This window comes from Sporosarcina ureae DSM 2281, from assembly GCF_000425545.1.
In the GTDB taxonomy this organism is placed as follows: domain Bacteria; phylum Bacillota; class Bacilli; order Bacillales_A; family Planococcaceae; genus Sporosarcina; species Sporosarcina ureae.
Genome location: NZ_AUDQ01000002.1, coordinates 173,014 through 230,684, shown reverse-complemented (window position 1 = coordinate 230,684; position 57,671 = coordinate 173,014). Strand labels below are relative to the sequence as shown.

Below are 57,671 nucleotides of genomic sequence, written 5' to 3'. Positions count from 1 at the left end.
CGTCATCTGTTGGTACTTGGAATTCCTTTGCTAAGAATGGATTCAATATTCGTAGTGGAATTTCAACTGTAGCCGGTCCAGCTTGCTTCTTGGTGAACTCACCAGTACCGAAATAAAGAATTAACGAATCATCTGTTAAGGCAAAGTTACGATAATTGACCCACATCGGTTCAGTAGGATGCCACACACTTTCCGTAATCACATCATCTTGTAACGAAGGACTACTATGTATTTCGTCACGCACTACACTCGCCATACGCTTTAGCTTCTCCAGATTATGATCCACAATATCTTCAATCGTTAGTTCATTCCCTGTTTCAGGATTGATATGAAATGTTTGGATTTCCGTTTGACTTTCGTGATCAGCAAAGTACGTTACAGCTCGCATGACAAAAGAATAATTTCCCGAAAGATGCTGGAGTGTTTCAAAAGATACATCTAACTTTGACACTCTTTTTTTCTTTTGTTGCTTATTGGCATACGCCGTTTTCAATTCATCTACATAGTCTACCACTTGCCGATTAAAGCTATCGTACTCTGTTTGCGGATAACGAATGACAAAAGGATACTTTGAGTCTTCAGGTTTCTCCGTCAACATTTTAATACCTGGGTAAGGAGAAGTGGTCGATTCTATCGACACTTTCTGTTTCGGCGCAGGTATGACTTCATGTGTTACCTGCTTAACAGGACTAGCTTCTTTGTTTTTCATAACATTTACTATTAATAGTAGTGTAATAGATACCAATGTTATGATCGTGATAATTAACGCACTATCAATCCATGGTGATCGACGTTTTGTATTTGTATCTTTCATGAAAGGACTCCTTTACTCCACACTGCCCAGCATTAGGTGCAAATCACATTTCCCTAGTGATAGGACTACGATACCCTTTACGTTTGAAAAGTATTCTGTGTTCCTCTTTAATATTTTACAATCAACTATCTTAACTTATAATTGACAGGTTTGAAAGTATTTCCATCTCCTAGTATACAACAAATCAGTCATGATACAAAGCCGTGTGTAGTCACGCTTTACTTTCAAAAAGGTATTTAGGTAAAATAACTTTTTGAATCCTTTTCTCAAAAATGAAATTATGCTATACTATTCTGGGCCCGATTCTTGCAAATTCGGGTTCAGGGGACACACAATCCCTTTGTACACACCGATCTCGGCTGTTGTCTATTGCAAAGATCAAACAGAAGGCGGTAATTTACATGGAAAAGAAAGACTATCGAGTATTATTGTTTTATAAGTATGTAACGATTGAGGAGCCTGAAGAGTTTGCGGCTTCACACTTGGAGTTCTGTAAAGAAACTGGATTAAAAGGGCGTATTCTTGTAGGGGCTGAAGGCATCAATGGTACTTGTTCGGGAACGATCGAACAAACCGATGCGTATATGGAGCATATGAAAGCTGATCCACGTTTTGCTGATGTATGGTTTAAAATTGATGAAACAGATGGCCATGCATTCAAAAAAATGCACGTTCGCTTCCGTCCAGAGATTGTCAATCTTAGCTTACCTGAAGATGTCAATCCGTTAGAACTTACAGGTGAATACTTAGAACCTGAAGAGTTCTTACAGCAAATGCAAGATGAGAACACTATTGTATTAGATGCTCGTAATGATTATGAGTATGACCTAGGTCATTTCCGTGGTGCAATTCGCCCGGATATTGAGAATTTCCGTGATCTTCCTGAATGGGTAATGGAAAACAAAGAACAACTTGAAGGCAAGAAGATTCTTGCGTACTGTACGGGTGGCATTCGTTGTGAGAAGTTCACTGGCTGGTTGAAACGTGAAGGATTCGAAGATGTAGCGCATTTACACGGCGGTATCGTTTCTTACGGTAAAGACCCTAAAGCAAAAGGACAGTTGTGGGATGGTCAATGTTACGTATTCGATGAGCGTATTGCAGTTCCAATTAACCAAGTAGAGCACGTCATCGTAGGACGCGATCATTTTGATGGCACACCTTGTGAGCGCTATGTAAACTGTGCAAATCCCGAGTGTAATGCGAAAATTCTATGCTCAGAAGAGAATGAACACTTCTATATGCGCAGTTGTTCAGACGATTGCCGTACACATCCTCGTAACCGTTATTTTGTTGAACACGATATGACAGTGGATGAATACGACGCACGAATGGCAAAAATTGAAGCATCGCGTGCGAGCAAAATTAATTCTTAATACACGAACAGCCAGCATCCTTATATAGGAAGCTGGCTGTTTACTTTATTATGTAACAAGTTTTGATACTATTTTCCTACTCCGCTTTAATATTCAACCAAACTTTCCCGCTATATACTCTTTCGTCTCAGAAAATAACGGATTGCTAAATATGGTAGCTGTCTGTCCATACTCTTTTACTTCTCCATTTAGGAAGAATGCTGTGAAATCAGCTATTCTCGCAGCCTGTTGCATGTTATGCGTGACGATGATGATCGTATAGTGCTCTTTTAACGTTTGGATCAGTTCCTCGACTTTGGCAGTAGAGATGGGATCTAAAGCTGAAGTGGGTTCATCCATCAATAATATCTCCGGTTTAGTCGCTAATGTCCGTGCAATGGTTAAACGTTGCTGTTGCCCACCTGAAAGCCCTGTAGCAGATTGGTCCAATTGGTCTTTTACTTCGTCCCATAGAGCGGCAGCGCGTAGATTCTCTTCTACGATTTCATCCAGTACTTTTTTATTTCTTTCTCCATGAATACGTGGTCCATACGCAATGTTTTCATAAATCGAAAACGGAAATACGGATGCATGTTGAAAGACCATTCCTACTTTCTTTCGCAATTCCACTGGATCAATAGATGAATCCGTTATATTTTCTTTACCGATCCAAATTGCTCCTTCTGTCTTCACTCCGGGTATTAGATCATTCATTCGGTTCATTGTTCGTAAAAAAGTTGATTTCCCACATCCGGACGGTCCTATAAGTGCAGTGATTCTCTTCTCTTCAAATTTTAGATTGATATTTTTTAGTGCGTGATGGGTACCATAATAGAACTGCAGATTTTCTGTTTGAATGACTGATTGTTCTATAGTGTTTACTACATTCATTTCAATCTCCCCTATCCAATACGTCCATTTATATAATGTGCTGTTTGGTCATGACGTGGATTAGTAAAAATCTGTTCAGTCGTTCCATGTTCTATCACACGCCCCATATAAAAATACGCTACTTTATCCGAAATACGTGCGGCTTGTTGCATATTATGTGTGACGATCACAATCGTATAATCTTTTTTTAATTGTGATATCAGTTCTTCGATTTTTGCTGTCGAGACTGGATCAAGGGCAGATGCAGGTTCATCGAGTAATAAAACGCTCGGTTGCATCGCTAGTGCTCTCGCGATACAAAGACGTTGTTGCTGTCCACCTGAAAGACTTAATGCAGATGTATGTAATTGATCTTTTACTTCTTCCCACAGCGCCGCTTTTTTTAGGCTATCTTCTACAATTCTTTGTAATTCCTTCTTATCTTTCACTCCGTCTCGCATGGGGCCAGCTGCAACATTTTTAAAGATAGATTTTGCGAATGGTACAGGTCTTTGAAATACCATGCCAATCTGTTTGCGTATTTCATGTAAATTCACATAGGGTGAATGCAGGTCTACCCCTTGATAAAAGACTTCTCCTTCCGTACGACATTGGTCGATGTCATCATTCATTCGATTAATAGAACGCAGGAAAGTGGATTTTCCACATCCTGACGGACCAATTAGTGCCGTAACAGATTGTTTGGGAAACGTTAGACTGACTTGATCAACAGCACAATGCCCGCCATAATACACCGATAAATTAGTAGTTTGCAACACGGAATTGCGTTGAAAGTCAGGACTGTCAACGAGTTTAGTTCTATCCGTTTTCATTGTGACAGGTTGTAAAGCCACTGATTGCATAAAGATTCTCCTTTTAATTGGCGCTCATTTTTTTAAACATCAAATTGCCGATAATGCGTGATGCGAAATTAAAGAATAAAATCGAAATGATCAATAATGCTGCTGCTCCGTCAGAGATTGCCGCTGCGTCTGGCATGATACCTTCTCCGTTAATTTTCCAAATATGAACCGCCATAGTTTCTGCCGGTCTAAAGGGATTTAAAGGAGATGTCGGCGACAATGGATTCCAATTAGTGAAATCTATAATGGGTGTACTCATTCCTGCTGTGTAAATCAAGGCTGCCGCCTCTCCGAACACTCTGCCTGATGCCAATATGACACCCGTTACAATTCCAGGCAATGCCGCTGGAAGTATGACTGTTATAATGGTTTCCCATTTTGAAAATCCAAGCGCCCATCCTGCTTCACGCTGTGATTTTGGCACACTACTAATAGATTGCTCTACGACTCGCACAAGTAACGGCAAATTGAATACCGAAAGCGCGAAGGCACCTGACAAGATCGAAAAACCCCACCCCATATACAATACGAAAAACAAGAATCCGAATAATCCTACTACTATGGAAGGCAGCGAAGAAAGCACTTCAATGAGTACACGAATACAACGAATGACCCAGTGATCTTTTGCATACTCCGCTAAATAAATCCCCGCACCAATCGCAATTGGCACTGAAATAATTAGTGTCAAAACTAGTAAATAAAAGGAATTGAATAGTTGTGGTCCTACTCCTCCGCCTTCTTGAAAAATCTGTGGTGGAGAGGTGATGAATTGCCAGCTAATCTGAGGTAGCCCTTTGACAAAGACAAATCCAAGTAATCCTGCCAAGACCGTAATAATGACGCCTACAATGACATACAATCCAGCCGTAGCGAGTTGATCTTTACTTTTAGCAGACATTAGCTACTTTTCCCCTTTCCAATCATTCGTACTGTGATCGTGAAGAATAGCGACATCAGTAAAAGTACAAGTGCAAGTGACCAAAGCGCATTATTTTCAATTTGTCCCATTACGGTATACCCCATGCCCATTGTTAAAATACTAGTAAGTGTAGAGGCTGGTTCAAATAACGAATGCGGAATGACCGCGGCATTTCCAATGACCATCTGTACAGCTAGAGCTTCGCCAAAAGCTCGTGCCATTCCGAAAATAACAGCCATCATTAAGCCGGGTTTCGCAGTTTTTAATACAACTTCACAAATCATTTGCCATCTTGTTGAACCTAGCGCCAGCGATGCTTCACGTAATGAACGTGGCACCGCCTGAATAGCATCCAGTGCTAAACTCGTGACTGTCGGTAAAATCATGACAGATAACACAATGGTTCCCGCTGCAATACCAAATCCGCTACCAGGAAATAGATCGCGTAAAAATGGTACGACGACAGTTAACCCAATAAATCCATAGACAACGGAAGGAATGCCTACTAACAGCTCGATCACCGGCTGCATGATTCTCTTTCCTGTTTTCGGTGCAATCTCGCTCATGAAAATCGCAGCGCCAATTGCTAGCGGTGCGGATAGTAGCGCGGATATTCCTGTGACAGCTAATGAACCCACTAGAAAAGGTAATGCACCAATAATTGGCTTACCCAGGGAATTTACTTCCGCTGGGTTCCAAGTCGTACCTGTAAAGAAGTCTTTGACACTACCATCATTCATGATGAACGTGGATAAACCTTTTGAAAAGACTAGAAATAAAATGGCAGCGGTGATGGCTGCGGCCAGGGCTACTGAGAGAAAAGTAAGCCCTTTACCAAATCGCTCCATACGCATTTTATTGCTTTTTCTGTACAATGGATGTTCCGTCTCTTTGATCATCTTCGCCATCATGTACTCTCCTTTCGAGATTGGAGAAACTTGCAAGTTGTAATCACTTTTTTGTGACAGTTCCTTGTGCATCTCGTTCCACCTGCATACCTGTTACCGGTAAGTAGTCCATTTCCGGGAGTAGAGTTTCCTGTACATCTTCCGACAACATATAATCAATCAATTCTTTCGCTAGACCTTTCGCTTCGCCGTTTGTATACATATGTTGATACGCCCAGATTTCCCAATCATTGGACTCGACACTTTTACGGTCGGGTGTTACACCGTTGACTTTTAATGCGGTAGTCGTTTGATCAAAGTATGAGAATGCCAAGTAGCTAATTGCTCCTGGTGTTTCACCGACAATTTTTCGGACCGTACCTGATGAATCCTGCTCTTGGGCATCCATTGGTTCTTTTCCTTGCAATGCAAATGCTTCAAATGTTGCACGTGTTCCGGAGCCTTTTGCACGGTTGATGACAATAATTTCTTGATCCACTCCACCTAGCTCTTTCCAGTTTTTGATTTCTCCTGTAAAAATGCCAATCAATTCTTCAGTCGTAACATCTTCTACACCTGTCTCTGGATGACTTACTGGTCCCATTCCAACAACCGCCACTTTATGATCGACTAAATTACTCGCGTCCACACCTTCTTTTTCTTCTGCGAATACATCCGAGTTCCCAATATCTACTGCACCTTCGCTAATTTTACTTAACCCAGTACCGCTGCCTCCGCCTTGAATATTAATGACTGCCCCTGGATTTTGTATCGTATATTGCTGTGCAGCTGCCTCTACTAATGGTTGCAATGCACTCGATCCTACTGCCATGATAGGTTCAGCTGCTTGCTCTGTTTCTTGTTTCGCTTCTCCCTTATCACTATCATTCGCTTTCGTACTACTACAAGCTGCGACCACCCACGTACAAAGTAAAACAAATGCCAATACGGTAATTCGATTACGCTTCTTCATCACTGTGCCCCCTAGGATTTTTCGTTTTACTATGAATTTCCTACTGCTTCTTTACTATAGACAATGCATATTAAAGAGTGATGGATGAAACGTAAAGGTTGTGTAAAGGTTCTGTATAGATCGATCATTCCCTATATCGTTGTAAAGAAATGAGATGCTTACGCAAGGTATAGTAAAAAGCTGAAGACACAATCCTCTATGGATTCGTCTTCAGCTTTCGTATGTATCTACAGTATTCAGTTTGTCACTTCTTCAAATTTATAACCAAATCCTCTAACAGTCTTAATATACACTGGACTTTTTGTATCCGGTTCAATCTTTTCCCTCAGGTGACTGATATGAACATCTACGATACGAGAATCTCCAGTGTAGTCATAATTCCATATCGCATTTAACAACTGCTCGCGGTGTAGTACCTTACCAGAATGGCGCATTAAGTACAAAAGCAGTTCAAATTCTTTTGGAGTTAATTCTAAAGGGCTTCCATCCAAAAAGGCTTCAATTCGATCTGGATGAACTAGTAAACTACCATTACTAAGTTCCGTTTCCAGTTCTTTTACGTGTTCAGAATCCTGTAACTCTATTCTGCGCAAGATGGCTTTCACACGTGCAAGTACCTCTCGTGGACTGAAGGGCTTTGTTAAGTAGTCATCTGCTCCCAGTTCGAGTCCAAGGACTTTGTCGAATTCATCGCCTTTCGCTGTCAACATTAAAATAGGTGTATGGATCTTTTCCTGGCGAAGTTTTTTGCATACATCCATGCCATCCATTCCGGGCAGCATAATATCAAGCAATAATAAATCCGGTTCTTCAGAAAGTGTCATCGAAATTGCTGTATTACCATCTCGGGCTATGTAAACGGTGTATCCTGCCTGCTCTAAGTTGTATTGCAAAAGAGTAGCTATTGACTGTTCATCTTCCACAACCAAAACCTTTTTCATCTGGTTAGCTCCTTTACGGCTAGATCATTAATTTTTCTGAAAGTCTACGTCTCTACTCTACTTTGACATTAAGAAAATGTCCACTCAAATCATTAATTGTTGAACATATATTAATTGATTCATTCGAATGAATACGGTTGAACTCTTCCATTCAGTGCAATTAATTGACATCAGTACTGCATGCTAGTAACCTTGTAATTAAGCTTACCTTTAGTAAGTTAATAAATTGATATATAGATAAAAACAGGAGGAATTTATATGACACGAGAGATGCAAAGAGAAATTCATTTAGCAAACCGACCGAAAGGCTTGCCTACTATGGAAACGTTCAATTTTGTAGAAAAGCCTATGCCTGAGCTGAAAGACCATGAGGTTCTTGTTCGTACGCTCTATGTATCCGTTGATCCGTACATGCGAGGAAGAATGATAGATGCAAAATCTTATATTCCTCCATTTAAACTGGACGAAGTAATTACCGGTGGCGTCGTTGGCGAGGTCACAAAATCTACTTCCGAATCATTTAAAACCGGAGATTTTGTTGTAGGGAACTTGAATTGGGCAGAATATACGGCAGCTTCTGAGCAAGAAGTACGTAAAATCGATCCAACTATCGCCCCGATTACTACACACTTAGGTATCCTTGGCATGACAGGACTAACTGCATACTTCGGGTTACTCGATATCGGTAAACCTCAAGAAGGTGAAACTGTCGTCGTTTCTGGTGCTGCTGGGGCAGTTGGTTCAGTAGTGGGTCAAATCGCTAAAATGAAAGGTGCCAAAGTAATTGGAATTGCAGGTACTCAAGAGAAGATCGAGTACTTAAAAAATGAACTGGGCTTTGATGAGGCAGTCAATTATAAACTGGATAGCTTTAAAGAAGACTTAGCTAAAGCTGCAGCCGACGGTGTAGATGTCTATTTTGACAATGTCGGCGGTGAAGTGACGGATGCCGTCTTTACATTACTTAATAAGCATGCGCGAATTGCACTATGCGGCGCTATTTCCTCTTACAATAAAGATGGACAAGACTACGGTCCTCGCCTTCAATCTACGATGATCAAAACAAGCGCGTTGATGAAAGGCTTTACCGTAGGAGATTATGCGGCAGACTTCGCTACTGCATCAACTGATTTAGGTAAATGGCTTTCTGAAGGCAAATTGAAGTATGAAGAAACAATTGTCGAAGGCTTCGAAAATATTCCAGATGCCTTTCTTGGTTTATTCGATGGAACAAATTTAGGTAAACAACTGGTCAAAGTCGCTGATTATGAGACTACAAATCGATAATCGGTTCGCAATGAAAAAGGCTATCTCGAGATTTCTCTTGAGATAGCCTTTTATAGTACTTACATAAAGACACCTTGTACGGTGAACAACTCTCCATACAAGGTGCATACTATTCTATTAACCAAAAATGCTCGTACTGTGCAACGGCTGCACTTTCGCTTTCGGATCTAGGAACGCTTTCGCGTGGCTGATTGCAACCGGCGCTTCGCCCATACCTACCGCAATCAATTTCACTTTGCCGTCGTATGTTGTGACATCACCAGCTGCATAAATGCCTTCAATATTCGTTTCCATGCGAGAGTTAACTATAATAGAATTACGATCCATATCTAAGCCCCAGTCTTTCAATGGGCCGAGTGAGGAAATATTGCCGTAATTGACTACTACATGATCGAATGTGAGTTCTTTCACGCTGCCGTCTTTTTCCTTTAGTACAACTTTATCCAATGTATCGCCATCGCCATGTAACTCACTTATAGCATGTGAAGTTAACACATTGACACTAGATTCGCGCAGTTGATTAACACTTGTTTCATGCGCAGTGAAACGTTCTCTACGGTGAACCAGTGTGACCTGACTTGCGATATCTTCAAGCATCAATGCCCAGTCTAGTGCAGAGTCTCCCCCACCACAAACACAGATATTCTGATCTTTAAACATAGACAAGTCTTTAATACCATAGTGTAATGTTTTGCCTTCAAAAGTAGGTTCTTCTTTCAATCCAATTTTACGTGGTTGAAAAGCCCCGATTCCTGCAGTCAATAAAATGGTACGTGTCAAATGCTGACCTTTATCCGTTGTTAAAACAAAGTGATCGTCCTTCTTTTCGATGGACATTGCTGCTTCCCCTAAACAAACTTCAGGTTTTGCATAGTACGCTTGTGTCACTAAGTTTGCCACTAAATCTTTCGCCAAAATTTTAGGGAATCCGCCTACATCATAAATGTATTTATCAGGATATAATTCGATCAATTGGCCACCAAGCTGTGGCAAACTATCGATAATTTTAACTGACATCTCACGCATGCCTGCGTAGAACGAAGAAAATAATCCAGTTGGACCTCCGCCGATAATCGTAATATCCACAATTTCATGATTCATTTAAAACACTCCTATAATTAATTCTTTGATGAGATGCTTTGGGGTGTACTACTTATGTTTCTCTAGTCTATTATCCCCTATTATAAAGAGAATAACATCTATTTTGTATTTAGATTTCAGGAAAATGTTCCATGCAGTATTGCTCTGCTGACGTTTGTTCTTCTTCGTCCCATTCAACGTCAAATGGACTTTCCGTTGCCAATTCATAAAATTGGTACGTTAGCATCTTTCGCTGGCCATCCTTCGCAGAATATAGCATACGTAAGCCAGTACCCTCTTCATTGAACAGTTCATCTTCTTCATCGAACTTCACTGTCAATAGGAATTCAAAGCGCTGACCATCGATAATACCTGTCGGATCTACCAGTTCTTGTGCTTTATGATTTATTATTTGCATTCAATTTCTCCTTCTTCCCGCTCACTTAGAGTTTACTCTCTCTATCCTACATCATTTCATAAGATTGTGGCAATTTATGAACGTCATTACCGCTAAATTGTTTGCTTTTTTTTACTCGTTGCTAGAAAATGAAGGGATAGGCACATTACATACGAACTAGGAGGAGTACGATGCTTACTTTTGAAGATTATGAGTATACTCGCCCGGACATCGAAAAACTAAAAATAGAGTTTCAGAATGCACTTGACCAGTTTAAGCAGGCAAATTCATTCGAAGAGCAGGCTAAAATTATTGAGCATATAAACATGTTGACAAGTGATTACAGTACAGCGGAAAACATTATGTATATCCGTTCTTCCATTGATACGAATGATACCTTCTACCAAGATGAACGGGATTATTTTGATGAGATCGGACCTCAATTCCAGGCTTTGCAAAGCAATTATTACCAAGCTGTCATCACTACACCTTTCCGAGCACAATTGGAAGACAGATGGGGATCTCAGCTATTTAAGCTTGCGGAGAATGCCGTCCAATCGTATTCAGATGAAGTCTTGCCACTTTTACAGCAAGAAAATAAACTAATTTCCGAGTACGCACATCTCGTCGCTTCAGCACAAATCGAGTTCCAAGGCGAAATGCTGACTTTGGCACAACTTGGACCATTTAAAGAGTCACTCGAACGTTCCGTTAGAAAAGATGCTATGAATGCCACTGCCGATTTTTTCGCCTCACATGAAGATGATTTCGATAGGATTTTTGATCGTCTCGTGGCAGTACGTCATGAAATCGCTACAACACTCGGATTTAAAAGCTTTACAGAACTGGGATACATACGTATGGACCGGATCGGCTATGATGCACATATGATGGAAAACTTCCGTAATCAGATTCGAACACATGTAGTGCCTTTAGCTGAGAAGATTCGAGGTATGCAAAGTCGAAAAATAGGCATCTCGCAAATGAAGTTTTATGATGAACCATTGCATTACGCAGAGGGAAACCCTCAACCAAAAGGTTCCCCTGAATGGATTTTGGAAAATGGACAAAAAATGTATCAGGAGTTATCGCGTGAGACCGGACGCTTTTTTGATTATATGAAGCGTAAAAACTTATTGGATTTGGTAGCGAAAAAAGGCAAGGAAGCTGGCGGCTATTGTACATTTATAGATAATTACGATTCACCGTTTATTTTCTCAAATTTCAATGGAACCTCAAGTGATATTGATGTTTTGACGCATGAAGCAGGCCATGCGTTCCAAGTATATTCTAGTCGTTCAATTGGAATCCCCGAATATATTTGGCCAACGACTGAAGCAGCAGAAATCCATTCTATGAGTATGGAGTTCTTCACTTGGTTCTGGATGGATCGATTTTTTGGTAGCGATGCAGAACGTTATCGCTATGCACACTTACTTGAAAGTGTATTGTTTTTACCTTATGGAGTGGCGGTGGACGAGTTTCAGCAACGCATCTATGACCAGCCTGAAATGTCTCCAAGTGAACGTAAAGCCGTATGGAAAGAACTTGAGAACATCTATTTACCTAATCGGGATTATGATGGACATCCCTATTTGGAACAAGGCGGTTTTTGGCAGAGACAAGGTCATATCTATGAAGTGCCGTTTTATTATATTGATTATGCCTTGGCGCAAATCTGTGCTCTCCAATTTTGGCAACGCTCATTAAATGACTTTGACGATGCATGGACAGATTATTTGGCCCTGTGTCAATTGGGCGGAAGTAAATCATTCCTGGAGCTCGTTGCAACGGCCCACTTGAGCTCGCCATTCGAAGATGGGACTGTAGAGTCGATCATGGATTTCATCAGTGAATGGCTGGTTGATCATAAGATCTTTTGATTATATAAAATACAAAAAGGATGTTGCAGAATGTCATGTTGACGACTTTCTGCACATCCTTTTTATGATTCAACCGAGAGATATATAGAATATTGGTCTTTGCCCTATTTCTTTGAGACGTACAAGTCTAGATTGACTTTTTAATAAAGCGTATGAATCGTATCTTTATTTCCCGCTATTGCGATCCCAATACTTATAGATAAATGAATGTGGTCTTTTACGGATTCAAAGCTCGTTTTTCACTTTTCTTTATTTCCTTTTTGATTTTAAAAAAGCAAAAAGCCTTAATGGCCTTTTGCTTAATATCTCTCTACTATAAAGAGCAATCACATTAACCCTTTAGCATTGCCAGCCGAATCGACATCCATATTGAGTGCTGCCGGCTTTTTTGGTAAACCAGGCATAGTCATGATGTCACCTGTTAAACAAACTAAGAAGCCTGCCCCAAGTTTCGGTAAAATATTGCGGATTGTGATCGAAAAGTCTGTTGGACGTCCTAATTTTTTTGGATCATCGGAAAACGAGTACTGAGTCTTTGCCATACAGACCGGCAAGAGATCCCAGCCATTCTTTTTAATTTCAGCTAAATCTTTCTTAGCCTGATCGGTAAATAAAACGCCTGTGCCACCATATACTTTTTGAACAATCGCTGTGAGTTTTTCTTCTACTGATTGCTCTATTTCATAAATTGGAGCGAAATTATTTGGCTCTTCCAGCACTTGTAAGACTTCTTTCGCCAATGCTTCTCCACCTGCTCCACCGTCTTGCCATACATCAGTTAAAGCGACTTTTACATTATAATCCTGACACCACTTCTGGACTTTCTGCAATTCACTATCAGAGTCCCCCACAAAACGATTGAGCGCGACGACAGGTTGCACTCCGAACGATAGAATCGTTTCAATATGCTTTTCCAAATTGACTAAACCTTTTTCTACAGCTTGAGTATTCTCGACTTTTAACTCCTGCTTTTCTACTCCACCATGCATTTTGAGCGCGCGAATTGTTGTCACAAGAACGACTGCATCCGGCTGGAATTTACCGATGCGCGCTTTAATGTCCATAAACTTTTCTGCGCCTAAATCTGATCCAAATCCTGCTTCTGTGACGACATAGTCAGCCAGATTACGCGCTGTATTCGTTGCGATCAACGAGTTACAACCATGGGCAATATTTGCAAATGGTCCACCGTGAATGAAAGCTGGTGTGCCTTCAATCGTTTGGACAAGGTTTGGTTTGAATGCATCTTTAAGCAGAAGCGTCAACGCACCCTCTACGCCTAAATCACGCACGGTTACAGCGTCTTTTTCATACGTATAGCCAATCACAATATCGGACAAGCGTTCTTTCAGGTCTTGCAAACTAGTCGCCAGACAGAATACGGCCATGATTTCGGATGCTACTGTAATATCAAAACTCTCTTCGCGTGGCACGCCTTGTGATGGACCACCCAGACCAATCGTCACATGACGAAGCGCACGGTCATTCATATCCATGACGCGTTTCCATGTAATACGGCGTGGATCGATGTTCAACACATTACCTTGATGCAAATGGTTATCGATCATAGCGCTCAACGCATTATTCACCGTTGTAATGGCATGAAGGTCTCCAGTGAAGTGCAGATTGATGTCTTCCATAGGCAGTACTTGGGAGAAGCCTCCGCCCGTTGCTCCACCTTTGACACCCATTACCGGTCCTAATGAAGGTTCACGTAATGCAACCATTGTTTTCTTACCTAAACGAGACAGTGCATCACCGAGACCAACTGTCACTGTCGATTTCCCTTCTCCTGCCGGTGTTGGACTAGTAGCAGTTACGAGTACGACTTTCGCTTGTGAAGTTTGTTTTGGAATGAGATCTACATTGATTTTCGCTTTGTATTTACCATATAGCTCTAACGCATCCAATGGAATTCCTGCTTTGTCTGCGATGTTTTCAATTGGTTGCATAGTTGCTTTTGAAGCGATTTCCAAATCTGTCAGTGTCTTTATTTCTTTCGTCACTACTTCCACTGCCTTTCTATACCGGTTATATTGTTATTTCGAAATGGCTAAAACGATTTTACCGAATTGTACACTGTCATCTAGCTTAGTAAATGCCTCAGTTGCTTTTTCAAGAGGAATCACTGAATCAATAACAGGATGGATTTGATGTTCTTCAACTAACGCTAACATATCCCGTAGTTCTTCACGACTTCCCATCGTAGTACCTAGCAACGAATACTGACCATAAAAGAATTCACGTAAGTTCAGTTCGACGATATCTTCTGTCGTTGCACCAAACACTACGATCCGTCCACCTTTTTTAAGAATTTTAAGAGAACGATTGAATGTTGCTCTTCCCACACTCTCAATTACAAGATCTACACGTTCATCTTTTAGTTCTGTTGGCCAATCGCTATTCGTATCAATCGCTATATCCGCACCAATTTTCAATGCGTACTTTCTTTTTTCTTCACTTCTTGAGGACACAATGACACGCGCTCCCATTTTCTTCGCAAATTGAATCATATAGGTCGCGACTCCACTTCCAGCTCCAGGAATAAAGACGGTTTGGCCTTCTTCTATACGGCCCCTAGTCACTAGTGCTCGATAACCTGTAAGCCCGGATAGAGCGATAACTGCGGATTCATTCCATGTAAGATGTGATGGCTTTTTCTCTAGCTGATCTGAGGATATGCAAATCTTCTCTGCAAACGTGCCATGATCCGGCATACCGAGAATATCAAATTCAGCTGGTGGCGCATCGCTTTCTTCGAACCATCGAAGTGATGGATTGATAATTACTTCGTCTCCAACATGCCAACCGGTTACACCTTCTCCAATTGATTCGATCGTGCCGGCGCCGTCTGAGCCTAATACTAAAGGTTCTTTAGCGTCCCCACGTCGTTTGGGTATAGCGGTGTCACGCCGATTGAGTCCTGCTGTTTTCAATGCGACAATGACTTCACCGTTTCCAGCTGAGGGATCGGCGATATCTGTATAGTGCAACTCACCATTTTCATGAACGAATGCTTTCAATCAACTCATCCTCCTTGGGTTTATCTACGATTCCATCATAACGCATTTCATTCTATTTTCCTACATTTCATTCTATTTGATTATTTGTTGTTTTGGAATATAGGCAGTGGCCGACAGGGTGTTGGGTAGGGATTTCCGTTCCGAGCGGATGCTTTCCTGCGGGCATGGCTTGAGCCTCCTCGCTTCGCTGTGGGGTCTCAAGACTCATGCTATTCCCGCGGCCTGTCTGCACTCCAATCCCTGCACAGTAAGTGATCTACATCTACTTATGCAGGATTAAATCGGAAGCTGGGGCGGCTCAGGATGAATCAAGCCCGTCAGGTGAGACAATCAGAAGAAGATTTCGACTTGGTTAGCTCACCGCACGGCCCACACGCGTCCCGAGATGGAGCTTCAATCCCTTCGTACTCTCCACTAACCCATTCGGCTAATCCTATTTAACTTTCACATTCTACTAATAAAAAACGATGCCCCTCGAAGTGTCATAACTTTAAGGGGCATCGTTTTATAGGGTGCGTCTTTTATATTTAGCGAGTTCGAGTAGTTCTAGTACATCTTTTTTAGGTAGACGGATGGCTAATTCCATCAGCTCTTTTTCAGCCGATCGACGTCCTTTTCCGCTGCGGTACTTCTCTTTATTCACTGCGTCGATTTCTGCATATAGCTCATCAATTTCTGTTGGCCATTTACCAGAGGATTCGACATTCATCGTTTCACGAAGACGATCATAGAGTGATTCTACTGTATTACCTGTCGCTTTGAAATACGGAGTAAATGTTACCTCACCCATAATCAACTCATCGGTAGAAACAGAAAAACGCTCTGAAATTTTAGCGATCCAAGCAGCGGACGGTGCGTTCTTACCACGCTCCCAATCTTTAATTCGGCTAGCTGATGTGCCGATTGCCGCGCCAAATGCCATCATCGATAGTCCTCGACGTTCTCTCAGTGCCTTTAAACGCAATCCAAAATCATCCTTACTCCATTCGTTCAACGAAATACCCCCTGTATGACCTGTATTGTATTAATATTATTATCAAAACAGTCTTTTTGTCAATTTATTTATTTATGAAATTTCTATTATAGTTAAATTTACGATGAAGTCAATGATACCGCTTAGTATCCACTTTTTTGACGTGCATAGTTCTCTTCATTTTTATCAATATATGCTTGAATAATCTGTTCTTCCGTAAATCCGAGCGTATTCGCCAGTGCTCCGTAATTCATCCAAATATTTTTATAATCTTCAAATGTTAATGAGTCCAAGAATGCATAAATAGATTGACCTGTTTGAATAAACTGTTGTGTCAGATTTTGATCTTTTGCATCACTTGCTGGCCAGTCTTCCAATCCGTCAAAACCTTTTTCGATTCCTAAAGATAATAAGAAATGTATAGAATCCACATACTCTTCTAAAATGACATCATCTGCTGAAGGTCCTTTTGTGCTCCAGAATTTAAAACAACGTGTTTCGTTCGCCAACTCGGAAAGTTCGACTACTAATGCCAAACCTCTTTCGGCAAATGTCTCATTCGTTTGATGATTTTTTTGTATATATGTATCGAGTGCTCTTTGCATTTCAAATAGTTGATGTAATTTCATTTGTATTCCCTCCACCATTTTGCTATTAAATGAAACCTTTTACCAGACTCAGCCGTATAGTACTGTACTATATCGTTTGCAGGAGCTGATTTCATGGTTGTATTGATCCGCATCTTCATTATAGCACTTGTTATATATTTATTTTATGCCGGGATTCGCTATTTGACAGATGCTAAGCGAAAGCTGGATGAAGCGTATGAAAAGGAACAGTATTATTTTTATGATGACGTTAAGAATATCCGTAAAAACTTTTTTATTACGTATAAAGGTGCGATGTTTGAAGGTGAGAAATATCTAGGCACCACGACTGATTCCTTTGATGTTGTTTCCATTTTCATTTGGGTGAAAAATGAAGCAAAGCTGCAAGGTATGACGAAAGAAGATTTTCATTTCCTTGAATCCGAAGTACGAACGAATTATCCTCATGCCGAGATCAATTGGAAGAATCCAATTGAACAATTAATGAAATCTTGATTAGACGGAAATAGCTCAGAAAAGCTATTTCCGTTTTTTATATCAAAATGTAACGGTAGTTGGTAATTTCACACCATATATAGCAAGTAGCAACACGATATCGATCATCATCAGAAGTAGAAATCCAATACGGAAATTGGTTTTTCTTGTTTTGTGATGAAAGAATTGCATGCCAACGTATGCCCCCACTCCGCCACCAAGCAAAGCCAGTAACCATAGGTTTCGTTCTGGTACACGTTGTCTTTTCTTTTTAGCTTGTCTTTTATCATATCCCATTGCCCCAAATGCCCAGAGTGACAGGATGACCATATAAATCAATAGAGTTTGTGCCATTTCAGCCATTCCTCCATACGAAAAAATCCACCTTCATTTCCATATAAGAATGAAAACGAAAGTGGATTTTGGTTCATCTTATTTTGCTACAGATTTTTTTGCTGTTTCTGCAAGTTGTGCAAATGCTGGTGCATCTGTCACTGCAAGTTCTGCAAGCATCTTACGGTTAACATCGATGCCAGCTACTTTCAAGCCGTGCATTAATGTGCTGTATGAAATACCATTCACACGAGCAGCCGCGTTGATACGTGTAATCCATAGTCTACGGAAATCACGTTTTTTGTTACGACGGTCACGGTAAGCATAGTTATAAGATTTCATTACCTGTTGGTTTGCTACCTTATAAAGTCTATGTTTTGAACCAAAATAACCTTTTGCTAATTTCAATACTTTTTTATGACGCTTGCGCGTTACTGTTCCACCTTTTACGCGTGGCATAGTGCATTACCTCCTGCTTATCCTTTAAGTGTGTGTTCGGTCTTACTTCATGTTTGTTAGCATTTCACGAATACGCTTGTAATCGCCTGAAGAAACTAGTGAAGACTTACGTAAGTGACGCTTAGCCTTCGTAGATTTGTTAGCAAATAGGTGACTTGTGTAAGCACGGCCACGTTTTAATTTACCAGTTCCAGTTCTTTTGAAACGTTTCGCGGAACCGCGGTGAGTTTTCATTTTTGGCATGTTCTGTTCCTCCTAAATTGTTCGTGTTACTTTTTCTCGGCAAGTGGGGCAAGTATTAAGAACATGCTCCGACCTTCCATTTTTGGTTTAACTTCAACAGTTGCTACTTCTTTGCAAGATTCTGCAAAGCGATCAAGTACTCGTTGGCCAATTTCTTTGTGCGTAATCGCACGGCCGCGGAAACGAATCGAAGCTTTGACCTTATCCCCATTTTCAAGGAACTTGACTCCGTTACGAAGTTTCGTTTGGAAATCATGCTCATCAATTGTAGGGCTAAGTCGAACTTCTTTTACGTTGATGACCTTTTGATTCTTACGTACTTCACGCTCTTTCTTTTGCTGTTCGAACTTGAACTTTCCATGGTCCATAACACGAGCTACTGGGGGCTTCGCTTGTGGAGCAACAAGAACTAAGTCCAGGTTTGCTTGAGCAGCAATATCTAAAGCTTCATTACGTGTTTTGATACCGAGTTGTTCGCCGTTATGATCAATTAATCGCAGCTCACGTGCTCGGATACCATCATTTACGTACATGTCTTTGCTAATAGTAATCCACCTCCGAATATTGTCTCGTGAATACACATTTTGGTATATCGGAAATCCCGACTTCAAAGTCCCATAGGTCTATCCATTTTACAAAATAAAAAAAGTAGACAAATATGATTTGTCTACCCGCGTAAGTATACTATGCCAGTATGCATAGATATAAACTTATTGTGCTAACCTGGCAACAACTTCATTGCGTCGATCAGGTGAGAAGCGGGTAGCCTCTTCTTATACCACAAACTGTATTCAGTTAACCTTATTAATAATAACATCATTAGTATCAAATGTCAATAACTCTGCAGATCACATTGTCGGACATACAGGTTTTTTGAATTAATTCAACTTTTCAAGTATAGCGTACTATAGATAGAATTGCAACTGCTATTTTTAACATTTTAGAAAAGTAGAATGAAAAACGGCTTTACACCCACTTTGGCACTTGCGGATGGATATTGCAATGAACCAGACAGGAAGAACTCCTGGCTGACTCATCGCTACACTACCGCTTGTAAGACGCCTTCGTTTAGTAAGTCGGAAGTGTCCACCTGAAAAACAGATCAACGGTACCTACCTCTTTGGATCAGTCCTTCTTCACGTCTTCTTTGATTAATTCTAGGAACGCGTCAAATGACATACTCTCAGATTTTTGTTCACCGTATTTACGAACATTGACTTCGCCAGCTTCCACTTCACGATCTCCTAGTACAAGCATATACGGAACCTTTTGTACTTGTGCTTCACGAATCTTGTAACCGATCTTTTCGTCACGGCTGTCCACATCTACTCGGAACCCTGCCAATGTCAGTTTCTCTTTAACGTCTTGTGCATAGTCAAGGTGAACGTCAGGTGATACCGGGATGAGCTCTACTTGAATTGGCGCTAACCACGTAGGGAAAGCTCCTTTGTATTCTTCAATTAAGAAGGCAACAAAGCGTTCCATTGTAGAGACGACACCTCTGTGAATTACGACTGGACGATGTTGTTTGCCGTCTTCGCCGATATACGTAAGGTCGAAGCGCTCAGGTAATAAGAAGTCCAATTGTGCTGTGGAAAGTGTTTCTTCCATACCAATTGCAGTTTTTACTTGTACATCGAGCTTCGGACCGTAGAATGCTGCTTCGCCTTCTTCTTCAGTATACGGAAGCTCCATCTCATCCATTGCTTCTTTCAACATAGCTTGTGCACGTTCCCACATTTCATCGTCATCAAAATATTTTGTTGTATCTTCAGGATCGCGATACGACAGACGGAATGAATAATCTTTGATATTGAAGTCTTTATATACTTCAATGATTAACATGACTACGCGTTTAAACTCTTCTTTAATTTGATCTGGACGCACGAAGATATGCGCATCGTTCAATGTCATTCCGCGAACACGCTGAAGACCTGAAAGTGCTCCAGACATTTCATAACGGTGCATTGTGCCGAGTTCCGCCAAACGAAGTGGCAAGTTACGATACGAATGAATACCATTTTTATAAATCATCATATGGTGAGGACAGTTCATTGGACGTAAAACGAGATCTTCGTTATCCATGCTCATAATTGGGAACATGCTATCTTGGTAGTGATCCAAGTGACCTGAAGTTTTGTAGAGATCTAAACTTCCAAGTACGGGAGTATACACGTGCTGATAGCCTAGTCTTTCTTCTTTATCTACAATATAACGTTCCACTACGCGGCGAATTGTAGCACCTTTTGGCAACCATAATGGTAGACCTTGTCCAACTTTTTGTGAATTCGTAAAGAGATTCAATTCTTTACCGATTTTACGGTGATCACGCTCTTTCGCTTCTTCGAGCATACGCAAGTGGTCTTTCAGCTCGTCTTTTTTGAAGAAAGCTGTTCCGTAGATCCGCTGAAGCATTTTGTTATCAGAGTTCCCTCTCCAATAAGCTCCTGCAATACTTAATAATTTAAATTCTTTTAGTTTACCTGTGGACGGGACGTGAATGCCACGGCATAGATCAAAGAATTCGCCTTGTTCATAAATGGATACTTGTTGATCTTCAGGAATTGCTTCAAGAAGTTCCAACTTGTATTCATCATCAATTTCTTTAAAACGCTTTTCTGCTTCCGCACGAGATACATCGTGACGAATGATCGGCAAGTTTTCACCAATGATGCGTTTCATTTCTTTTTCTAATTCAGGTAAGTCTTCAGCTGTGATCGGTGTAGGTGAATCGATATCGTAATAGAAACCGTTTTCGATAGTAGGACCTATACCTAGTTTCGCATCCGGGAATTTACGTTTAACGGCTTGTGCCAAAAGGTGAGCCGTACTATGGCGCAGAATTTCCAATGCTTCATCTGATGTTGGAGTAATAATACTAATATCTCCATCTGTATGGATTGGGGATTTCAAATCAATTAGCTGATCTCCAATTTTTCCTGCCAATGCGCTTTTACGCAATCCAGGACTGATGGAGCCTGCAATTTCTTCTGTTGTGACGCCGTCCTCAAATTCTTTTACTGCACCATCTGGAAATGTTAAGTGAATATTTTCTGGCATGTGTATGACTCCCTTTCTTTTTTTGAACGCAAAAAAGCCCCATCCCTAAAGGGACGAGGCTTGAGCTCGTGGTTCCACCCTTCTTCCTTCCATTCGCAAATATGCGAAAAGACCGAAGCTTTCGATCGGCTAACGGGCCGCTACCGTCATCAGCTACTTACTTTCACTGATGCTGCTTGGAGGTGGTAAATTTATCTTCTGCCTACAAGGGTTTCAGCCATGCCCCTGTTCTCTGGAAAGGTGAAAAACAAATTATTGTCCTCTTCGATGCATTTTAACATTTTATGAATGTTGAACTGTGTAATAGTATAGAAAAGTCTGAGCGTAATTGCAAGTGTAATTTATTAATTCTTTCAACAAAGCCATTTTATAAAGAAAGATTAATCCCGCCAGTTCTCCCCACCAAGTTTAAATGGTTGGCTGACCATGCGGATTCTCTCCATAATTCGTGCCGCTTTAATAGGCTCTTTTTCCCCACGCTGACTCGTTGTAAGGTGATGTTCTAATTCATTATAATTAAAATTGGAGGTGAAGAATACAGGTAGCTTTTCCGCCATACGGTACTGCAAAATCGTGCCAAGCACTTCATCCCGAGTCCAAGTCGACATCGTTTCTGCTCCTATATCATCTAGCATCAAGACAGGAGCCCGCTTCACAAACTCCACCTTTTCGTCCAATGTTTGGTTTTGGATCGATTGCTTCATCTCACGTAGAAACTCTGGCACATACACTACTACAGTTTGGATACGTCTAGTTGCCAATTCATTCGCTAACGCACCTAAAATGAATGATTTTCCAATGCCGAAGTTACCAAATAAATAGAAGCCTCTTTCCGGAACCTTACCAGTAGACTCGATTTGATTTATGAAATCTTTAGCTGCTCGCATCACGATCACGCGACTATCTTCTGACAAGAAGTTCACGTCAGATAGACGCGCTTCCATTACTTCTTTAGGCATGTACATGCTGTTGACCATTTTCGAAATGTTTCTACGTTCATCTTCCAACTGCTTAGTAGGACAGACTATATAATCCACATCAATAAGGCGCTGTGCTATGACTAATTTCGGCTCAAAGCCTTTCATGACGTTAATACACCCATCGAGATTTGGACAGCGCTCACAAGCGTGGGAAGCCGTTGTGAATTCATATAATTTACCTAGACTGCGGTTGACCACATCTGTATTGACTTCATCGGAATGCTCGCTAATAAATTGTTGAACAGCCGGATCTTCCATAACTTCTGTTCGAAGCTCGTCGTATTTTTGGGCTAATGAAGGAGCATTCACTACCCGTTTCATCGCATCCCCTATTCGTTCCATATTATTTCACCTCTGGTTCTGAAATCCCCAATTCTTTCAATAACTTCTGGCGTTCTTCCTCTACATTGAAATGATTAGGTTTACTGGATTTCTCATTCTTTTTATCGCGCTTAGAAAACCATTCTGGAACTTTTTCTTCCCTTGTTGGCTTTCGATTTCTAGGCGTCGACTGCTTCCCTTCTTTGAGCCATTTCATATATTGATCATGTTCTTCTCTTGATAACTTCAAAGCCGTTTTAGCATCATTCACTTGTTTATTCGCCCAATGTGAAGCAATGCGTTCCACAAAGCTACTCGTGATTTTGCCATCATTACGTAGCATTACATATTGCAGCAAGACATTGACGACACCTACCGGGAATTTATGCAAATTGATTAATCGTTCAGCAAGCTGAATGTCTACAAGGAATGGTTCTTTCTTGCTCACTTTACGCAACATCTCTTTTGGCGGAGTATGTTCGAGATAAAACAGTAATTCTTCGTCACGACTCATATTCTCTTTAGGCACTTCGTCGACTATCGGTTGTGTAAACACCGACTGTAATTTAGGCGGTTGCTTGGACGTATTCATCTTATAAAATTCCGCAGCTGCCTTGCGAACTTTTTCTTCCGTCAGCTGATGATTTTCATCCATGGCAATCATCACGACTTTTTGCATATCGAGCGGACTGAGTGAATACAAGAAAGCCAGCATCGCAATCATTTCCTGAGAAATAGTCCGCAAAGAAGCTTTAGGGATCATTTGTTCGGAAAGACCGTTATAAAATAAATCAAAATTAAAATTTGCAACATAAAACGGTATGCCAGTAGGTTCACTCTTTCCTTGAAAATGCATTCCTGCAGTCAATTCCATCGCTTGATCGCCTCTCGCTGGTTTATAAACATCTAAAAATGTTCGGGATATATCTTGATACTCCTCTTTCGCAATAGGCTCCTCTAAAAATCGGCCGCGTAACTGACGATACGGCTGCTCTCCAATTTTACTGAATAAAAAGGTAGATAGGAGCGGATCATTGAAAAAAGATGGTGCATCGAGTGGCGGTAATAGTTCGTAAAGAAAAGACCGCTTATCTATTTCTTGCTTTTTCTTATACGTACGCAACAATCCAATAGCTTCCAATGAAATCCTCGCTTCAAAAATGGCTTGAAGTGGAAACGAAGACATGTTCATTAAATAGTAGTGGGTATGTTCTTGCGGTTCTCTGCTTTCCGCATCCGTCCAAAGGGTCATAAACAAACTGACCGCTTCAGGACCGATAAGTGGCTGATAAAATAACGTCAGCATTTGTCGGTCATACGCAGAGAAAGGATGTGCTAATTTCACTTTGAAGGAATCGACAGGCTGCAACTCTGTATAAAGCATTTTAACAATCGCCTCCCCTTCTAGATCAACATCTTACTCTTGTTCATCTTTCCTGTTTTGCAATTGTTGCAACTCGTCAATAAAGACCGTGATGTCTTTGTAGTGGCGGTAAACAGACGCAAATCGTACATACGCAACCTCGTCCACGTCCACTAATCGTTCCATCACCATTTCTCCTACTTGTTCTGAATCTATTTCGACATTTCCTGAGCTTCTTAGTTCTTTTTCGATAGAACTGACGATTTCTTTTAATTGCTCGATCGGAACCGCGCGTTTTTCACAAGCGCGAATTAATCCCCTCAGCAACTTTTCACTGCTGAACTCTTCCCGGGTCTTATCTTTCTTTACGACAACTAACGGAGAGTGCTCCACTTTTTCAAATGTCGTGAAACGATAACTACATTTTTCGCATTCACGTCTTCGTCGAATGGAACGGTTTTCTTCCGCAGGTCGTGAATCAATTACGCGTGTTCCGTGGTAGTGACAAGCTGGACATAACATAGTTAGTTCCTCCGCATATTCATTAGTACTTTTCATTATAACAGAAACTGTCCATACAACAACAAACGGACACAGAAAAGCACTCCATCCCGTAAGATGAAGTGCCGATTCATTCATTTATGAAGTGACTTTATCAGTTAGTGCAGTAGCGACTTTTTTCGCCAATTGCACAACACGTGCTGAATAACCCCACTCATTATCATACCATGCAAGCACTTTGATTTTACGATCGCCCATGACCATAGTAGAAAGTCCATCTAGTGTTGCGGATTCTGTAGTCGTATTGAAGTCAATCGATACAAGAGGTTCTGTAGTATAGCGAAGAATCCCTTTCATCGAGCCCTCTGCTGCTTTACGGAACGCGTTGTTCACTTCTTCAACCGTCACATCTTTTTCTACGTCCACTACCAAGTCCACAAGGGAAACATTTGGTGTCGGGATACGCAATGCCAAGCCGTGAATTTTCCCTTCAAGCTCAGGAAGTACAAGAGACAAAGCTTTTGCAGCACCTGTTGAAGTTGGGATAATGGATTCTCCGCAAGAACGCGCGCGGCGTAAATCTTTATGTGGGTTGTCCAAGTTCTTCTGATCATTCGTATATGCATGTACAGTTGTCATTAAGCCGTTTACAATACCGAATTCATCATTCAATACTTTTGCAACTGGTGCTAAACAGTTTGTTGTACAACTCGCATTGGAAATTACACTATGTTTGTTGACATCTAATTTCTCGTCATTCACTCCGATTACAACCGTTACGTCTTCATTTTTACCTGGAGCAGTTAAAATTACTTTCTTTGCGCCCGATTCCAAATGAAGTGCTGCTTTATCACGTGAGTTGAATACACCTGTTGATTCTATAACGATATCTACGCCAAGCTCTTGCCAAGGCAATTTCGATGGGTCACGTTCTGAAATTAGTTGTACACGTTTGCCGTCGACGATGATCGCATTTTCATCCGCAATGATTTCACCATCGAAAACTCCGTGTGTTGAGTCATATTTCAAGAGATGTGCAATCGTTTCAGCTGGATATGTCGCATTGACAGCAACTAGATTAACATCGTTTTCCTTGATAATCTGGCGGAATACCATCCGTCCAATACGGCCGAGTCCGTTAATTGCAATTTTTGTAGTCATTAAAGGGATCCTCCTGCATGTATGTTATACTTTATATCTTTAATCGTTCATTAGTATAACACAATTTATCATTATGCCAACACTATTACACATTAAATTTATAAATTATTTCCCCACACTGATTATCTCGGTACAGCTTGCCAGTTTTCAAGGATTGCATTCAACTGCTTTTCGGTTTCTTCCACTGTATCGTTATTATGAATAACCGCGTCTGCACCTTGTTCTTTGATGCTCATATCCAACTGGGATGTGATTCTGGCATCTGCTTCTGCTTCCGTCAATTCATTGCGAGCCATCAGTCTCTGTTTTTGAATTTGCTTCGTGACAGAAACAACGACAATCTTCTCCACATAGTCCTGAAGTTTACTTTCAAACAGTAAGGGGATGTCCATAATGACGGTTTGATAGCCTTGAGTTAAATAGTCTTCTTTCTGACTGACCATTCGCCCTCTGATAGCAGGATGCATCAATTCATTTAACTGTTGTCGTTTCACTTCATCACCAAAAATAAGTGCGCCAAGTTGTTCGCGATTCAGTGTACCATCTTCCCGTAACACCTCTTCACCGAATGTCTGTTGGATTTTTTTTAGCAATGGGCTGCCTGACTCAACTACTTCCCTCGCAATTACATCCGCATCAACAATAGGGTAACCTTTTTCACGCAACATATTCGCTACAGTACTTTTCCCGCTAGCAATACTTCCTGTCAATCCGATAATCACGCTCATCACTCCTTATTTTTGGCAAGCTGGACAATAGACAGACGTTCTGCCCGCAATCTGCTTACTTTTAGTCGGTGTGTCGCACGCTAAGCATGTTTTTTTCCCGTACATATGCAGTCGATCTTGCATCGTTCCCGCGTTGCCGTTAACAGAACGATAATCGGATATTGTACTGCCTCCTGCATCGATACTTTCTTGCAAAACGCGTACAATCTCTTCAAACAATAAAGTTTTGCGTTTTTTGCTGATTCGTTTCGCTGAACGACTCGGATGGATCTTCATATGAAACAGCGCTTCTGTAGCGTAAATATTGCCGCATCCCGAAATAACTTTCCCATCCATAATTACTTCTTTGATAGGTTTTCTTTTATACTTCGGAGTTTCTGCCATCGATAAAAAATGGTCCAGCGCTTCATCAGAAAAAGGTTCGGGTGCCATCTCTAACAAAGGAGGAAAATCTTCTTCCGTCTGTAGTAGACGCATTTCACCGAATCTTCGTATATCCGAGTAGACGAGTAATCCGCCATCTTCCATTTCCAAAAAGACATGTGCGTGTTTTCGGAACTTTTCTTCTGTAATTTCATCAGGAGAATTCACGACAAACCAAGCGCCCGTCATACCAAGGTGGCTGACGAGCAAATGTGGTTGGTTTTCTTTCACTAAATGAAAATAAATATATTTACTGCGACGCACAATTTTCTCGATTTGCATATTTTCCATGCCGTCAAGAAAGTCGTCCACAGATTTCCCTTTAATAATCGTTTCTTTTCCAGCTGTTTTAGAAATGACGACGGTATCCGATACAGAAAGTTGCTTCACCGTCCGCCCTTCCACGAGTGGTGCAAGATCTCGCACCACTCCTTCTACTTCCGGTAGTTCTGGCATGTATATTCACTCACTTCGTTTCGTACCAAGACTTGCCATAATTCCAATCGACTTTCAACGGAACGTCGAGTTGAATCGTTTGTTCCATGACTTCCGGTACGATTTCTTTTAATTTCTCCAACTCTTCAATAGGCGCCTCAAAGATCAGCTCATCATGCACTTGTAGTAGCATACGCGCTTGCATATTTTCTTTTTCAAGTCTGGCATCCATATCAATCATTGCTTGCTTAATGATGTCCGCCGCAGTACCTTGGATCGGTGTATTCATCGCTGTTCGCTCTGCGAAACCTCGCAAGTTGAAATTTGAACTCGTAATATCCGGCAAATATCGTCTACGTTTTAATAGTGTCGTCACATAGCCTTTTTGCTTGGCGTCAATAATACTAGTATCCATGTACTGTTTGACACCCGGGAAGCTCGCTAAATACGTATCGATGAATTCCCCTGCTTCTTTACGAGTAATATTTAAACTTTGGGATAATCCATAATCACTGATGCCATAGACAATACCAAAGTTGACAGCTTTTGCTGCGCGACGCATATTGCTATCGACTTCTTCTTCGTTTACACCAAAAACATCCATTGCAGTTTTTGTATGAATATCCGCACCTTGACGGAATGCTTCAATTAATTTTTCATCTTGCGAAATATGTGCAAGTACACGCAATTCAATTTGTGAATAGTCAGCCGCAAACATAATCCATTCGGTTTCTGAAGGAATAAATGCTGCACGTATTTTGCGTCCTTCTTCCAAACGAATCGGGATATTTTGCAAGTTCGGATTGATCGAGCTCAATCTTCCTGTCTGCGTTAGAGCCTGCTGGAAACGTGTATGGATCTTTCCATCTTCATGAATTTCTTTTGTTAGCCCTTCAATATAGGTGGAATTTAATTTACCGAGCTGTCTGTATAGTAAAATATGCTGAATGATTTCATGTTCGCTTGCGAGCTTCTCTAGCACATCCGCAGCTGTCGAGTAACCCGTCTTCGTTTTCTTAATAGGAGTCAATCCGATTTTCTCAAATAAAATGACGCCGAGCTGTTTAGGCGAATTAATATTGAATGTCTCGCCAGCCATTTCATAGATCGTCTTCTCAATGACTGCCAGACGTTCCGACAACTGCTCTCCAATCGTCTTCAGCACATCTACGTCTGTTTTCACACCGGTTACTTCCATTTTCCCGAGTATTTTTGCTAACGGTAATTCTAGGTCATGGAATAAGTCACGCTGTTCATTGTCCTCCAACTGTTTTGTAACCACAGGATACAGCTCCCACACTGCATGTGCTTTTCTTGCAGTATGGTTGGCAAGTTGTTCAGATGCCGGTACAGTTCGCTTAGCCCCTTTACCATAGACCGCTTCGTCACTTTCTACACCATGATAGCCAAATGAACGTGCGATTTCGGAGACTTCATTTGTCGAGAATGAAGGATTGACGATGTACGCCGCCAGCATGAGATCGAATTCTGCACCGTTTAGTTCCATGCCAAGTCGCGCAATCGCTGCATAGGCTGATTTAGAATCCGAAACATATTTACGCGTGGCATGATCCGCAATCCAGCTCTTAAAGAGATCAGATGATGTAGCCAATTCAGTAGTGATGAAGTACGTATCTGTGTCATTTGACAGACCAATACCTAAAATATCTTCAGACAAATAATTATCGCCATCAATCTCGACATGCACAGACATCGTATCCGTCAGCATTTCTGAAGTAATTTCTTCCACAGTATGAACAGCGATTTCTTCTAGTGGTTGAACCTCGACAGAAACATCCATCTTTTCAAGCAATGATTTAAATTGCAATTCTTTATAGAGTTGGATCACTTCTTCTTCGTTGCGTCCGACAAAGTCTAAATCATTCAATGAAACCGTAATCGGAGCGTGAACTTCAATGGTTGCGAGTTCTTTACTCATGAAAGCTTGCTCTTTATTGTTCACAAGGTTTTCTTTCATTTTCTTTGCAGTGATTTGATCGATCGACTCATAAACTGCTTCTACAGACCCATATTCCTTCAATAATTTCAACGCCGTTTTCTCACCAATTCCAGGTACGCCTGGAATATTATCGGATGCATCGCCCATTAAACCTTTCATGTCGATGATCTGCAATGGTGCAATGCCATATTTTTCTTCGATATGTGCAGGTGTGTATTTTTCAAGATCGGTAATGCCTTTTCTTGTGATGCATACGGTTGTCTGATCATTCGCGAGTTGCGTTAAATCTTTATCTCCTGAGATGATGACGACTTCTGCTTCCGCATCATTACACTCTTTACTTAATGTCCCGATAATATCGTCTGCCTCATATAAATCGAGTTCATACTGCGTGATGCCGAACGCTTCAATTAATTTACGAATATACGGGAACTGTTCGGATAGCTCTGGTGGTGTCTTTTGACGTCCGCCTTTGTATTCTGTATACGTACTGTGGCGGAAGGTAGTTTTTCCTGCATCCCATGCTACAATCACATGCGTCGGTTTTTCATTTGCTAAGATGGTCTCTAACATCATGGTAAAGCCATATACCGCGTTTGTATGAACACCTTTTTCATTTGTCAATAAAGGTAAAGCAAAAAATGCACGGTATGCCAAGCTGTTTCCGTCCAATAAGACGATTTTCTTTTTCGTCAAAATTCATCCCACTCCTTTATGTTCGTCACTATAAAAAACGTCATTTTCATCTAGTTTACCACGTTTGGCAACTCTAATGAAAATGACGCACTTATGATTACTCGATATTGCCGGTTAATAGCTTGGCATATGGTGAATCTGCTGGAAGGATGATCATCGTTTCATCATCCACGACTTTCGTATACGACTGAAGTGTTCTATACAGTTTGTAGAATTCAGGGTCTTTTGCATACGCGTTATTATAGATTTTGGCAGCTTCCGCCTCACCTTGCGCAGTGACAATCGCTGCTTCTTTTTTCGCTTTTGCTAACATTTCCTGCACTTCACGATCTGTTTCTGCTTCAATCTTCTGCTTTTCTGCGTCACCTTCTGAAAGGTATGATTGCGCAGTCGAATCACGTTCTGAAATCATCCGTGTGTAAATCGATTGTTCGTTTTCTTCAGGTAAATCAATACGTTTCATACGGACATCCACTACTTTGATTCCATAATTACCATCATCTAAAAACTTATTTACTTTGGCCGTCACATCATCATTCAAACTTCCGCGAGACGAATCTTCATCATTGACGACATTGACGTAATCAAGACGTCCCATTTCATTACGAACAACAGAATAAATAAATTCTTCCATTCTCGCTTCCGCATTGACAATATTACGTGCGTTGGAAATCATTTTAGCAGGATCGGTAATATGCCATATTGCATAGTTATCAATGATAATCCGCTTCTTATCTTTTGTATTGATTTCCGCTTCCGACACGTTAGAAGTCATTCGGTTTTTCGGCAACGTACTAACACTTTGAATGAATGGTATTTTCATATTCATACCCGGTTTTTCGATAATCCTAGTAATTTCACCAAATTGACGGACAACACGGTACTCATTCTCTTTTACGATAAATAAGTTGGATAACAGAATAACGAGAATCGCAAAAACTACTGTGAGCGAGATAATTAATTTCGTATACTTTTTCATATCAAACTCTTTTTTTGGTCGTATTTGCGTAACTTTAGGATCTGATTCCGGTCCTGGCTTCTGTGCACTTCTTTTTTGATCGGTTTCTCCCATCTTCTTGAGAGCTTCTTCTATCTTCTTGAAAGGATTTTGTTCGTTACTCATGAAGCTTTCCCTCCTTTGTCAGCTGACTTATCCTTTTCTTCCGTTACAGGCGGCTGATCTTTTTGCAACTGTTGGAGTGGTAAATACTTCATCGTTTCTCCGCTGTCATTCATGATGTAAAGATTTGCTTTAGGTAATACTTGCTCCAGCGTCTCAATAATCAAACGCTCACGTGTGATTTCTTTACTTTTTGCGTATTCATTATATAAATCACTGAATACCGCCACGTCACCACGTGCTTGTTCGATCCGCGCGGTCTTTTTCCCTTGCGCCTGAGATTTGATCGCGTCACGTTCACCGATCGCTTCTTTCGTTCTCTGGTTCTCATACTTTTTCGCTTCGTTAATCTTCGTGTTTTTCGTTTCACGTGCGTCCGTTACAGCGGTAAATGCTGCACGAACTTCCGCATTTGGTAATTCAACGTCTTGCAATTTTACACCTTGCACTGCGACACCGATGTCATATTTTTCTACTAAACTAGTCAATAAATCACGGGTCTTCGCTTCGATTTCCGCTTTTCCATCCGTCAATGCCGCGTCGATTGTGGAACTACCAATAACGGAACGAATAGAAGCAGACGCTGCATCCCTTAAGATTTCAATAGGATCTTCTGCATTGAAGAGGTACTTCTTGGGATCGACAATACGCCACTGCACTGTCAGATCCGTCAGAACGATGTACTCGTCCCCGGTAATCATCTTCGTTTCCTTATCCACGATCTCACCCGACTTATCTTGCTTGTAACCGAAATGAATACTGTACGTTTCCTTAGATAAGATCTCTGTCTTCTGAATCGGCCAAGGCAACTTAAAATGAAGACCTGAGTCGGTCACAGGTGCGCCAGCTTGTCCGAATGAAATGACGACAGCTTGTTCAGATTCGTCGACTGTGTACCACGTGGTAAAGACGATCAATAAAAGTAATAATCCGGTGATAAACAAACCGAGTGTCACCAGGATTCTTTTTGTGCTCATATCTGTTCCCCCTTTTCTATGTATGACTACTGTACGGAACAGTAGTCTAGTAAGTTTCATTTTCTTTACTATAGTTGTTCATGTGTAGGTAGCTGAATACGGAAAACAGTGCCGACACCCACTTCACTGTCCACTGTGACGGTGCCATGATGCGCTTCAGCAATATGTTTTACAATGGCAAGGCCTAATCCTGTACCGCCCGATTCTCTGCTTCTCGCACGATCTACACGGTAAAAACGTTCAAATAATCGGGGGAGCTCTGAAGGCATGATACCAATACCTTGATCGCGAACCGAAATTTCCACATACTCATCCATTTCTTCTACGGAAACGGTCACGATTGTTTTTTCTTGCGAATAGGCAATGGCATTATTCAATAAATTCACCATCACTTGCACTAACCGATCGTGATCCGCAAGAATGATTAATTGTTCAGGCATATGCAAATCGATTCGCATCTCTTTTTCTTGAACTTTCTTTTGAACGATTTTGATGGATTGCTCGACTACTTCCATCACATCAACAGGCTTTCGTGTAATTTCAAAACTTCCACGTTCCATGCTGGATAAGCGCAATAAATCTTCAATCAATAATTGTAGACGATTACTTTCTTTATACATAATCTCTAGAAAATCACGCCTAATCACAGGATCTTCCACCGCTCCGTCAAGCAACATCTCTGAAAAACCTTTAATCGAGGTTACAGGTGTCTTTAATTCATGGGACACATTCGCCACAAAATCTTTACGTATTTGCTCAAGACGAACCAACTCTGTAATGTCATGCATAATGATAACGATTCCAAGCCAGTTGCCATTTTCACCAATGACAGGCGCACCGTATACGTCTAAATGGCAAACGCCTTCTGTAAGCACGACTTGAGATTGGAACGTGCGCACTTCTTCTGTTAAAAATATCGTTTCAATTTCTTTCTCAATATCTGAAGGTAAACCGATATCTTTAAACGTTTTCCCCATCAGCTCTTCTCCATTACGCTGGAATGTTTCTTCAAACACACGGTTGACCAAATTGACAGCACCTTGTCGTCCAAACATCAACAGACTACTTCCAATGCTACTGACCAATGTGTTTAAACGCTCTTGTTCCATGGCGCGAAGTGCAGAGTTCCCTTGTAATTTTTGTGCTACTTGATTGATAGAATTTGTTAGTTGGTGATTTATTTTACTATCTTCATTATGCGCTCGCACCAAATAGTTCCCTCGCGCCAATTGATGCACAACACCTGTGAAGTGATCAAACGGCTGAACATACTGCTGAAGGATTTTCGTCATAACAAACATCATGACAACAAATACTAGAACGAGCGTAAATAGCAAGTAAACCCAATAAGTTTGTTGTAGTATCGCATCCACATTTTTACCAAATAAATGAAAAAATTGTCCTAAGATAATTCCTAGCACAATTAATAGAATAGATAAGATGACTGCAGACACGGTTAAAATTTTTGTGTAATAGTACTTCATCTAGTTTACTCTCCAAACTTGTAACCGACGCCTCTCATTGTTTTAATATAGCGCGGCTTTCTCGTATTTTCTTCGATTTTATCGCGCAGATGACTCACATGCACATCCACAATTCTCGAATCTCCCGCAAATTCATAATTCCATACCGCTTGCAGTAACTGGTCACGAGAGAACACGCGATTTGGATGCCTCATGAAATAAACAAGCAACTCAAATTCCTTCGGCGTAAACTCGAGTGGTTTTTCATCTAAATAGACTTCCAAGCGCTCAGGATACACTGTCAGCTGACCCGCAACTAATTTCTTCTCTTGCATATGGCTACGCTCGCCTGTTCGCCTAAGAACGGCACGCACCCTTGCCGCAACTTCACGCGGACTAAAAGGCTTGGTCATGTAATCATCAGCACCCATTTCTAGGCCGACGATTTTATCCATCTCTTCACCTTTAGCAGTCAACATGATGATGGGTGTTTCAATATTCTCTTTTCTCAGCATACGGCAAACTTCTAATCCGTCTATTTTGGGTAACATTAAATCCAAAATAATTAAATCGGGTTTTTCATCCAATACTTTTTCCACAGCTTCTTCTCCATCATTCGCGAGTACGGTTTTATAGTTCGCTTGTTGCAATGTGAATTCAAGCAATTTCTGTATAGATTGTTCATCTTCTACAATCAAAATCTTTTGCTGTTTAATCCCCATTCGCGGTTTCCTTTGTTTGCACTGCTTTGACAGGAAGTTTTTGTGGAGCGATCACTACTACTTCCCCACTCATAATTCGTTCTTCTTCTTCATCCGTTGCATCTACTTGGATGGTTACTTGGTTTAACTGAATATCAAGTTTCGTAATTTCCAGAAAGAATTCAACGATCGAGTAATGATAGACTGGCTTAGGGAAATGCAGTTGCTGATTAATAATATGAGCACCTGGTCCTGGCATGTGTTTAGATATGGCGGCTGTCACGATACCCGTCAACATGATAGGTGGAACAATTGGTTGTCCATATATCGTCTCCGCTGCGTAATCATGTTGCAAATAAAGAGGATTTGCATCATTGGTCAATCCTAGATACAACATCAAATCTTTATCTTCAATCTTTTCGGTCAAGTGTAACCTTTCACCGATTTCTAACTCTGTGATATCTTTTCCTATCGATTTACGTTTATTTTTCAACAAATAAACCCCTCCTGTATTTCTAAAGTCATCAATGAAAAAGCTGAAAATTATTTCAATAAGTAAATTATAGCAATTCACTCATGAAAAATCGAGCTAACAAGAAAAAAGATCGGACGGCTAGACAGCTGTCCGATCTTCAACCTATAGTTTTACGCTAGAACGCTCATTACAGTACGTACAGAATCAGCGGACTTTTGAAGTGCCATTTTCTCATCTTCGGTTAATTCAAGTTCTATGATTTTTTCGATACCGCCCGCGCCTAATACTGTCGGGACACCTAAATAAATACCGTTCATACCGTATTCACCTTCTAGGAACGCAATCGATGGTAACACCCTTTTTTGATCTTTTAATATAGCTTCTGTCATTTCAACCAATGCAGCAGCTGGCGCATAATATGCAGACCCATTGCCTAATAGATTGACGATTTCAGCTCCGCCCTTACGTGTACGTTCTACAATTTCTTCTAGACGACCAGCAGAGATCAAGTTTTCTAAAGGCACACCACCAGCCGTCGAGTAACGAACTAGAGGCACCATATCGTCTCCATGACCACCCAAAACGAATCCTGTTACATCTTTTACTGATAGATTCAATTCTTGTGCGACAAACGTACGGAAACGAGCTGTATCCAGAACGCCTGACTGGCCAATTACACGTTCTTTAGGGAACCCAGATGCTTTGTAGACAGTATAGGTCATTGCATCAACTGGATTCGTTAGAACAATAATTTTCGTATCAGGAGAATACTTGACGATTTCAGCTGTTACTGATTTCATTACTTTTTGATTTGTCTGTACTAAGTCGTCACGGCTCATTCCAGGTTTTCGTGCAATACCGGCAGTAATAACAACTACATCAGAGTCTTTTGTATCCTCATAATTGGATGTGCCGATAATGTTCGCATCAAACCCTTGAACCGGACCAGCTTCCAACATGTCTAATGCTTTGCCTTTCGTTGGATTTTCCATAGGCGGAATATCCACGATCACGACGTCACATAATTCTTTTTGAGCTAAAAGGAATGCAGTTGTTGCTCCAGTAAAACCAGATCCGATAACCGATACTTTTTTACGCTTCAATGACATGTAAAACTCTCCTTTGTCAGAACAAGATAGTAGAAAGAGGGGGATTCTCATCCCCCTCTTCTGTAATGCTTATAGGTTTTCGATTAATGCATCAGCAAATCCAGAAGTGCTTACTTCTGTCGCATTGTCCATTAGACGCGCGAAGTCGTATGTCACTACTTTTGAAGCGATAGTTTGCTCGATAGAAGTAGTGATTAGATCAGCCGCTTCAGTCCAGCCAAGGTGTTGAAGCATCATAACACCTGAAAGCAATACGGATGAAGGGTTAACTTTATCCAATCCTGCATATTTCGGTGCTGTACCGTGAGTTGCTTCAAAGATCGCATGCCCAGACTCGTAGTTAATGTTCGCTCCCGGTGCGATTCCGATTCCGCCTACTTGTGCAGCAAGCGCATCAGAAACGTAGTCACCGTTCAAGTTCATTGTAGCTACTACGTCGAACTCTTTTGGACGTGTCAGAATTTGTTGTAGGAAGATGTCAGCAATTGCATCTTTTACGATGATTTTGCCAGCTGCTTCTGCATCAGATTGTGCTTTATTAGCAGCCTCTGTTCCGTCAGCATCTTTAATGCGGTCATATTCTCTCCATGTGAATACTTTGTCGCCGAATTCTTCTTCAGCTAACTCGTATGCCCAGTTTGCGAATGCGCCTTCTGTGAACTTCATGATGTTTCCTTTGTGTACAATCGTCAAAGACTTGCGACCTTCTTCGATTGTATAGTTCAACGCTGAGCGCACTAGACGCTTTGTGCCTTCTTCAGAAATTGGTTTAATACCAAGACCTGAAGTTTCAGGGAAACGAATATTTTTAACACCTAACTCAGTTTGAAGGAAGTTAACTAATTTTTTCACTTCGTCAGAACCTTCTTGGTACTCGATACCCGCATAGATATCCTCTGTGTTTTCACGGAAAATAACCATGTCACAATCCTCAGGACGTTTCACGGGTGATGGTACTCCTTCGAAATAACGAACCGGACGCAAGCAAGTGTATAAATCCAGTTCCTGACGCAATGCTACGTTCAATGAACGGAATCCTCCACCGATTGGCGTAGTAAGTGGTCCTTTAATAGCAATCAGATATTCTTTAATTGTGTCAAGAGTTTCTTTTGGAAGCCAGTCACCAGTTTCGTTGAATGCTTTCTCTCCAGCAAGAACTTCTTTCCAATTAATTTTCTTTTTCCCGTCATAAGCTTTTTCAACAGCTGCTTCGATTACGCGTGAAGCCGCATGCCAAATATCCGGACCTGTGCCGTCACCTATAATGAAAGGAATCGTTGCGTGATCTGGGACGTTTAAAACACCGTTAGTTACTGTAATCTTTCCATCGTTAGCCATTATTGATATCCTCCTGATTTCAATATCAGTGGGCCGGTATACGAGATACCGCCCCACGAATTTACTATTTTTTATCGTTCATTGATTGGAACATACTTTTGCATGCCTGGTCCTACGTACTCTGCACGTGGGCGGATCAAGCGGTTGTTTTCGTATTGTTCTAGAATATGTGCAATCCATCCTGAAAAACGAGAAACTGCAAAAATAGGTGTGAAAATATCATGATCGATGTCTAATGAATGATATACCGAAGCCGAGTAGAAATCAACATTTGGAGGCAATTTCTTTTCTCCAGTGACAATTCCCTCGATTTTTTCGGACATATTGTACCACTTTTCTTCACCGCGAAGACTAGTCAATCGTTTAGACATTTCACGTAAGTGCTTCGCACGTGGATCACCTTGACGGTATACACGGTGTCCGAAGCCCATGATTTTTTCTTTGTTTGCTAGTTTTTCACGAATATATGGCTCGACTTTATCTTCATCGCCGATTTCCATTAGCATATTCATAACTGCTTCGTTTGCACCGCCGTGTAATGGGCCTTTAAGAGCGCCAATTGCCGCAGTGACACCAGAATACATATCAGATAGAGTAGCGACACATACGCGTGCTGTGAACGTAGATGCGTTCAATTCATGGTCTGCATGTAGTACAAGTGCTTTATTGAATGCTTCTTCAGCGATATCAGCAGGCTCTTCCCCAGAAAGCATGTAAAGGAAGTTTGCCGCATAGCTTAAACCTTTTTTAGGTGCTACTGGCTCTTGTCCTTTTCTGATACGTGCGAATGCAGTAACTACAGTTGCAACTTTAGCTTGAAGCTTAACTGCTTTTTTGTAGTTTTCTTCTGGTGACATATCTTCCGCTTTTTCATCGTATAATCCTAGAAGCGAGATTGCTGTACGAAGTGCTGACATTGGATGCACTTTATCGATTGGGTACGTTTTGAAGTGATCAAGAACCCCTTGTGGAATTTCTGCATTATCTTCTAACTGCTGTTTCAATTCAGCTAGTTCCACTTCGTTTGGCAAACGTTTGTGCCAAAGTAGATAAACTACTTCTTCGAAACTAGCATTTTCTGCTAAATCATCGATGCTGTACCCTACATATGTAAGAGTGTCATCGATAATGGAACTGATTTGAGTTTGTGCTGCCACGATACCTTCCAAACCTTTTGTTGCTGTCATGATATTCGCTCCTTCTTCCCAGTTTAGTCATCTCCCTGAAGCGGAGTGCAGAACGATGACCATCTGCTAATTATATTTTTATCTAAAACGCTTACAATGACCATTATAAGCAACTTAAACGGTTTTGTGAATGGTAAAGATGTTTTTTATTTATTATTACCCGAAAGGAATGGACAAATCCGCATGATATCCATCGAATCCAAGCGCTTCCAAACCTATGTCCGTCAATGGTTACCGGCTATACTAATCGTGATTTTCCTCATCGTCATCCCACCTATAGGATTTGCGATAGTTTTCGCTTTCTTCACTGCTCCGCTCATGAATTCTGTAATTGCACTTACAAAACTGCCGGCCTTTTTAGCTGCTTTGCTCATAATGGGCGTGCTTGCCTCTTTAGTATACACCTTCCTATTCCTATCAATCAATGGATTGATTTCTGTCATTTGGACTATGGAAGATCAATTAGGAGTAATTATCGAAATGATGGATAGTAAAGGATGGAATTTACATGCTGCAGCCGAACAATTTATACAAATGAGTCATGAGGCGATGGAAGGAATTATCAGTTTACTGCAAAAGACTTTCCAACACATTTTTAGTACATTTTTATTTATCATCGCTTATTTTTTCGCTTTACGAGAAAGTGCTGCCAATCGATTTTGGTTTTTAGTTTACTTCCCTAAAAACTTCAGACAAGTAGCAGGCAGGATTTTTGATAGGTCAAGCCGTTTGATGGGACATTTCTTTTCTGTTCAGATCCGACTATTTGTCATAACGTTTATTCTAATGGCTGCCGGTTTTTGGTTGCTTGATTTTGAGTCTTTCTTAACTAAAGCATTTTTGATTTCATTAGTCGATAGTATTCCATTCCTAGGAATCGGTCTGGCATTCTTGCCGATGATTGCTTTTTCATTCTATATTGATGACATGTATTCGGCTATCGGCTTGTTGGTTCTATACATGATTTTACTAGTATGCAGACAGATCATTGAATCCCTTTTGTGGGCACATGCATTTAAATTGCGAACCGTGCACTCATTTATCATTACCGCTTGTGCTGTGTATTTATTCGGATTATACGGCATCATGTTTTTACCATTCTTCCTATTTATCGCGTTGAAAGTAAAGGAGCATCCTACGTTTACATAACTCGGATTTGCCCATTGCGTATTTTATTGTAAATCCACTTGACGATAAATGGATATAAAATTTTACGCGGACCGCTAAACAACAATAAGAATCCTATACTATCTGTAATAAAACCAGGCATGAGTAATAATAAACCACCTAGTAAAATACACACGCTATCAACTAACGCTTTACCGGGGGTTTCTCTATTGGCCATACGGAACTGTAAGTCACGCCATGCCCGAAGCCCTTGTTTCTTCGCAAGATAAGCGCCACCTATTCCTGTTGCAATAATAATCAAGATCGTAGGCATAATACCGAGTGTTTTGCCTGAAACCATTAATAAAGCCAGTTCTGCGGTCGGCACAATGATGAATAATGCTGCTAACCATTTCATATAGTAACCTCCAAAAAAGACCGCTATCTCTATATGAGAAGCGGTCTATATATTTTTACAATACTTTTGCGTGACCGTTATAGATTACGCCACTTGCTGCATCCATTGTAATGTCACTGCCGTTTTTAATAACGGATGTGATGTTTTCAGCACCAACTATTACAGGTATACCTAGACTCAATCCAACCACTGCTGCGTGGCTAGTCAATCCACCTATCTCGGTAATGATACCTGCACACCGCTCAAGCGCTGCAAACATATCACGGTCTGTAGAATGCGTCACAATAATGTCGCCTTCTTTGACTTGTGTCAATGCTTCCTGTGAGTTCTTGATGATCTTTGCTTTACCAAAGGCAACGTTTTTGCCGATGCCTTGGCCGCGACCGATCAAATCGCCGATCACATGTAATTTCATCAAGTTCGTTGTACCTGCTTGACCAACCGGTACACCCGCCGTAATGATCACTACATCGCCATGCGTTACATATTGATTTTTGACACTTTCTTCGACAGACTCTTGAAGAATGCCATCAATATCCAACGCTTTCTTTCCGATGATTGGATAAACGCCCCAAACAAGCGTTAGCTTATTAGAGATGACTTCCGAACGTGTAACCGCAATAATCGGAACACCAGGACGATACTTGGCGATCATGGTAGCTGTATGACCACTTTCAGTGGGTGCTAAAATCGCCTTCACATTCAAGTTTAGCGCTGTGTAAGCCGCTGCTTGTCCAATCGCTTCTGTAAGATTCCCTTCTTTTTCTCTCGTTCTTGTGGAAACAACAGAATGAAAGTCCATGGACTCTTCAGTAGATAAAGCAATTTTACACATCACTTTTACGGATTCGACTGGATATAATCCAGCAGCTGTTTCACCTGAAAGCATGACAGCATCTGAACCGTCCAAAATTGCATTGGCCACATCACTTGCCTCTGCACGTGTAGGACGTGGGTTTCTCTGCATAGAATCCAACATTTGAGTTGCAGTGATAACCGGCTTACCGTATTGGTTACATTTATGAATCATCATTTTTTGTACCAGAGGAACTTCTTCAGCCGGAATTTCTACTCCTAGATCTCCACGAGCAACCATAAGACCGTCAGATAATTGAAGGATTTCATCGAGATTGTCTACACCTTCCTGATTTTCAATCTTCGGGACGATATGGATATGTCCACCACTATTATTTTCAAGGAGTTCACGTATTTGAATGACGTCAGATGCACGACGCACAAAAGAAGCTGCAATAAAATCGACGCCCTGTTCAATACCGAACAAGATATCTTCTTTGTCTTTATCCGTAATTCCTGGCAATTGAACAGAAACATTTGGAACGTTGACCCCTTTATTATCTTTTAAAGGACCTGCATTGATTACTTTTGTGTGGATTAAACCTTTATCCGTATCTTTACCTGTTACTTCAAGTTCGATCAGTCCGTCATCTAAAAGGACAAACGAACCGCGGTCGACGTCATGAATTAACTTCTCGTACGTAACGGAAAACAATTCAGCAGTACCGAGCACTTCTTGCATCGAGATATCTACTGCTTGTCCTCGTACTAATTCGATTTGACCATCTTTCATTTTATGTGTCCGAATTTCAGGACCTTTTGTGTCGAGTAAGATTCCTACCACTTTTCCTTTTTCAGCTGCAGCTTTACGGATTCTTTCAATACGTACTTTATGCTCATCTTGAGTGCCGTGGGAGAAGTTTAGACGTGCTACGTTCATCCCTGCGTCAATCAGCTTTAGAAGTCCATCATATGACTCACTTGCCGGGCCGATTGTACACACAATTTTTGTCTTTCTCACTACTTATCGCTCCTCTGCATCATGTCGACTCTGACTAATTAGATAGATAATGTTTCTGCCAAATCTACTAATGACAAGTCCAACTTTTCTCGTTTTGTAAAGACTTCTTCTAAATTATAGTCTACCACTTTATGATTTCTCATACCAACAGCAGAACTTTTCTTTCCAGACAATAGTGTTTCAACAGCTCTTGCACCGTATTGACTGGCAATTACCCGGTCACGTGCAGATGGCGAGCCACCTCGTTGCATATGCCCTAAAATGGATACCCGAGTTTCAATACCCGCTTCTTTTTTCAATATTTCTGCCAGTTGCGTAGCAGACATCATACCTTCAGCCAGTACGATAATACTGTGTTTTTTACCACGACTCGTACTGCTCTTGAGGCGATTCACAATAGCGTCTACGTTAAATGGCTTCTCGGGCAGTATAATCGATTCAGCACCGCCACCAAGACCTGCCCATAGCGCTAGATCACCTGCGTCACGCCCCATTACTTCAACAATAAAAGAACGTTCATGTGATGTTGCGGTATCTCGTATCTTATCAATTACATCGACGACAGTATTCAATGCAGTATCAAAGCCAATCGTAAATTCCGTTCCAGTAATATCGTTATCAATTGTAGCTGGTACACAAGCGCAAGGAACGCCTAATTTAACTAGTTCATTAGCTCCCTTAAATGACCCATCTCCACCAATGACAACTAATCCTTCAATAGCATGAAGCTTGATTTGCTCCATCGCTTTGGCGCGACCATCTTCTGTCATGAATTCCGGACATCTCGCAGATCGTAATATCGTTCCGCCACGTTGAATGATATCCCCAACAGAACCAAGCTGGAATTGTTCAATTTTACCCTCAATCAACCCTTGATAACCATTAAACACACCCGAAACTTCCAATCCTTCAAATAGCGCTTTTCTGACTACAGAACGAATGGCTGCATTCATTCCCGGCGCGTCACCACCACTTGTTAAGACCGCAATTTTTTTCATGTCGATCCCACCCTTTACTCATTACTTGTATGTACGAGCAAAAGACGCGGTTGCCCGCATCTTTTATTCCGAAAAGACACCAATACTTCGGAATTTAGTATATCGATTATCAATTAATTCATCTGATGTCAATTCGCATAACGTTCTTAATGATCTTCGTAAAGTATTACGCATCTCTAAAGATTGTTTGTTTGCATCGCGATGTGCTCCGCCAAGTACTTCGGGAATGATTTCATCAATAATATTCATTTCTTTCAAATCGGGTGCAGTAATTTTCATCGCTTCCGCCGCTTGTTTCGCAAGGGATGGATCCTTCCACAAAATAGACGCTGCACCTTCAGGAGATATAACAGAGTATGTGGAGTTTTCTAGCATATGGATATGGTTTGCTACACCTAGAGCCAATGCACCTCCACTACCTCCTTCTCCAATCACGATAGAGATGACAGGAACTTTCAAACCAGCCATTTCCACTAAGTTACGAGCAATTGCCTCGCTCTGTCCACGTTGCTCTGCCGCTTTACCAGGATACGCACCTTTTGTATCGATGAAACAAATAATAGGGCGATTGAATTTTTCTGCTTGCTTCATTAGACGAAGCGCTTTGCGGTATCCTTCAGGATGTGGCATACCAAAGTTTCTTTTGACATTTTCTTTGGTGTCTTTTCCACGCTGATGTCCAATGATCGTAATGGGAGTTTCTTCAAATGAAGCGATTCCACCGATTATGGCTTCATCGTCTCCAAAGTTGCGATCTCCATGAAATTCGATAAAGTCCTCAAACAGTTGAGTAATATAATCCATTGTCGTCGGTCTTTCAGGATGTCGTGCAACTTGCACACGATCCCAAGGCTCCATACTCTCATAAATTTCCGTTTCCAATTTAGCTAAGCGATTTTTCAAATTGACAATTTCAGATGAAAGATCTACGTCATTGACTGCCGTATATTCTTCGAGTTCATTAATTTTTTCACGCAATTTTACGATAGGTTCTTCAAATGCTAATGTTTTACTCATACAAGTACGGCCCCCTTTCGTGCGTGAAGCTTCAAGATTTTATTCATCACTTCTGGCATATCATTGCGATGAACTACCGCATCTAATTGCCCATGATTTAATAAGAACTCCGCCGTTTGGAAATCTTCAGGTAGTTTTTCACGTACTGTTTGTTCGATTACACGACGCCCAGCAAACCCGATCAGAGCTTTTGGTTCTGCTAAGTTAATATCCCCAACTGAGGCGAAACTAGCAGATACACCACCTGTTGTCGGGTAGGTCATGATGGAGATATACAATAAACCTTTGTTCGCGTGTCTTTCAAGAGCTACACTTACTTTAGCCATCTGCATCAAACTAATAACACCTTCTTGCATACGGGCACCACCACTTGCAGAGAAGATCATTACAGGAATACCTAATTCAGTAGCTTTTTCTACAGCTCTCGTGATTTTTTCGCCAACAACCGAACCCATCGATCCCATACGGAAATGTGCATCCATGACCGCAACAGCTACTTCTGTACCTTGAATCTTACCGACACCGGTCAGAACCGCTTCATTCAAGCCGGTTGCTTTTGCATCCGCTTCTACTTTTTCTGTATAAGAAGGGAAATTAAGCGGGTTCTCTGTTTTCAAATGATCATCCATTGATTTAAAGCTATTGTCGTCAAATAAGTGATCAATTCGTTCTTGTGCCGTCATTTTATAGTGATGCTGACAAGATGGACAAACTTTACCATTCTTTAATAAGTCCTTCGTCAAAATCACATGCTTACACTCTGGACATTTCGTCATAATTCCTTCAGGCACATCTGCTTTACTCTTGGCAGAAGGCATTGTATGTTGGTCAACTTTTGGTTTCTTTTTAAATAATTCTTTGATACTCATTCCGTTTCCCTTCTTTCTCCCTCAACTTGATTCATCCATTTTTCATAACAAATTAAGGCTTTTTCCGTATTACCTGCCATCATTTCATCCAGTAATTCATGCACTATAGCTATTTCCTCATCAGCCTCAATAGGGACATCAAAAGAAACACCGCTATACTGTTTCAGTAAAAACCAAATTTTCAAGGAGAGTCGATTTTCAGTAGCGACAATGGTTTCACGCACCATATCTACACGCCAAAACACTGACTCTCTTTCTCTCAACTTACTTTGCATGCCTATCCAAACAGGTAGCATGCGTAGTTCTTCATTTTCTGTGATCGTTGTAATAGCCGCTCGCTCATGGATCATCCTTGTTTCAACTACATCTTGGATGGACCGTGCTTGCTGCATAATAAACGTCGAGAGAACTTCCACTAACTGATGTTTTTTGAAATCGGATAGGAACGTTCCTTCGCCTCGCCTCGTTTCAATGAGACCTAGCAATTCCATACTTCGCAACGCCTCACGTACTGCTGTTCTACTTACTTGTAGCTTTTCCGCCAGGTGACGTTCAGATGGTAACCTATCGCCATATTCGATTTTTTGTTCGCTAATCAGTGATTGTAGTTCTCCGATAATATCCAAAAAACGCTTGGATGATGATTGTGAATTTTGCATGAGGAGAACTCCTTTTTCATACCTTCAAAAGAGTGGTCTGACCACCCTGCATACAAGCATACAAAAAAGTCGGCACTACGTAAAGTAATATCTTGAAATTACAAGTGTTTTTATTTCGTCATTTTTCTCGCTGACTGAACGCTCGCTTGCTGAAAAGTCGAAGTATGGTCCATCATGACGTAGATTGCGTCATGATGGACCATAGAAGACTGCACTAGTAATTTTTAGACCATTTTTTATTCTCCTGAGAGTCTAAGCGGCAATAACTGGTCTACTATGAGTTGAACGGATTGATTTCGGAAATCAATGCTTCCTGAAATTTGAACAAATGCTTGCTCTTTTAATTGGACGCTGATCTGTGCATATTGTTTCGGAAATACGGTACAGGATATTTCTTCAGTCTCATCTTGTAACGTAAGAAATGCCATGGCTTCACCTTTTTTTGTACGAATCCGTCTGATCGAGAGGATGATTCCCATACAGTGTACTTTGGTGCCTTGACGTAAAGAAAATAGAGATGAAATTGAAGGTATTTGACTGGATGCATTTCGCTTTAATTGTTCTACAGGATGCTCCGACAAATAAAAGCCTAATGTTTCATGTTCAAAACCAAGCATAGTCATCTGATCCATTGTGCCACCTGGTGTATATTTAGGTTGCGAATTAAATAGAAACTGCTCACTTAATGCATCATCCCCTATGAAAAGCGCATGGGAATGAGCGGCATCTATCGAAGCGAGGAGCACTGAACGCTTCTGATTAAAATCGTCAAGCGCGCCTGCTTTAATTAACGGAATGATCGCTTTTTCAGTGAAATGATCAGCCCCAAGTGAGAGGGCCATGTCAAACATGGAAGACCAACTTCCCTTTTCACGCGCGGTAGCCAATTGCTGGTAGAAGGCGAAAGTAACTCCTTTTATAGCGCCTAGCCCAAGACGAACCGCATTCCCTTCCACTGTATGTGAATAACGGCTTTTTGCGACAGATGGAGGCAGTATCGGAATACCTTTTGCCTTCATTTCACGGATTACTTCCGTCATCTTATCTTTACTTCCTGTTAAAGAAGATAAAAATGCTGCGTAAAAATATGTTGGTTCATTCGCTTTAAAAAATGCCAGTCGATAGGAAATCAGTGAATAGGCTACAGCATGACTTTTTGGAAATCCGTAATCCGCAAATTTAACAATCAGATTATAGACGTTATTTGCCTTCTCCTGATCAAATCCTTTTTTACGTGCTCCGGCAATAAAATGCTGTCTTTCTTCTTCCAGCACTTGCTGATTCTTCTTACTAATGGCTCGTCTTAGAAGATCCGCTTCCGCCATGGTGAAGCCTGCAATATTCACCGCGATTTTCATAATCTGTTCTTGATAGATAATGATGCCATATGTTTCAGCTAGGATAGGTTCGAGCTCCGGTATGTCATAAACAGTCGGCTCTTGTCCGTTTTTTCGACGACTGTAAAGTGGGATAAATTCCATTGGGCCCGGACGATACAAGGCGTTGACTGAGTAAATATCTTTAAAATTATCTGGCTGTATTGTTCTAAGAGCGCGACGCATGCCTGGTGATTCGAACTGGAAGATCCCCGTTGTATCTCCTGCTTTAAATATTTTATATGTTTCTTGATCATTGAGCGGTATCTGTTCGAAATCAATGACTTGCGTTTTATTGTATTGAATCATGGCACGTATTCTATCGAGCAGTGTTAAGTTTCGCAACCCAAGGAAGTCCATTTTCAGTAAACCGACTTCTTCTACATCCTTCATCGCCCACTGAGTCAGGAATACATCATCCGATCCAATTTGCAATGGGACATAATGAACAAGTGGTTTTGCAGCAAGCACAACACCTGCAGCATGGGTGGATGCATTCCTCGGCAAATCTTCTAAACGTGCAGCCGCTTGTTGCCACGCCTCTCTTCGCGGCTCCACTTGAATCCAGTCACGCAATTTCTTGGACTGCCTGACGGTTTCCTTAAACGACTGTCCACTATTCAATTCATTGGACATAAAACGAACTTCTTCAGGTGTGAAATCCAACACTCTAGCCACATTTCGAGCAACCGCTTTCGTTGAAAGTGTACCGAATGTGATGATTTGTGCGACATATTGTTTACCGTATGTATTTGCCACATAATTTACAACTTCTGTTCTGCGATGATCTGCGAAATCGATATCGATATCCGGCATGGTCAAGCGTTCTGGATTCAAGAAACGCTCAAATAACAATCCGTATTTAATCGGATCTACTTCTGTGATGCCAAGTGCAAACGCGACTAAAGAGCCTGCTGAAGACCCCCGCCCTGGACCAACTAGAATTCCTTCCGTTTTTGCGTAACGTACATAATCCTCGACTATTAAGAAATAATCTGTGAACCCCATTTGTTCAATAATCGATAATTCATAGAGCAATCGTTGTTCATATTCTGAAGATAATTTCTCAAAACGTTGTTGCAATCCTGTTCGGCAATTTTCCTCCAGCAAATCAATAGGCATTTTACCGTCCTCTACAGGAAACTGTGGAAGTAAGAAATCTTCTTTCTGGATAACTACGTCACAGGAATTCATCATGTTTTCCGTTGTCTGTAACCATTCAGGGTAATCATTAAACCACTTTGTAAACTCTTCTCGTTCTGGCAAATACGCTTGTCGATACCGATTAGGCGGTTTTTTTGAATCATTCAGTTTATAGCCTTTACGAATGGCTGTTGCGACTTCATAGGCTTGAAAATCTTCCTTATGGAGAAAGCGTGTTTCCTGACAAGCCGCTATTAGCAATTGACAGTCTTCACTCAACTGAATGATCGCTTCTTCGTCAGGATGTGCTCCTCCGCCTGGACGGCTAATTCCAATAAATATAGAAGCTCTAGACACTTTCTCTGTCAGTAACTGCAGTACATGTATATTACGCGCGTTCGCCCATGAAGAATCCGTCATCGCACATATGATGAGGCACCCTTCTTGATAGGCTTGAAGCCAGTTGAGCGGTAATTTTTCTTCTACACGTGTCGAAATGGCACTGCTCATTTTCATTAGATTAGAGAAGCCTATTTCGTTTTGTGCATATATATATAGAAGCACTTCGTGATCTTCGACTTCTACTATAACGGACAAACCAATTACTGGCCGAATGCCGTATTTAGTTAACATTTTACTGAATGACCGAACTCCATATAACTTACTATTGACGATAGCAGCAGAAGAAGCCCCTCTTTTTTGTAAAAGAGGAGCCAATTCGTCTAACTTTACGATTCCACGCAATAAGTCTGCGCCCGTTACGATTTGCGGATACATCAGGTTCATTTCAATCCCTCAGCTCTGCTTAATAGTTTCTGCAAAGTTCTTGCAGTTTGACGATGATTTCATCTACTTCTGTCCATGAATATGCGGAAGCGCCTGAGGCTAATGGATGACCGCCACCATTGTGCTGCATCGCTAATGTGTTGATAACAGGACCTTTCGAACGTAGGCGTACACGGATTTGATTATTCTCTTCGATAAAGATAATCCACGCACAAATTCCTTTAACATCTCCAAGTGACCCTACTAGTTGAGATGTCTCGGATACTGAGACATCGAATTGCTCCAAAATTTCTTGAGTTAATTTAATATACGCCGCACCATTTTCATCAATCGTAAAGTTTTGATAGATATATCCTTGCAAATGCAAGATTTTACGATCCATTTCATACATTCCCGCGAATAATTTCGTGCGATCAAAAGGTTGCTTGATTAATGAGCTGGCTGCTTCAAATGTCTTTTCAGTTGTACTTGGAAACATAAAGCGGCCTGTATCGCCGACAATTCCTGCGAATAAAAAACGTGCAGCTTCCGGAGTCATTTCCCAACCGTATGACGCTTGACCTTCTTCATATACCGTATAGATCATTTCGGAGCAAGAACTTGCGTCCGTATTCACCCACCGCTCATCGCCATATGGATCTTCGTTGGGGTGGTGATCAATTTTCAATAAAAATGCCCCTTTGTCGTAAAACGGTCCATCGATACGATCCGTATTTGCTGTATCAGTAACGATGACAAGAGCACCTTCGTAATCTGATTCAGTCACTATATTCGGTTCCCCTAAATAACTTAGCAGTTCATCATGCATTCCGGCTGCAAGTACCTGCTTTTGTGGATAGTTCTTTTCAATAAGTGCTTTTAACCCCATTTGTGATCCATATGCATCTGGATCCGGTCGGACGTGACGATGGATGATGATTTTGTCGTACTTTTCAATTGTGTCAATGATTTGTCGTTTCATGTATATTCCCCCAGGTTTCTGTACAAGTATTCGCATTCCTCATTAAAAGCCGCTACAATATATAATGAACCTCATCACATAGTAGGTTATTTTGTATATAATGGAGGCTTTTTTATGGAAATGGTTAATTTTCTTTTTGTTTTTGGTATCGTCGCTTCCGGCGTATTTTATTTTGTTTTCAAAACACGACAATTCCGTACGAGTCATATGTTTCCCATTCGTAAAAAAATGTATGCCAGCTTGGCCGGCACAGCACTTGGTGCTCTATTGATTTTCTTTGGAATCAATCAATTGCTCATTTTTGATGGCACGCTAACATATATCGTGTCAGCTATATTCATTTTATTCGGTGGATATGTTGCCATATTTAACTTTAACGCTCAGAAACATTATAAGCAGTTTGTAGCTGAGGAACGTGAACTAAACAAAGCTGATGTCAATTGACGTCAGTTTTTTTATTTCTCAAAAAGTTGGAATGTTCCCATGGCTTTCGCTACAATCCCGTCGTTTGACGTTAATTCAACTTCTAGTTTGATGGATCGGCGACTCATGTGAATGATCTTCGTTTCCACCGTTACCGACGCGCCAAGCTGCACTTGTTTGATGAAGTAGATCGTCACGTTCTCAGGCATACTTTCGCCCCGTTTTTGAAGCTTGATCGTACGACTACCTGCTTCTGTCAGAATCGTCAACATCGCACCGTAAGACAATGAACCAAATTGATTGGTCATCTGCGGGACAACGGCGAACTCGATTTTTTCAGGTGAATTAGCAATGGCTTTCATTTGATTCTTCACGATGTCATCAATGGTTTCTCCTTGTTGCGGTTGACGTTGTGTCATTTGCAGCGCTTTTAGAACATCTTGACGACTAATGATTCCCTCTAGAACCCCAGCATCATTGACGACAGGCATTAAATCAATACCTTCCCAAATCATACTGTGTCCTGCTGATGCCACACTCATTTTCCCATTTACAGTAATCGGACCAGGCGTCATGACTTTCCCAACGGTGTTCACGTCTGGATTGCTGACGACATCGCGGGACGTAATAATTCCTACTAACGTACCGTCAGATTTCACCACAGGGTAGGCTGAGTGAGAGGTTTGGTGATTCACTTCGTAAAATTGATCGACTGAGTCCTCAGGAGATAATGTCACTGTTCTCGCTAACGGTGTCAAAATATCTTCCACTAATAAAATCTCTTTTTCAATCAGCTGATCATAAATCGCTCGGTTCAGCATGGTCGCTACTGTGAAAGTATCGTAACTCGTTGAAATAACAGGCAAATTCATTTCGTCTGCCAGCTGCTTCACTTCATCGGTCGCATCGAAGCCACCGGTCACGAGGACAGCTGCCCCCGCTTTAATCGCAATTTCATGTGCTTTCAAACGGTTTCCTACAATTAACAGACTGCCGGCATCGATATACCGGATCATATCATCAAGTTGCATGGCCCCTATAACAAATTTTGTTAATGTTTTATGTAATCCATCACGTCCGCCAAGCACGACGCCGTCTACAATGTTAATGACTTCCGCGAATGTCAAACGCTCAATATTTTCTTTTTTCTTTTTCTCGATTCTGATTGTACCTACACGTTCAATCGTATTCACCAGTTTTTGATTTTCCGCTTCTTTTATCGCTCGGTAAGCGGTTCCATCACTGACTTCCAATACTTTTGCAACTTGGCGGACAGAGATCTTTTCTCCCACGGCCAAGCTTTCGATATAACGCAAAATCTGCTCGTGTTTAGTTGACATGATTTCACCTTTTTCTTCGACCTGATTTAAGGTTTCGGCTTTTTGATAATCATACCATAAATCCGACAAAAAAACGGTCTAAGACACTAACTATGCGCCATAGACCGTAATTATTTATTTTATATTTTACAGTTCAATCGATTCCCCTGGTTCCATTATTTTCACTTCATGATTTGTTACGAGTGACTTGAAGTCTTCAGGATCCAATTCGATTGGTGGGAATGTATTGTAGTGGACAGGAACAGTTAGCTTCGGTTGCAATAATTCGACTGCTTTTGCGGCATCTCTAGGGCCCATTGTGAAATTATCGCCAATCGGTAAGAACGCTACATCAATTCCCTCTTCCCCATACAGTTTCATATCACTAAATAGCGAAGTATCTCCTGCGTGATAGATCACTTTATCTTCGATCGTCAATAGTAAACCAGCGGGCATACCTGTGTAAATAATTTCATTATCTTCCGTTGTATAAGAAGAACTATGGAATGCCTGTGTATATTTCACTTTACCAAAATCAAACTCTTTTGCTCCACCAATGTTCATTCCATGCGTATTCAAGCCTTGGAATCCAAGGTATACGGCCAATTCATTAGGGGCTACAACTAGAATATCTTCTCTTTTGGCAATATCCATTGTATCGCCTACATGGTCATTATGTCCGTGTGTCAGTAATATCACGTCCGGTTTTTCATCTTCCGCTTTTAGATCTGTTAGTTGATTACCTGTAATGAAAGGATCAATTAAAATCGTCTTTCCTTTCGTCTCAATTTTCACGATCGAATGACCATGGTATGAGATTTTCACAACGATCACACTCCTCTTTTTAATTCCTTACTCTGTTATACCTTCTACATAAAAGCTTAAAACCCTCTTTTTTGTTATACTAACCAAAACAGAGGAGGTAATATTTTGACGAACATTCAAAAAGTACAAGATTTCTTAGAGAAACATGATGTAGATGCTGCACTCATAACGAATCCGGATAATATATTTTACCTGACTAATTTCCGTAGTGATCCCCATGAACGATTACTAGGTGTAGTTATTTTCAAAGAAGCGGATCCATTTGTTATTTGTCCTGCTATGGAAGTTCCGGATGTCAAAGCAATCGGTTGGAAGTATGAGGCGATCGGATATAAAGATACAGATAATGCGTTCGAATTTTTAGATCGTGCCATCACGGAACGAATCCCTACATTTTCATTACTCGCAATCGAAAAAGAACATGTAACTGTTGATCGATACGAAATTCTACAAGAGCGTTTCCCAGCCCTACAATTTGCTAAGTTGGATGATGAACTTGCCAACAGTCGTCTGATCAAAAATGATGTGGAACTTACCTACTTACGTAAAGCAGCTGAATTAGCAGATTATGCGATTGAAGTAGGTTGTAATGAAATCGCGGAAGGTAAAACAGAGTTGGAAATAGTCCAAGCTGTAGAACAAGCCGTAAAACAAAAAGGCGCGGAGAAGATGTCATTCGATACCATTATTGTTTCAGGTACAAAAACCGCTTCACCTCATGGTATTCCAGGAGAGAAAAGAATCGAAAAAGGTGATTTCATCTTATTTGATCTTGGAGTTGTCTATAAAGGATACTGCTCCGACATAACCCGTACGATTGCGTTTGGCGAACCTACAGAAGAAAAGCGGAAGATTTATGAGACAGTCAAGAAAGCACAGCAAGCAGCGATTGACGTGGTGCGTCCTGGTACATTAGCTCAGGAAGTTGATCTGGCGGCACGATCCATTATTGAAGAAGCCGGATATGGTGAGTTGTTCCCGCATCGTATTGGGCATGGTCTTGGTATTTCTGTTCATGAGTTCCCTTCTTTAACAGGAACGAATAATATGCCGCTTCAAGAAGGCATGGTATTCACGATTGAGCCAGGCATTTATGATCCGACTGTAACAGGTGTGCGGATTGAAGATGATTTGTATGTGACGAAGGATGGCGTCGAGGTATTGACAAAGTTCCCTAAGGATTTGAAGGTTATTGGAGAATAAAAATGACAAAGAAAAACTGAAGACAGACTCCATCTCAGGGGTTTGTCTTCAGTCTAAGGCCGCTAGTTTATGTAGTGGTCTTTTTGTGTGTAGATTAAATAGTTTCTAGTACATCTTCAACGTTCACGTGAGTCAGTTGTTGTGCTTCTGCGACTGCTTTGTATGTTATTTTTCCAGCTAGTGTGTTAATTCCTTTACGTAGCGCTTCGTTGTCTATGCATGCTTTTTTAACGCCCTTGTTAGCAATTTGAAGAGCATAAGGAATCGTCACGTTTGTCAGTGCCATGGTAGACGTTTGTGGTACTGCACCCGGCATGTTCGCTACTGCGTAGTGAATGACACCATGTTTTGTGTATGTCGGATCATCGTGTGTTGTGACACGGTCAGATGTTTCAAAAATTCCGCCTTGGTCAATCGCGATATCGATTACTACAGAGCCTGGGCTCATAGACTTTACCATTTCTTCTGTTACGAGAGTTGGCGCTTTTGCACCTGGTATTAGAACGCAACCGATTACCAAGTCTGCATCTTTTACTGCTTTAGCGATGTTATATGGATTGGATACCAATGTTTGAATATGCTCTCCGAAGATCTCGTCAAGCTGACGTACACGCTCTACTGATAGATCCAAAATAGTCACGTGTGCACCGATTCCGATTGCCACACGCGCAGCATTTGTACCTGCTTGTCCCCCACCAATGATTGTGATCTTCCCACGTGATACACCTGGTACTCCAGCAAGCAAAATGCCTTTGCCGCCTTTCGTCTTTTCCAAGTACTGTGCACCGATTTGCGTTGCCATACGGCCCGCCACTTCACTCATTGGTGCTAGCAGAGGCAATCCGCCACTCGGTAATTGAACCGTTTCGTAAGCAATGGCTGTTACTTTTTTGTCGAGTAATGCTTGTGTTAATTTTAACTCTGGTGCTAAATGCAGGTATGTAAATAGAATTAATCCTTCACGGAAATACTGAAACTCTGATTCTGCAGGTTCTTTCACTTTCAGTACCATGTCCGCTTCCCATACTTCAGCGGCCGAGTCTACGATGATCGCACCTGCTTCTTTATACTCTTCATCCTGAAAACTCGAACCAATTCCAGCACCTTTTTCAATTACTACTTCATGACCAGCTGTTAGTAGAGTTAAAACACTTGCAGGGGCTATTGCCACTCGGTTTTCATTATTTTTAATCTCTTTTGGAACACCTATACGCATGCAAAATCCTCCTAGAATTGTAAATTCTTTTTTCCTTATCTCACTGTCGATTAATAACAATTTAATCTTATCAGAAAATAGATAGCTTTACCTCATTTTTTCAACGTTTCCCCATACAATCCTCATTTTCTAATTTTTTAATAAGATTTTTCGACAAAAAAGAAGGACTCTCATAAACTATCCAGAATAAGAATAGTGTAGAGAGCATTTAATTTTAAGGATGGAGTGATAATATGGCACTTACTTACAAGGACATTATCGTAGCCGTAGATGGTTCAGATGAGGCAAAATGGGCATTTAAAAAAGCAATCGCAATTGCAGATCGGAACGATGCTACTCTTCACTTGATCAATATTATTGATACGCGTTCTTACGCAGCAGTCGAAGCTTACGATCGTTCAATTGCAGAGCGTGCACAGAAATACGCTGAAGAATTATTAAATGACTATCGCAACGAAGCTGTTAAAGCAGGCGTTGCAAATGTTGAGATTCACGTAGAATATGGTTCCCCTAAGACGTTGATTCCACGCGATATTGCAAAGAAACTTCAAGCAGATTTAATTATTTGTGGTGCTACAGGTCTAAACCGTGTGGAACGTTTCTTAATCGGAAGTGTTTCCGAGAATATCGTTCGTTCTGCGAAGTGTGATGTACTTGTTGTACGTACACCGGAGCATCTACAAGGCTAACACGTAACTAAAGACTGCCCAAGAAGTCGTTCGTTTGATTTCTTGTGGCAGTTTTTTGCTTTTATGTATATAGCTAGAGATAAAGAGTGAGGGGTGGGCGGCGTCTGTAACGTCGATCAACTAGTTTACATCTTATAAAATAATAATGTGTAAAGATTCCCTCTCCAACTAAACGAAGCAATTAGCGGTAGTGATTTTAGTGAACGAATGCTTTTACGATCTCGTAAAAAGTCCCGACTGTCAGGGTTTTGACGGTCGGGACTTTGTTTCATTTATTCAACTGCTACTTTTTCTGCTTCTTCTGGTACTGGAATTCCAGCGATACGCACGGTGTCACGGGCTAACATGATTTCTTCGTTTGTTGGGATAATCAGTACTTTGACTGGTGAGTGTGGAAAGCTAATGTATGCTTCTTCGCCGCGAATGTTGTTTAGGCTTGGGTCGAAGTAGACACCCATGAATTCCAAACCGTTCATTACTTTTTGACGAACGATTGCACTGTTCTCACCAATTCCTGCTGTGAAGATGATGGCATCCACTCCGCCCATCCCTGCTGCGTATTGCCCGATGTGCTGGTGAATACGATCTGTGAAGACATCCAGAGCCAATTGCGCACGGTGGTTGCCTTGTTCTGCAGCTTCCGTAATATCGCGCAAGTCACTCGAAAATCCACTAATTCCAAGTAGTCCTGATTTTTTATTCAATACGTTGACTACTTCTTCAGCTGACTCATTCGTACGCTCCATCATATACGGAATGAGAGCCGGGTCAATATTACCTGAACGTGTGCCCATGATCACGCCTGCTAACGGAGTGAACCCCATAGACGTGTCTACTGACTTACCGCCTTTAACAGCTGCGATACTCGCACCGTTACCTAAGTGGCAAGAGATGAGGCGTGTATCCTCAAGCGGTCTGTTCAAGATCTTTGCAGCGCGTTCAGTGACGTATTTATGGCTCGTCCCATGGAAACCGTATTTACGAATTCCATACTTTTCGTAGTACTCATATGGTAACGCATACAAAAATGCTTTTTCAGGCATTGTCTGATGGAATGCTGTATCAAATATTGCAACTGAAGGTGTATTTGGCAGCGCTTTCTCAAAAGCTTTAATTCCAACAATATTCGCTGGATTATGCAGTGGTGCGAAGCTTGAAATCTCTTCTAGTTTTTCAATTACTTCATCCGTAATTAACACTGAGTCACTGTATAGCTCTCCCCCGTGAACTACGCGGTGACCGAGTCCATCAATCTCATCGTAAGACGAAACGACTCCTTCACTAAGTAAATGCTCCAACAGCATATCAACAGCCATTAAATGATCTGTTATATCGACTACTTTCTCGATTTTCTTCTCGGCAGTCGCCATAGTGAAAACGGAATTTTCTAAACCAATGCGTTCGAATAACCCCTTTGTAATTTCCTCTTCATTCGTCATTTCAATCAATTGGAACTTCAAAGAAGAACTTCCCGCATTTATCGACAAAATCTTCGGCAAAAAAAACCACCCCTTAAAATAATTACGTCGTAGAACGTTTGAATTTATTATAGTATCTAACTATTTTAAAAGCAATTGAATTCATGAGATGTGCGGGATCTTTCCACGAAAACCTTCATGAAATAAAAAAAGAAGAGAAGTGACTATTCGTCACTCCTCCCCTTCTTCCATCCACGTACTTAGTTTATCGAAAAACTTTTGCATAGCGGTGGCATTGCCAAGTTCAGGTATTTTCGCCAATAATACGTCTGGCAGGACAAAATTGTCGTTTGGTGGCTGTTGTAACAATAAAATACTTTTAGCAAAACGCTGATCCGCAAATAATGAAGAAGGCAATTCAAGCAAGCCTCTCAATAATTTATGTTCTTTGACAAAGTGTAAAATAGGCTCTGCCCCTTCAGCAGTTAACAACCTGGAAGGTACGATGAATAATCCGTATCCACCCGACTTTACATAGCGCATGGATTGCTCAATATACAAATAATGAGAGAAAGCATGGCCTTCAGGCGCCATAAGTTCATAATCCATCGCGACTTCATCGTCAGGATAATAGCCTACAGGTAAATCACTCACTACCGCATCGACTACATCAATAGGTAACGGCCGAAGCGCGTCTTGTAGATAAAATGATACCGGTAACTCCAATAAATTAGCTGTCGCAGCAGCGATTTGAATCAACACATCATCGATTTCAACTGCACTGGCAGAAGCGGAACCTTTATATTGATTCAATACTGTAAACAAAAGATTACCCGTTCCTGCTGCCGGATCTAATAACGTTACAGGTTGTGTTGAATCCAATAATTTATTGACTAAATACCCTATCAAAAAGCCAATCGTGTCAGGAGTCATTTGGTGATGAGCTTGTGTGGACTGCTTTAATCCTTTTAATAAGGCTAGCTGAATACCTTTACGAATTTCTTCTTTATCAGGATCTTGTAAGTCTACTGCTGACGGTTGATCCAGC

Annotated in this window: 54 protein-coding genes and 1 other annotated feature (2 of these 55 only partly in view); of the genes, 8 read left to right on the top strand and 46 right to left on the bottom strand. The window is 41.1% G+C overall.

What is annotated here, in order from left to right:
* Positions 1–814: the 5' portion of a polysaccharide deacetylase family protein gene (locus tag H605_RS0103505; protein WP_029052927.1), read on the bottom strand. 563 nt of this gene lie to the left of the window's left edge; only the first 814 of its 1,377 coding nucleotides appear in the window; its start codon is at positions 812–814; its stop codon lies beyond the left edge, outside the window.
* A 401-nt stretch (positions 815–1,215) separates the two neighbouring features.
* On the opposite strand from H605_RS0103505, the gene trhO reads away from it, so the two are divergent.
* The gene (trhO, locus tag H605_RS0103500) at positions 1,216–2,190 is read left to right on the top strand and encodes an oxygen-dependent tRNA uridine(34) hydroxylase TrhO (RefSeq protein ID WP_029052926.1); all 975 of its coding nucleotides are present in this window, start codon (positions 1,216–1,218) and stop codon (positions 2,188–2,190) included.
* Positions 2,191–2,283: 93 nt separating this feature from the next.
* Here the strand turns inward: trhO and pstB (H605_RS0103495) are convergent, their stop codons facing one another.
* The 6 genes from pstB (H605_RS0103495) to H605_RS0103470 form a co-directional block, all read right to left on the bottom strand.
* The gene (gene pstB, locus H605_RS0103495) at positions 2,284–3,060 is read right to left on the bottom strand and encodes a phosphate ABC transporter ATP-binding protein PstB (RefSeq protein WP_037561526.1); all 777 of its coding nucleotides are present in this window, start codon (positions 3,058–3,060) and stop codon (positions 2,284–2,286) included.
* 11 nt (positions 3,061–3,071) lie between these two features.
* Positions 3,072–3,872 (bottom strand): phosphate ABC transporter ATP-binding protein PstB, encoded by an 801-nt coding sequence (pstB, locus tag H605_RS0103490; RefSeq protein ID WP_155979467.1) that lies wholly within the window; start codon positions 3,870–3,872, stop codon positions 3,072–3,074.
* Between the two features lie 43 nt (positions 3,873–3,915).
* Positions 3,916–4,800, bottom strand: coding sequence for a phosphate ABC transporter permease PstA (pstA, locus tag H605_RS0103485; protein ID WP_029052923.1), 885 nt, complete (start codon positions 4,798–4,800; stop codon positions 3,916–3,918).
* Positions 4,800–5,732, bottom strand: coding sequence for a phosphate ABC transporter permease subunit PstC (gene pstC, locus H605_RS0103480; RefSeq protein WP_198040342.1), 933 nt, complete (start codon positions 5,730–5,732; stop codon positions 4,800–4,802). Before pstC ends, pstA begins: the two co-directional genes overlap by 1 nt.
* A gap of 40 nt (positions 5,733–5,772) precedes the next feature.
* Complete coding sequence (locus tag H605_RS0103475) at positions 5,773–6,681, bottom strand: phosphate ABC transporter substrate-binding protein PstS family protein (protein WP_029052921.1); 909 nt, start codon at positions 6,679–6,681, stop codon at positions 5,773–5,775.
* Between the two features lie 236 nt (positions 6,682–6,917).
* Positions 6,918–7,622, bottom strand: a complete 705-nt coding sequence (locus H605_RS0103470) for a response regulator transcription factor (RefSeq protein WP_029052920.1) — start codon at positions 7,620–7,622, stop codon at positions 6,918–6,920.
* Between the two features lie 258 nt (positions 7,623–7,880).
* Here H605_RS0103470 and H605_RS0103465 point away from each other — a divergent pair, with 258 nt between their 5' ends.
* On the top strand, positions 7,881–8,909 hold the full coding sequence (locus H605_RS0103465) for an NADP-dependent oxidoreductase (protein WP_029052919.1): 1,029 nt from the start codon (positions 7,881–7,883) through the stop codon (positions 8,907–8,909).
* 117 nt (positions 8,910–9,026) lie between these two features.
* Here the strand turns inward: H605_RS0103465 and H605_RS0103460 are convergent, their stop codons facing one another.
* Complete coding sequence (locus H605_RS0103460) at positions 9,027–10,010, bottom strand: NAD(P)/FAD-dependent oxidoreductase (protein WP_029052918.1); 984 nt, start codon at positions 10,008–10,010, stop codon at positions 9,027–9,029.
* 109 nt (positions 10,011–10,119) lie between these two features.
* The gene (locus H605_RS0103455; protein WP_029052917.1) at positions 10,120–10,407 is read right to left on the bottom strand and encodes a DUF6509 family protein; all 288 of its coding nucleotides are present in this window, start codon (positions 10,405–10,407) and stop codon (positions 10,120–10,122) included.
* A gap of 170 nt (positions 10,408–10,577) precedes the next feature.
* Between H605_RS0103455 and H605_RS0103450 the strand changes: the two genes are divergently transcribed.
* On the top strand, positions 10,578–12,269 hold the full coding sequence (locus H605_RS0103450; protein WP_029052916.1) for a M3 family oligoendopeptidase: 1,692 nt from the start codon (positions 10,578–10,580) through the stop codon (positions 12,267–12,269).
* A 326-nt stretch (positions 12,270–12,595) separates the two neighbouring features.
* Here H605_RS0103450 and H605_RS0103445 read toward each other — a convergent pair whose 3' ends face one another.
* The 4 genes from H605_RS0103445 to H605_RS0103425 form a co-directional block, all read right to left on the bottom strand.
* Complete coding sequence (locus H605_RS0103445) at positions 12,596–14,275, bottom strand: formate--tetrahydrofolate ligase (protein WP_029052915.1); 1,680 nt, start codon at positions 14,273–14,275, stop codon at positions 12,596–12,598.
* A gap of 33 nt (positions 14,276–14,308) precedes the next feature.
* On the bottom strand, positions 14,309–15,292 hold the full coding sequence (locus H605_RS0103440; protein ID WP_029052914.1) for a zinc-binding dehydrogenase: 984 nt from the start codon (positions 15,290–15,292) through the stop codon (positions 14,309–14,311).
* 505 nt (positions 15,293–15,797) lie between these two features.
* The gene (locus H605_RS18335; protein ID WP_051210452.1) at positions 15,798–16,286 is read right to left on the bottom strand and encodes a helix-turn-helix domain-containing protein; all 489 of its coding nucleotides are present in this window, start codon (positions 16,284–16,286) and stop codon (positions 15,798–15,800) included.
* A 122-nt stretch (positions 16,287–16,408) separates the two neighbouring features.
* On the bottom strand, positions 16,409–16,894 hold the full coding sequence (locus tag H605_RS0103425) for a dUTP diphosphatase (RefSeq protein WP_029052913.1): 486 nt from the start codon (positions 16,892–16,894) through the stop codon (positions 16,409–16,411).
* A gap of 93 nt (positions 16,895–16,987) precedes the next feature.
* Between H605_RS0103425 and H605_RS0103420 the strand changes: the two genes are divergently transcribed.
* The gene (locus H605_RS0103420; protein WP_029052912.1) at positions 16,988–17,368 is read left to right on the top strand and encodes a hypothetical protein; all 381 of its coding nucleotides are present in this window, start codon (positions 16,988–16,990) and stop codon (positions 17,366–17,368) included.
* Between the two features lie 42 nt (positions 17,369–17,410).
* On the opposite strand, the gene H605_RS0103415 is transcribed toward H605_RS0103420, so the two are convergent.
* The 20 genes from H605_RS0103415 to citZ form a co-directional block, all read right to left on the bottom strand.
* Positions 17,411–17,710, bottom strand: coding sequence for a DUF1294 domain-containing protein (locus tag H605_RS0103415; RefSeq protein WP_420804846.1), 300 nt, complete (start codon positions 17,708–17,710; stop codon positions 17,411–17,413).
* A 69-nt stretch (positions 17,711–17,779) separates the two neighbouring features.
* On the bottom strand, positions 17,780–18,139 hold the full coding sequence (rplT, locus tag H605_RS0103410; RefSeq protein WP_029052910.1) for a 50S ribosomal protein L20: 360 nt from the start codon (positions 18,137–18,139) through the stop codon (positions 17,780–17,782).
* 42 nt (positions 18,140–18,181) lie between these two features.
* Entirely contained in the window at positions 18,182–18,382 is a 201-nt protein-coding gene (gene rpmI / locus H605_RS0103405; RefSeq protein WP_029052909.1) for a 50S ribosomal protein L35, read from the bottom strand.
* Between the two features lie 26 nt (positions 18,383–18,408).
* Complete coding sequence (gene infC / locus H605_RS0103400; RefSeq protein WP_029052908.1) at positions 18,409–18,915, bottom strand: translation initiation factor IF-3; 507 nt, start codon at positions 18,913–18,915, stop codon at positions 18,409–18,411.
* Between the two features lie 592 nt (positions 18,916–19,507).
* A complete protein-coding gene (gene thrS, locus H605_RS0103395) occupies positions 19,508–21,442 on the bottom strand; it encodes a threonine--tRNA ligase (RefSeq protein ID WP_029052907.1) in 1,935 nt (644 codons plus the stop codon).
* A gap of 46 nt (positions 21,443–21,488) precedes the next feature.
* Positions 21,489–21,719, bottom strand: a binding site (T-box leader).
* A gap of 103 nt (positions 21,720–21,822) precedes the next feature.
* Positions 21,823–22,764: a primosomal protein DnaI gene (gene dnaI, locus H605_RS0103390; RefSeq protein WP_029052906.1), complete on the bottom strand. Its 942-nt coding sequence runs from the start codon at positions 22,762–22,764 to the stop codon at positions 21,823–21,825.
* Position 22,765: 1 nt separating this feature from the next.
* The gene (locus H605_RS0103385; protein WP_037561521.1) at positions 22,766–24,127 is read right to left on the bottom strand and encodes a replication initiation and membrane attachment family protein; all 1,362 of its coding nucleotides are present in this window, start codon (positions 24,125–24,127) and stop codon (positions 22,766–22,768) included.
* A gap of 33 nt (positions 24,128–24,160) precedes the next feature.
* A complete protein-coding gene (gene nrdR / locus H605_RS0103380; RefSeq protein ID WP_029052904.1) occupies positions 24,161–24,628 on the bottom strand; it encodes a transcriptional regulator NrdR in 468 nt (155 codons plus the stop codon).
* A gap of 117 nt (positions 24,629–24,745) precedes the next feature.
* A complete protein-coding gene (locus H605_RS0103375) occupies positions 24,746–25,768 on the bottom strand; it encodes a glyceraldehyde-3-phosphate dehydrogenase (protein WP_029052903.1) in 1,023 nt (340 codons plus the stop codon).
* A 122-nt stretch (positions 25,769–25,890) separates the two neighbouring features.
* Complete coding sequence (gene coaE / locus H605_RS0103370) at positions 25,891–26,490, bottom strand: dephospho-CoA kinase (RefSeq protein ID WP_029052902.1); 600 nt, start codon at positions 26,488–26,490, stop codon at positions 25,891–25,893.
* A 12-nt stretch (positions 26,491–26,502) separates the two neighbouring features.
* Complete coding sequence (gene mutM / locus H605_RS0103365; RefSeq protein WP_029052901.1) at positions 26,503–27,375, bottom strand: bifunctional DNA-formamidopyrimidine glycosylase/DNA-(apurinic or apyrimidinic site) lyase; 873 nt, start codon at positions 27,373–27,375, stop codon at positions 26,503–26,505.
* Between the two features lie 10 nt (positions 27,376–27,385).
* On the bottom strand, positions 27,386–30,010 hold the full coding sequence (polA, locus tag H605_RS0103360) for a DNA polymerase I (protein WP_029052900.1): 2,625 nt from the start codon (positions 30,008–30,010) through the stop codon (positions 27,386–27,388).
* A gap of 97 nt (positions 30,011–30,107) precedes the next feature.
* Positions 30,108–31,133 (bottom strand): protease modulator HflC, encoded by a 1,026-nt coding sequence (hflC, locus tag H605_RS0103355; protein WP_029052899.1) that lies wholly within the window; start codon positions 31,131–31,133, stop codon positions 30,108–30,110.
* Entirely contained in the window at positions 31,130–32,107 is a 978-nt protein-coding gene (gene hflK / locus H605_RS0103350; RefSeq protein ID WP_029052898.1) for an FtsH protease activity modulator HflK, read from the bottom strand. The genes hflC and hflK overlap by 4 nt, the downstream gene beginning before the upstream one ends.
* Positions 32,108–32,175: 68 nt before the next feature.
* Positions 32,176–33,591: a two-component system histidine kinase PnpS gene (gene pnpS, locus H605_RS0103345; RefSeq protein WP_029052897.1), complete on the bottom strand. Its 1,416-nt coding sequence runs from the start codon at positions 33,589–33,591 to the stop codon at positions 32,176–32,178.
* Between the two features lie 5 nt (positions 33,592–33,596).
* Entirely contained in the window at positions 33,597–34,292 is a 696-nt protein-coding gene (locus H605_RS0103340) for a response regulator transcription factor (RefSeq protein ID WP_029052896.1), read from the bottom strand.
* Positions 34,282–34,767: a MaoC/PaaZ C-terminal domain-containing protein gene (locus H605_RS0103335; RefSeq protein WP_029052895.1), complete on the bottom strand. Its 486-nt coding sequence runs from the start codon at positions 34,765–34,767 to the stop codon at positions 34,282–34,284. The genes H605_RS0103340 and H605_RS0103335 overlap by 11 nt, the downstream gene beginning before the upstream one ends.
* A 149-nt stretch (positions 34,768–34,916) precedes the next feature.
* A complete protein-coding gene (mdh, locus tag H605_RS0103330) occupies positions 34,917–35,855 on the bottom strand; it encodes a malate dehydrogenase (RefSeq protein ID WP_029052894.1) in 939 nt (312 codons plus the stop codon).
* A gap of 69 nt (positions 35,856–35,924) precedes the next feature.
* Complete coding sequence (gene icd, locus H605_RS0103325) at positions 35,925–37,196, bottom strand: NADP-dependent isocitrate dehydrogenase (protein WP_257788267.1); 1,272 nt, start codon at positions 37,194–37,196, stop codon at positions 35,925–35,927.
* A gap of 68 nt (positions 37,197–37,264) precedes the next feature.
* Positions 37,265–38,380, bottom strand: a complete 1,116-nt coding sequence (gene citZ, locus H605_RS0103320; RefSeq protein ID WP_029052892.1) for a citrate synthase — start codon at positions 38,378–38,380, stop codon at positions 37,265–37,267.
* Between the two features lie 96 nt (positions 38,381–38,476).
* On the opposite strand from citZ, the gene H605_RS18330 reads away from it, so the two are divergent.
* Positions 38,477–39,529 carry an AI-2E family transporter gene (locus H605_RS18330; RefSeq protein WP_155979460.1) on the top strand — a complete coding sequence of 351 codons (1,053 nt, stop codon included), beginning with the start codon at positions 38,477–38,479 and terminating at the stop codon, positions 39,527–39,529.
* On the opposite strand, the gene H605_RS0103310 is transcribed toward H605_RS18330, so the two are convergent.
* The 8 genes from H605_RS0103310 to H605_RS0103275 all read right to left on the bottom strand — a co-directional run bounded on the left by H605_RS0103310 (position 39,522) and on the right by H605_RS0103275 (position 49,530).
* Positions 39,522–39,905: an FxsA family protein gene (locus H605_RS0103310; RefSeq protein ID WP_029052891.1), complete on the bottom strand. Its 384-nt coding sequence runs from the start codon at positions 39,903–39,905 to the stop codon at positions 39,522–39,524. The genes H605_RS18330 and H605_RS0103310 overlap by 8 nt on opposite strands.
* A gap of 55 nt (positions 39,906–39,960) precedes the next feature.
* Positions 39,961–41,721, bottom strand: a complete 1,761-nt coding sequence (pyk, locus tag H605_RS0103305; RefSeq protein ID WP_029052890.1) for a pyruvate kinase — start codon at positions 41,719–41,721, stop codon at positions 39,961–39,963.
* A 38-nt stretch (positions 41,722–41,759) separates the two neighbouring features.
* Positions 41,760–42,719, bottom strand: a complete 960-nt coding sequence (gene pfkA, locus H605_RS0103300) for a 6-phosphofructokinase (protein ID WP_029052889.1) — start codon at positions 42,717–42,719, stop codon at positions 41,760–41,762.
* Positions 42,720–42,782: 63 nt separating this feature from the next.
* Positions 42,783–43,736 (bottom strand): acetyl-CoA carboxylase carboxyl transferase subunit alpha, encoded by a 954-nt coding sequence (gene accA / locus H605_RS0103295; protein ID WP_029052888.1) that lies wholly within the window; start codon positions 43,734–43,736, stop codon positions 42,783–42,785.
* Positions 43,733–44,605 carry an acetyl-CoA carboxylase, carboxyltransferase subunit beta gene (gene accD / locus H605_RS0103290; protein WP_029052887.1) on the bottom strand — a complete coding sequence of 291 codons (873 nt, stop codon included), beginning with the start codon at positions 44,603–44,605 and terminating at the stop codon, positions 43,733–43,735. Before accD ends, accA begins: the two co-directional genes overlap by 4 nt.
* Positions 44,602–45,264, bottom strand: coding sequence for a FadR/GntR family transcriptional regulator (locus tag H605_RS0103285; protein WP_037561519.1), 663 nt, complete (start codon positions 45,262–45,264; stop codon positions 44,602–44,604). The genes accD and H605_RS0103285 overlap by 4 nt, the downstream gene beginning before the upstream one ends.
* Positions 45,265–45,500: 236 nt before the next feature.
* The gene (locus H605_RS0103280; RefSeq protein ID WP_029052885.1) at positions 45,501–48,569 is read right to left on the bottom strand and encodes a DNA polymerase III subunit alpha; all 3,069 of its coding nucleotides are present in this window, start codon (positions 48,567–48,569) and stop codon (positions 45,501–45,503) included.
* Between the two features lie 19 nt (positions 48,570–48,588).
* Positions 48,589–49,530 carry a DHH family phosphoesterase gene (locus tag H605_RS0103275; protein ID WP_029052884.1) on the bottom strand — a complete coding sequence of 314 codons (942 nt, stop codon included), beginning with the start codon at positions 49,528–49,530 and terminating at the stop codon, positions 48,589–48,591.
* A gap of 114 nt (positions 49,531–49,644) precedes the next feature.
* On the opposite strand from H605_RS0103275, the gene H605_RS0103270 reads away from it, so the two are divergent.
* On the top strand, positions 49,645–49,974 hold the full coding sequence (locus H605_RS0103270; RefSeq protein WP_037561517.1) for a YtpI family protein: 330 nt from the start codon (positions 49,645–49,647) through the stop codon (positions 49,972–49,974).
* A gap of 11 nt (positions 49,975–49,985) precedes the next feature.
* Here H605_RS0103270 and H605_RS0103265 read toward each other — a convergent pair whose 3' ends face one another.
* Positions 49,986–51,293, bottom strand: a complete 1,308-nt coding sequence (locus tag H605_RS0103265; protein ID WP_029052882.1) for a DRTGG domain-containing protein — start codon at positions 51,291–51,293, stop codon at positions 49,986–49,988.
* A gap of 126 nt (positions 51,294–51,419) precedes the next feature.
* On the bottom strand, positions 51,420–52,097 hold the full coding sequence (locus H605_RS0103260; RefSeq protein ID WP_029052881.1) for a metal-dependent hydrolase: 678 nt from the start codon (positions 52,095–52,097) through the stop codon (positions 51,420–51,422).
* Positions 52,098–52,202: 105 nt separating this feature from the next.
* On the opposite strand from H605_RS0103260, the gene H605_RS0103255 reads away from it, so the two are divergent.
* Positions 52,203–53,300, top strand: a complete 1,098-nt coding sequence (locus H605_RS0103255; protein ID WP_029052880.1) for a M24 family metallopeptidase — start codon at positions 52,203–52,205, stop codon at positions 53,298–53,300.
* 94 nt (positions 53,301–53,394) lie between these two features.
* Here H605_RS0103255 and ald read toward each other — a convergent pair whose 3' ends face one another.
* Complete coding sequence (gene ald, locus H605_RS0103250; protein ID WP_029052879.1) at positions 53,395–54,516, bottom strand: alanine dehydrogenase; 1,122 nt, start codon at positions 54,514–54,516, stop codon at positions 53,395–53,397.
* Between the two features lie 233 nt (positions 54,517–54,749).
* On the opposite strand from ald, the gene H605_RS0103245 reads away from it, so the two are divergent.
* A complete protein-coding gene (locus tag H605_RS0103245; RefSeq protein WP_029052878.1) occupies positions 54,750–55,205 on the top strand; it encodes a universal stress protein in 456 nt (151 codons plus the stop codon).
* Positions 55,206–55,477: 272 nt separating this feature from the next.
* Here H605_RS0103245 and H605_RS17330 read toward each other — a convergent pair whose 3' ends face one another.
* Positions 55,478–56,704: an acetate kinase gene (locus H605_RS17330; RefSeq protein WP_037561516.1), complete on the bottom strand. Its 1,227-nt coding sequence runs from the start codon at positions 56,702–56,704 to the stop codon at positions 55,478–55,480.
* 150 nt (positions 56,705–56,854) lie between these two features.
* Positions 56,855–57,671: the 3' portion of a class I SAM-dependent methyltransferase gene (locus tag H605_RS0103235; protein ID WP_029052877.1), read on the bottom strand. Its footprint extends 98 nt past the window's final position; only the last 817 of its 915 coding nucleotides appear in the window; the start codon falls outside the window, past its right edge — the gene reads right to left on this strand; the stop codon is at positions 56,855–56,857.

What these genes read in the sequence shown, in the direction of transcription:
- rpmI (WP_029052909.1), bottom strand. Translation starts at nt 18,382, where the DNA reads ATGCCAAAAATGAAAACTCACCGCGGTTCCGCGAAACGTTTCAAAAGA.
- ald (WP_029052879.1), bottom strand. Translation starts at nt 54,516, where the DNA reads ATGCGTATAGGTGTTCCAAAAGAGATTAAAAATAATGAAAACCGAGTG.
- mutM (WP_029052901.1), bottom strand. Translation starts at nt 27,375, where the DNA reads ATGCCAGAACTACCGGAAGTAGAAGGAGTGGTGCGAGATCTTGCACCA.
- H605_RS0103455 (WP_029052917.1), bottom strand. Translation starts at nt 10,407, where the DNA reads ATGCAAATAATAAATCATAAAGCACAAGAACTGGTAGATCCGACAGGT.
- pfkA (WP_029052889.1), bottom strand. Translation starts at nt 42,719, where the DNA reads ATGAAAAAAATTGCGGTCTTAACAAGTGGTGGTGACGCGCCGGGAATG.
- H605_RS0103375 (WP_029052903.1), bottom strand. Translation starts at nt 25,768, where the DNA reads ATGACTACAAAAATTGCAATTAACGGACTCGGCCGTATTGGACGGATG.
- H605_RS0103420 (WP_029052912.1), top strand. Translation starts at nt 16,988, where the DNA reads ATGGTTGTATTGATCCGCATCTTCATTATAGCACTTGTTATATATTTA.
- H605_RS0103340 (WP_029052896.1), bottom strand. Translation starts at nt 34,292, where the DNA reads ATGGGGATTAAACAGCAAAAGATTTTGATTGTAGAAGATGAACAATCT.
- H605_RS0103310 (WP_029052891.1), bottom strand. Translation starts at nt 39,905, where the DNA reads ATGAAATGGTTAGCAGCATTATTCATCATTGTGCCGACCGCAGAACTG.
- H605_RS0103275 (WP_029052884.1), bottom strand. Translation starts at nt 49,530, where the DNA reads ATGAAACGACAAATCATTGACACAATTGAAAAGTACGACAAAATCATC.
- H605_RS0103385 (WP_037561521.1), bottom strand. Translation starts at nt 24,127, where the DNA reads ATGCTTTATACAGAGTTGCAGCCTGTCGATTCCTTCAAAGTGAAATTA.
- accD (WP_029052887.1), bottom strand. Translation starts at nt 44,605, where the DNA reads ATGAGTATCAAAGAATTATTTAAAAAGAAACCAAAAGTTGACCAACAT.
- trhO (WP_029052926.1), top strand. Translation starts at nt 1,216, where the DNA reads ATGGAAAAGAAAGACTATCGAGTATTATTGTTTTATAAGTATGTAACG.
- H605_RS0103450 (WP_029052916.1), top strand. Translation starts at nt 10,578, where the DNA reads ATGCTTACTTTTGAAGATTATGAGTATACTCGCCCGGACATCGAAAAA.
- H605_RS0103415 (WP_420804846.1), bottom strand. Translation starts at nt 17,710, where the DNA reads ATGGCTGAAATGGCACAAACTCTATTGATTTATATGGTCATCCTGTCA.
- H605_RS0103460 (WP_029052918.1), bottom strand. Translation starts at nt 10,010, where the DNA reads ATGAATCATGAAATTGTGGATATTACGATTATCGGCGGAGGTCCAACT.
- pstB (WP_155979467.1), bottom strand. Translation starts at nt 3,872, where the DNA reads ATGAAAACGGATAGAACTAAACTCGTTGACAGTCCTGACTTTCAACGC.
- H605_RS18330 (WP_155979460.1), top strand. Translation starts at nt 38,477, where the DNA reads ATGACCATTATAAGCAACTTAAACGGTTTTGTGAATGGTAAAGATGTT.
- nrdR (WP_029052904.1), bottom strand. Translation starts at nt 24,628, where the DNA reads ATGTTATGTCCAGCTTGTCACTACCACGGAACACGCGTAATTGATTCA.
- infC (WP_029052908.1), bottom strand. Translation starts at nt 18,915, where the DNA reads ATGTACGTAAATGATGGTATCCGAGCACGTGAGCTGCGATTAATTGAT.
- hflC (WP_029052899.1), bottom strand. Translation starts at nt 31,133, where the DNA reads ATGAGTAACGAACAAAATCCTTTCAAGAAGATAGAAGAAGCTCTCAAG.
- pstC (WP_198040342.1), bottom strand. Translation starts at nt 5,732, where the DNA reads ATGATGGCGAAGATGATCAAAGAGACGGAACATCCATTGTACAGAAAA.
- pstB (WP_037561526.1), bottom strand. Translation starts at nt 3,060, where the DNA reads ATGAATGTAGTAAACACTATAGAACAATCAGTCATTCAAACAGAAAAT.
- mdh (WP_029052894.1), bottom strand. Translation starts at nt 35,855, where the DNA reads ATGTCATTGAAGCGTAAAAAAGTATCGGTTATCGGATCTGGTTTTACT.
- H605_RS0103425 (WP_029052913.1), bottom strand. Translation starts at nt 16,894, where the DNA reads ATGAAATTACATCAACTATTTGAAATGCAAAGAGCACTCGATACATAT.
- H605_RS0103475 (WP_029052921.1), bottom strand. Translation starts at nt 6,681, where the DNA reads ATGAAGAAGCGTAATCGAATTACCGTATTGGCATTTGTTTTACTTTGT.
- pnpS (WP_029052897.1), bottom strand. Translation starts at nt 33,591, where the DNA reads ATGAAGTACTATTACACAAAAATTTTAACCGTGTCTGCAGTCATCTTA.
- pstA (WP_029052923.1), bottom strand. Translation starts at nt 4,800, where the DNA reads ATGTCTGCTAAAAGTAAAGATCAACTCGCTACGGCTGGATTGTATGTC.
- H605_RS0103280 (WP_029052885.1), bottom strand. Translation starts at nt 48,569, where the DNA reads ATGAACCTGATGTATCCGCAAATCGTAACGGGCGCAGACTTATTGCGT.
- citZ (WP_029052892.1), bottom strand. Translation starts at nt 38,380, where the DNA reads ATGACAGCAACAAAAGGTTTGGAAGGTATCGTGGCAGCACAAACTCAA.
- H605_RS0103285 (WP_037561519.1), bottom strand. Translation starts at nt 45,264, where the DNA reads ATGCAAAATTCACAATCATCATCCAAGCGTTTTTTGGATATTATCGGA.
- dnaI (WP_029052906.1), bottom strand. Translation starts at nt 22,764, where the DNA reads ATGGAACGAATAGGGGATGCGATGAAACGGGTAGTGAATGCTCCTTCA.
- H605_RS0103270 (WP_037561517.1), top strand. Translation starts at nt 49,645, where the DNA reads ATGGAAATGGTTAATTTTCTTTTTGTTTTTGGTATCGTCGCTTCCGGC.
- H605_RS0103265 (WP_029052882.1), bottom strand. Translation starts at nt 51,293, where the DNA reads ATGTCAACTAAACACGAGCAGATTTTGCGTTATATCGAAAGCTTGGCC.
- accA (WP_029052888.1), bottom strand. Translation starts at nt 43,736, where the DNA reads ATGAGTAAAACATTAGCATTTGAAGAACCTATCGTAAAATTGCGTGAA.
- rplT (WP_029052910.1), bottom strand. Translation starts at nt 18,139, where the DNA reads ATGCCACGCGTAAAAGGTGGAACAGTAACGCGCAAGCGTCATAAAAAA.
- H605_RS0103465 (WP_029052919.1), top strand. Translation starts at nt 7,881, where the DNA reads ATGACACGAGAGATGCAAAGAGAAATTCATTTAGCAAACCGACCGAAA.
- thrS (WP_029052907.1), bottom strand. Translation starts at nt 21,442, where the DNA reads ATGCCAGAAAATATTCACTTAACATTTCCAGATGGTGCAGTAAAAGAA.
- H605_RS0103470 (WP_029052920.1), bottom strand. Translation starts at nt 7,622, where the DNA reads ATGAAAAAGGTTTTGGTTGTGGAAGATGAACAGTCAATAGCTACTCTT.
- hflK (WP_029052898.1), bottom strand. Translation starts at nt 32,107, where the DNA reads ATGAGCACAAAAAGAATCCTGGTGACACTCGGTTTGTTTATCACCGGA.
- H605_RS0103245 (WP_029052878.1), top strand. Translation starts at nt 54,750, where the DNA reads ATGGCACTTACTTACAAGGACATTATCGTAGCCGTAGATGGTTCAGAT.